We start from the raw sequence: 55,302 nt of genomic DNA on the forward strand, positions 1-55,302 counted from the left end.
GGTCGAGTGACTCTGCGCGGAAAATGTAACGGGGCTAAACGTATCACCGAAGCTATGGCAGTCCTTACGGACTGGGTAGGGGAGCGTTCCAAGCAGCAGTGAAGCCGTACTGGAAAGAGCGGTGGAGCGCTTGGAAGTGAGAATGCCGGTGTAAGTAGCGAAAAGACAAGTGAGAATCTTGTCCACCGAAAGCCTAAGGGTTCCTGGGGAAGGCTCGTCCTCCCAGGGTTAGTCGGGACCTAAGCTGAGGCCGAAAGGCGTAGGCGATGGACAACAGGTTGATATTCCTGTACCACCTCTGTTCCGCTTGAGCAATGGCGTGACGCAGGAGGATAGGGTGAGCGGCCTACTGGATGGCCGTCCAAGCAGCAAGCCTGGTGTGTAGGCAAATCCGCACACCATAAGGGCAAGCTGTGATGGCGAGGGAAATTTTAGTACCGAAGTCCCTGATTTCACACTGCCAAGAAAAGCGTCTAGCGAGGAATAAGGTGCCCGTACCGCAAACCGACACAGGTAGGCGAGGAGAGAATCCTAAGGTGCGCGGGATAACTCTTGCTAAGGAACTCGGCAAAATGGCCCCGTAACTTCGGGAGAAGGGGCGCCCCGGTAGGGTTTATAGCCCGAGGGGGCCGCAGTGAAAAGGCCCAAGCGACTGTTTAGCAAAAACACAGGTCTCTGCGAAGCCGCAAGGCGAAGTATAGGGGCTGACGCCTGCCCGGTGCTGGAAGGTTAAGGGGATGGGTTAGCGCAAGCGAAGCTTTGAACCGAAGCCCCAGTAAACGGCGGCCGTAACTATAACGGTCCTAAGGTAGCGAAATTCCTTGTCGGGTAAGTTCCGACCCGCACGAAAGGCGTAACGACTTGGGCGCTGTCTCGGCAAGAGACCCGGTGAAATCATAATACCTGTGAAGATGCAGGTTACCCGCGACAAGACGGAAAGACCCCATGGAGCTTTACTGTAGCCTGGTATTGGAACTTTGTGCATCATGTACAGGATAGGTGGGAAGCTGAGAAGCAGGGGCGCCAGCCTCTGTGGAGCTGTCGGTGGGATACCACCCTTGATGTACGGAGTTTCTAACTCGTCGCCCTTATCGGGCGAGAGGACCATGCCAGGTGGGCAGTTTGACTGGGGCGGTCGCCTCCCAAAAGGTAACGGAGGCGCCCAAAGGTTCCCTCAGAATGGTCGGAAATCATTCGTAGAGTGTAAAGGCAGAAGGGAGCTTGACTGCGAGACCTACAAGTCGAGCAGGGACGAAAGTCGGGCTTAGTGATCCGGTGGTTCCGCATGGAAGGGCCATCGCTCAACGGATAAAAGCTACCCTGGGGATAACAGGCTTATCTCCCCCAAGAGTCCACATCGACGGGGAGGTTTGGCACCTCGATGTCGGCTCATCGCATCCTGGGGCTGAAGTAGGTCCCAAGGGTTGGGCTGTTCGCCCATTAAAGCGGTACGCGAGCTGGGTTCAGAACGTCGTGAGACAGTTCGGTCCCTATCTGTCGCGGGCGTAGGAAGTTTGAGGAGAGCTGTCCTTAGTACGAGAGGACCGGGATGGACGCACCGCTGGTGCACCAGTTGTCACGCCAGTGGCACAGCTGGGTAGCTATGTGCGGACGGGATAAGCGCTGAAAGCATCTAAGCGTGAAGCCCCCTCCAAGATGAGACTTCCCACAGCGCAAGCTGGTAAGACCCCTCATAGACGATGAGGTTGATAGGTTCGGTGTGGAAGCGTGGTAACACGTGGAGCTGACGAATACTAATCGGTCGAGGACTTATCCACACACTCTTAGCAAACATGCATATTCAGTTTTGAAGGAATGAAACGTACCTCTTTACCGCAGAATGGGTAAAGAGGTTTTTTGTTTTATGCAGTCTTCAGATGGGCAATCATTACAGATCATCTTTTCATGACGCTGTTTATGTCGATAAGTTAGGGCCATTGACCGACAAGATACCCCTTGCAGAGCAGAGAGGGGGTAGACTAACATGAGAAGGTACGTGAATCATCAGTTAGTAGTTGGCAAGGCATGGTTTATGAAGGAGAATAATCAATGAAGAAAATCTTGATCTTTTCAGCTTCCATCGGTAACGGTCACAATCAAGCGGCCAGGGCAATGCAGGAGAGTCTGGCTGAAAATGGCTACACGTCGATGATTATTGATACGTTGGAATACATCAGTCCAACGTTCCACAAGATCTTGCTGGAAAGCTACATGAACTTGTTGAGATTGTCTCCAAAAATGTGGGGGAGAATCTACCATAACACCGAAAAAAGCAGATTCTTTGATATGAATGTGCTCATGAATAAATTACTGGCAAACAAGCTCAAGAAATTAATAAACAGTGTCCAACCGGATGCGTTTATTGCGACGCATCCCTTTGCCAGTTGTATGCTTTCTGTCCTGAAAGGCAGAAATGACTGGAAGGAACCCATTTACACGATCATTACGGACTACACCATACATCCGTCGTGGATCAATCATCACATCAACTATTACTTTATCGGTCACGAGCAGCTGTACTATTTGGTCGACCTCTACCGACAAGACCATCAAAAATATATTCCAATGGGCATCCCGATCATGAGAAAATTCCGATTGCCGCTGGATAAGGAGCAAACTCGGAAAAAGCTTGGGCTGAAGGACGAGCAAAAAAGCATCATTCTCTCCGGAGGTGGTCTGGGGCTCGGATCCATGGAAAAGGTGCTCGACGGGCTGGAAGAGATCGATATGCCGATCAAAGCATTTGTTTTGACGGGAAGCAATGAAAAGCTGTATCGAAAGGTCACCAGTCGCACGTACCGCCATGAGGTGGTGCCCCTCAAATTTGTAAATAACTTTCACGAATATCTGGAGACAGCCGACCTGATCGTGACAAAATCGGGCGGATTGACATCAGCTGAAGTGATGAGCAAACGGGTTCCAATGATTATCTACAACCCGCTGCCGGGACAGGAGGAGCGAAACAGCCATTTCCTGCTGAACAACGGCTGTGCTGTTCACGCCAACTTGTCTGAGCAATTGATCTATTTTATAGAAGAGTTGCTGCATAGTCCCTCAAAGGTTGATTACATGCGGAGAATGTCGCATAAAATCTCCAAGCCCGATGCTGCCCAGCGAATTGCTGAGTTTATCCGCGACGATATGAAAATGATGGACGAACAAGATCAACTGCTACCATAATGTAGATGCTGGCAGGATACAGTTGAAAGAGGGGGAAATCATGAGCATACCTTATGCGATCCTGTTCGATATGGACGGTACCTTACTGCAAACAGAAAAACTCTCGACGCCTGCCTTTCAACGGACGTTTGACCAATTGCGTGCAAAAGGTCTATGGGAAGGGAAAACACCAGATGAGAGCGAAATCACCAACATTTTGGGGATGACAATCGATCAGGTGTGGAACAAGCTGATGCCGGGTGCGAGTGAAGAAGCCAAAGAGGCTGCCGACGGCATTTTGCTGGAAAATGAGATCCAACTGATTCACGAACGGGTAACCGACTTATATCCGGGGGTATGGGATACCTTGCAGGATTTGCATGAGCGTGGTGCTGCCCTGTTTATCGCCAGCAACGGTCAAGAGGCTTATATTGATGCCCTGTGCGAGGAGTACGACCTGAAGCCGTTTTTGATGGACCTCTATTCGGCGGGCCGGTTTCGCACGCGTACAAAAAATGATCTGGTCGCAAAATTACTGAAGGACTATCAGGTGGAAAAAGCGATCATGGTAGGGGACCGCCACTCTGACATTGAGGCGGGAACCACGAATGGCTTGTTCACGATTGGCTGCGACTTTGGCTTTGCGAATCCGGGTGAGCTGGATGGGGCCGACGTGATCATTACGAATTTCCCGCAATTGCTCGATCATTTGCCAGAAATCGACACCATAAAGCAAAAACAAACATAAACCATTTCCGTCAGGAAGTGGTTTTTTGCTTGGTTTCAAGCGACCCCATTTTGCCCACAATAGAAAGTGTATTCACCACTTGCAAGCGTGTAGTAAACCCATTATAATTAACGTCAAAGATAGTCAAAGTCAATACAAAACACAGTGAGAAGAGGAGGCGATGACTTGCGTAACATCTCGGACATCATTGAACAACACTTGAAAAGCATCTTAACCGAGAGTCCCAATGGCGCGATCGAGATTCAGCGTAGTGAGCTAGCCGACCTTTTTCAATGTGTGCCGTCTCAGATCAACTACGTCATCAATACCCGGTTTACGGTCCAAAAAGGGTATATTGTGGAAAGCAAGCGTGGCGGTGGCGGATACATCCGCATCCGCAAAGTGCAGATTGTCAGCAAGGCACGCCTGCAGGAACTTTTGACAGAGGAGCTGATTGGCGAGGCTATCTCACAAAGTGTGGGCAATGCTATCGTAGAGCGCCTTCTGGAGGAAGGTCTGGTTAATGTGAGGGAAGCAACCCTGATGAAAATTGCCACCTCCCGTTCTGTTTTAATCGTGGATACGGAATTGCGAGATCGTTTGCGGGCAAACATTTTAAAGCAGATGATCGCGGCCATTCTGTTGAAGTAACAAAAGCACGTGCTAGGAGGGAAGATGTGATGAACTGTGAGGAATGCGGAAAACGACCGGCGACACTTCATTTGACGAAAATCGTCAATGGCGAAAAAACCGAATACCATATTTGTGAGCACTGCGCTCAGGAAAAAGGGGACGTCTTTACCGGCTTTCACAATTTCAGCATCAATAATCTCCTTTCAGGATTACTGAAATTCGACCCGATGCAGAAAGGCGTCAAGGAATCGACAGCGAACAAGACGCTACGGTGTGAAACCTGCGGACTTACTTACGCCCAGTTCAGCAAGAGCGGACGATTCGGCTGCAGTGATTGCTACACCTTCCTGGGGGATCGACTGGACCCATTATTCCGCCGCATTCACGGCAACACCCAACATATTGGTAAAGTGCCTGAACGCACGGGTGGCCAATTGAAAATCCGCAAAGAGCTGGAGCAATTAAAGCAAGCGCTGCAAACGCACGTAGCCAGTGAAGAGTTTGAAAAAGCCGCAGAAATGCGCGACCGAATCCGCGCACTGGAACAAAAGATGGCCCAATCGTAACAGGGGAGGTTAGCTGGATGTCGCAACAGCAGTTTATGCAGAACCCGTGGAGCAATTGGATGAAAGGGGAAGGACCTGATTCCGATATTGTCATCAGCACACGGTTACGCATCGCACGTAACCTGCGCCAGCACCCTTTTCCGTTGCTTGCGACCGATTCCCAAGCGGAGGAAGTGGTAAGGAAAGTAACGGAAGTCAGCGAGTCGGATGCCATGCGCAAACGACACCATCTGCAAGTGATTCACATGGATCAAGTCAATCCGCTGGAAAAGCGAGTGCTGGTGGAAAAGCATCTGATCAGTCCGCACCTCGCCGAGGAGTCTCGAAAAGGGGCGGTTTTGCTAAACCCTGATGAATCAGTGAGTATTATGGTTAATGAAGAAGACCACATCCGGATTCAAGTCCTGCTACCCGGGTTTCGCTTGAACGATGCCTGGGAAATAGGTACAAAAATAGATGATACTTTCGAGAAAAATTTAAATTACGCTTTCGATGAGACGAGAGGCTACCTCACCAGCTGCCCGACCAACGTAGGGACTGGGATTCGCGCCTCCGTCATGCTCCATCTTCCTGCTCTGGTCATGACGCAGCAGATCAGTCGCATTCTGCAGGCGATTAATCAAGTCGGACTCGTGGTACGAGGAATTTATGGGGAAGGCAGCGAAGCATTAGGGAATCTCTTTCAGCTCTCCAACCAGGTGACCTTGGGCATGTCGGAGTCCGACATCCTTTCCAACCTGTACGGAGTGGCAAGACAAATCATCGAACAAGAGCGTGTGGCACGTACGTACTTACTCGAACACACCCGCGTGACTCTTGAGGATCGCATTTTCCGCTCGTACGGCATTTTGATGTACGCGCGCACGGTCGAATCCAAAGAAGCAGCACAGCGCCTGTCTGATGTGCGTCTGGGGATTGACCTCGGCGTGATCCCCGGCGTTTCACCGCTGGTGTTAAACGAGCTGCTCGTCACGACCCAGCCGGGCTTCCTGCAGCAGCATGCAGGCCAAAAGCTTACTCCGGATCAACGGGACGAGCGCAGAGCGCGGTTAATTCGAGAGCGGCTTGCAGACACCGAAAAGCCAAAAGGCAAATAAATAAAACATAGGCAACACGCAACAGTTGACCCATAGAGAATAAACACGGTTACCTTGGAGGTGTACGATATGATGTTTGGACGTTTTACAGAACGAGCACAAAAAGTATTGGCGCTTGCCCTGGAAGAAGCAGTTCGTCTGGGCCACAAAGACATTGGGACTGAGCACGTACTGTTGGGATTGATTCGGGAAGGCGAAGGAATTGCGGCGAAAGCTCTGCAATCACTGGGGCTTGGTCTCGACAAAATCCAAAGTGAAGTGGAGTCGTTGATCGGACGCGGAACGGAGCAGTCCGGCAGTAATTACACTCCAAACTATACACCTCGTGCCAAAAAGGTCATTGAGCTGTCCATGGATGAGGCCCGAAAGCTGGGCCACACGTACGTGGGCACCGAGCATATCCTGCTTGGTCTGATCCGTGAAGGGGAAGGCATTGCGGCAAGAATCATGAACAATCTCGGCGTAAGCCTGAACAAAGCGCGTCAGCAAGTGCTGCAGCTCTTGGGCAGCTCCGAAATGATGGCTTCCCATCAGCCGTCCGGCGGCAATCCGGCAGCGAATACGCCTACGCTGGACGGTCTGGCTCGCGATCTGACGGCTATTGCACGCGATGGCGGTCTCGATCCGGTTATCGGCCGCCAAAAGGAAATTGAGCGCGTCATCCAAGTGTTGAGCAGACGTACGAAAAACAACCCGGTGCTCATCGGGGAGCCGGGTGTAGGTAAGACCGCTATCGCTGAAGGCCTGGCACAGAAGATTGTGAACAACGAAATTCCAGAGACGCTGCGCGACAAGCGTGTCATGACGCTGGATATGGGTACCGTGGTCGCGGGCACCAAGTATCGCGGTGAATTCGAGGACCGCCTGAAAAAAATCATGGACGAAATTCGCCAAGCAGGGAACATTATCTTGTTCATTGACGAATTGCACACCTTGATTGGTGCAGGTGGAGCAGAAGGTGCCATCGACGCTTCCAACATTCTCAAGCCGGCTCTGGCTCGCGGAGAATTGCAATGCGTAGGGGCTACCACTCTGGACGAATACCGCAAGTACATCGAAAAAGACGCGGCCCTGGAGCGTCGTTTCCAACCGATCCAGGTAGATGAGCCGACAGCGGAGGACGCGATCAAGATCCTGCATGGTCTGCGTGATCGCTACGAAGCCCATCACCGTGTCAAAATTACAGATGAAGCCATTGAGCAGGCAGTGAAGCTGTCTGACCGATATATCACGGATCGTTTCCTGCCGGATAAAGCGATCGACCTGGTTGACGAGGCTGCCTCCAAGGTTCGCCTGCAGTCCTTTACCGTTCCGCCGAACCTCAAGGAACTGGAAGGTCGTCTGGAGGAAGTGCGCAAGGAAAAGGATGCCGCTGTGCAATCCCAGGAGTTCGAAGAGGCGGCAGCACTCCGTGATCAAGAACAAAAACTGCGCGAAGAACTGGATAAGACGAAAAAAGACTGGAAAGAGCGTCAAGGCCAGCTGAACATGGAAGTGACTCCTGAGGATATCGCTCAGGTAGTGGCGAGCTGGACCGGAATCCCAGTCCTCAAGCTGAAGGAAGAGGAAGCGGAGCGTCTGCTGAAAATGGAGGATATCCTGCATAGCCGCGTGATCGGGCAAGACGAAGCGGTGAAATCCGTCTCCCGTGCCGTTCGCCGTGCACGAGCGGGACTCAAGGATCCGAAGCGTCCTGTAGGCTCCTTCATTTTCCTCGGCCCTACGGGTGTCGGGAAAACCGAATTGGCGCGAGCTGTGGCTGAAACGCTTTTCGGCGATGAAGACGCCATGATTCGTGTCGATATGTCCGAGTACATGGAGAAGCATTCGACGGCACGTCTGGTCGGTGCCCCTCCTGGATATGTAGGCTATGATGAGGGCGGTCAATTGACTGAAAAAGTACGCCGCAAACCGTACTCCGTCATCTTGCTGGATGAGATCGAAAAAGCGCATCCGGACGTGTTCAACATCCTGCTCCAGGTTCTCGATGACGGTCGCCTGACCGATTCCAAGGGACGGACAGTCGATTTCCGCAACACGGTTGTCATCATGACTTCCAACGTGGGTGCCAGCATGATCAAGAAAAACACGACACTGGGCTTCACGACTGGTGATACCGAAAGAAAATACCAGGATATGAAGGACAAAGTGATGGATGAACTGAAAAAGAGCTTCCGTCCTGAGTTCCTGAACCGGATCGATGAAGTGATCGTGTTCCATTCTCTGGAGCAAGAGCACATCGAGCAGATCGTGTCTTTGATGACCGACGAGCTGCGTAAACGCTTGAAAGAACAAAATATTGATTTCCAATTGACCGACGAAGCGAAGAAAGTGCTGGCCAAGGAAGGATTCGACCCGGCTTACGGCGCTCGTCCGCTGCGCAGAGCCATTCAGCGTCACATCGAGGACAGATTGTCCGAAGAGCTGCTGAAAGGCAGCATCAGCAAAGGCGATACGGTAAACATCAATGCCGAAGAAGGCCAATTAGTGGTCAAACGCTTGGAAAAATCAAAACTGTAATACATGCAAAAAGCCATGGAAAGATACCTCCCCAAACAGGAGGTATTCTTTTTTTGGGTGCACATGTATGATAAAAATAGAGGATAAAATCCAAACGAGGGTGCAAATATGTCAAAGTATAAAACGAAATACGCGTGTCAAGAATGTGGCTATGAATCGCCAAAATGGATGGGGAAATGTCCAGGCTGCGGCAGCTGGAACACCATGGTCGAGGAAATGACTGTCAAAACAGCTCACCGCCACGAAGGGATCAGTGGTGGACAGAAACAGGCTGCCATGCCGTTAACAGAGGTCGCCAGTGAAGAAGAACCGCGCATGGATACGACGATCGGGGAGCTGAACCGCGTTCTTGGAGGCGGGCTTGTGCCAGGATCGCTCATTTTGGTCGGCGGTGATCCAGGTATCGGGAAATCGACATTGCTCCTGCAGACCTCGTTTGCGTTGGCTCATCATGGCGCAAGAGTCCTGTATGTTTCCGGGGAGGAGTCCGCAAAGCAGATCAAGCTGCGTGCAGATCGACTCGGTACCAAAACTCCTCCCATGTTTGTTTTAGCAGAAAATGATCTGGATTTGATCGAACAGCATATTAATCAGGTAGACCCCCATGTATTGATCATCGACTCGATTCAAACTGTCTTTCACCCTGCCGTTCAATCTGCAGCAGGTAGCGTCGCTCAAGTGCGTGAGGCGACGGCACAGCTGATGAGAATCGCAAAGGGAAAAGGGATCGGTACGTTTATTGTGGGCCATGTGACCAAGGAGGGCTCTATCGCGGGTCCGCGCATGCTGGAGCACATGGTGGATGCCGTCTTGTATTTCGAAGGGGAACGCCACAATACGTTCCGGATTTTGCGTGCAGTCAAAAATCGATTCGGCTCGACAAATGAAATCGGGATTTTCGAGATGAAGGACCGAGGTTTGGAAGAAGTAGCGAATCCCTCTGAAATTTTCTTGGCCGAGCGTCCCTTTGGCGTAGCAGGCTCGACGGTAGTGGCCAGCATGGAAGGTACTCGTCCCGTCCTGGTTGAGCTTCAGGCACTCGTGGCTCCCACGAGCTTCGTAACCCCGCGCAGAATGGCAACAGGAGTGGATCACCAGCGTGTCGCGATGATCATGGCTGTCTTGGAAAAGAGAATGGGCATGATGCTGCAAAATCAGGATGCCTACGTGAATGTAGCAGGTGGCGTCCGCTTGGATGAGCCTGCCGTAGACCTGGCGATCGCAGTCAGCATCGCGAGCAGCTTCCGCGATCATGCAACGAATCCACACGATGTGGTCATCGGTGAGATTGGCCTTACGGGGGAAGTGAGAGGCGTATCCCGTATCGAACAACGTGTTCGCGAGGCCCACAAGCTCGGCTTCAAACGCGTGATTATCCCAGAGAAAAACATCCGCGGGCTTGAAGCTCCAGATGATATCCAGGTGATCGGAGTATCGAACATCGGGGAGGCTTTGAACGAGGTGATAAGGGGGTAGGAGCGGATGCAGGATCAACAAAAAAAGAATCCGCTGTTCTTTGAAGTTCTTCGCTTAGTCGCTCCCGGAACGCAGCTGCGGGAAGGTCTGGAAAATGTTCTTCGGGCCAAAACAGGCGGTTTGATCGTCGTAGGCTATGGCCCTGAGATGAAGAACATCGTCGATGGGGGTTTTTCGATCAATTGTGAGTTCTCTCCAGCACATTTGTATGAATTGGCGAAGATGGATGGGGCGATTATAGTAAGTGAGGACGCCAAACGCATCTTGTACGCCAACACCCAGCTTTTTCCCCCTGCCTCCATTGCCACGAGTGAAACGGGGACGCGTCATCGGACGGCACAGCGGACGGCGATCCAGACCGGCTATCTCGTCATCGCAATCTCCCAGAGACGCAATGTCATCACGCTCTACCAAGGGAATTTCCGTTACGTCCTCAATGAAATCAGCGTGATTTTGGCAAAGGCGAATCAGGCCGTCTCTACACTCGAGAAGTACAAGGCCGTACTGGATCAGACATTGACGAATCTCGGTGCGCTCGAGTTCGAGGAGCTCGTCACTCTGCATGAGGTTACGTCAGTCCTGCAACGTGTAGAAATGGTGCTGCGAATCAAGGCGGAGGTTTCCAAGTACATATGCGAGCTTGGGGTGGAGGGCCGGTTGGTCAGCATGCAGATGGAGGAGCTCGTGTCGAATATCGAGGAAGAGGCGCACATGCTCATTCGCGATTATTGTCGAGACCCAGGGCTTTCTCCCGATCAGGTCCTGCGTGATATGAAGAAGCTGAGCAATGATGAAATGCTGGAAATCAGCTCGTTTTTACGAGTGCTGGGCTATTCCTCGACTGTGAGCATGCTGGAGGAATCGGTCTCCCCCCGCGGATACCGGATCTTGAACAAAATCCCGCGATTGCCAATGACGATCATCGCAAATCTTGTCGAGCACTTCCATTATTTGCCCAGAATCATGATGGCGACAATTGAGGAATTGGACGAAGTCGAAGGCATCGGAGAAGTTCGGGCGAGGGCCATCAAGGATGGTTTGAAACGGATTCAGGAGCAAGTGTTCATTGACAGGCACATTTAAAGTAGAATAGGATTAAGGCATTATTTGTATTAAACATTTGCCTAGGGGACCCGAATGAAAAGGGTCAACAGGATACTCGTCTCCTTCGCAAAAGAAATCAGGAGGTAGTCTATGTTCGTGAAATCGTTACCGAACATACTAACCGTAAGCAACTTGTTTCTGGGAATACTAGCAATTATTCTGGCATTTCGGGGCGATGAATTCGTCGATTATGCAGCCATCACGGTGATCGTTGGCATGCTGGCGGATGGTCTTGACGGCCGTGTAGCTCGGATGCTGAATGCGCAAAGTGAGTTTGGAAAGGAACTCGATTCCCTTTCAGACGTCATCACCTTTGGTGTAGCGCCTGCTTTCATCATGTACGTCGTAGTGTTGAATGACTTTAACTGGATTGGAATTTTGATTACGGCGATTTTCCCGATCTGTGGGGCGCTGCGGTTGGCGCGCTTTAATGTACAGGCTGGCGTACCGGGTTATTTCATCGGTCTGCCCATCACGGCTGCAGGTGGAGTGCTGGCGACTCTGGCGCTGTACCACCAGGTATTCAATACCGTCATGCTGGCAGTCAGTATGCTGCTCTTGGCTTTCCTGATGGTGTCGAAGGTCAAATACCCTAACTTCAAAAAAGTGGGGATTCCCAAATCGGCATACTGGATCACTCCGATCATCATCGCCATCGTAGTGGTTGTGGCGATCAGATATCCGCAACAATTTCCGAAAATCGTCTTTTTGCCGCTAGCCTTTTATGCCTTGTACGGAATAAAAAAAAACGTTGACTTTCTCGTCAAAAAGTTCCGTAAGAGAAAAAACAAAGAAGAGGAATCCGTTCCTTTCGAATGAGTCCAACTACGAGAAAAACCCGCTAAGCCACTAGCGGGTTTTCTTTTTTATTGAGCATGGCTCCTTCACGAAGCGTCGTCGATGGGAGTTTTTTTATGCAACTTTTTTGGGGGTTCGTTCGTATTACGAGGGGAGGCCTATGAAAGGTTGAAGACCCCTAATGTGTTCAGCCGATTCGATTCTTTTTGCAGCACGTCTTCGAGTTTGATATCCGTGATGTTGCACAGAGCAGTGAGGTAAAACAGGTTTTTCCCTAGCTCGGCTGTCACGACATCGCGGCAATGCTCGCACAAAGGGCCAGTGAAGTGAGTGTCCAACTGTAATTTGTTTTCTTCCAGGTTTTTGCTCGAATCGTACGTCTGCTTTTTGGCTACTACCTCGACACAGCCGCACTCCGTGATGGCTTTCGTCAAAGAACGGTTGATACGGGATGCAGTTTCCTGAACTTTGGACATGACGTCGAGCACGCTGCGATGCCTGATCAAGAGTTCTGAGACCTGCGTTTGGAATCCGTCTACATTGCTTTTGTCCATATGGTTCACCTCTGCTTTAGGCTGTAAGTATCGTCACAATTTTCTCACATTGCGCTACAGCCATTATAAGAAGGGAGTCTGCTCTCTGTCAATTTGAAACGGAAGGAAACGGATGTTCGAGGTTGACGACAAAATGACAAATGTGTTAAAATTTTTGGCTATTTGACATGGTAAATTAAATTTTGCTATAGTGGGGGGGAAGTGGTGAAGAAGGGATTTTGCCATTTGGAAAGAAATAGGTTTTTACTTATAGGCTTCTGTCTATATTAATAAAAGGAGGTGAAGGCATGGTACGCCGCATAGGAAAAATCTTTTTTGTTTTGGTTGGTGGGGGCTTGGGCTACCAGTACGGTGCTGACTTGTTCTCATTACTCAATAATCTGTTAAACTTCGGTGAAGTAGCAGGGACGCAATACATTGGTGCGGTACTTGGTGCCATCTTGTTCTTCTTTTTAGCCAATTGGCTCTTGGATTATATTTTGAGGGTGATTCGTTGGGGAGAAGAGACACTCGTCAAAATGCCAATTGTGGATGTTATGTTCGGAGCGATGGGGTTGATTAGTGGTCTTATTGTTGCCTTTTTATTATTCCTGCCCATCAGTAAAATTCCGATCCCTATCATAGGAGATCTGTTGCCGTTGGTCGTGTCTGGTTTGCTCGGTTATTTGGGATTCCAGGTTGGGTTCCGCAAACGGGATGAAATCATGTCCGTATTTTCCATCGGTCGCAAGGATAAGAAAAAAGACACGGGTACTACCGCTACGAACGTAGAGAACAAGATTCTCGATACGAGCGTGATCATCGACGGACGCATCGCAGATATTTGCCGCACCGGGTTTCTGGAAGGTGTGCTGGTCATTCCGGGATTTGTGCTTGAAGAACTTCAACACATTGCAGATTCCTCCGACGTGCTGAAAAGAAACAGAGGGCGCCGGGGACTTGATATTCTGAACAAGATCCAAAAAGAAATGAAAGTGAAAGTGCAGATCTGGGAAGGTGACTTTGAAGAAGTCTCCGAGGTCGACAGCAAGCTGATCAAGCTGGCGAAAGTCATGAACGGGAAAGTCGTGACGAATGACTTCAACCTGAACAAGGTTTGCGAATTGCAGGGTGTCTCCGTCTTGAACATCAATGATTTGGCAAACGCGGTAAAGCCAGTCGTCCTGCCAGGTGAAGAAATGAACGTTCAAGTCATCAAGGACGGTAAGGAGCACGGCCAAGGGGTCGCTTATTTGGACGACGGAACGATGATCGTCGTAGAAGGCGGACGCGAGTATATCGGCAACGATGTCGATGTCCTCGTCACCAGCGTGCTGCAAACCTCGGCAGGCCGTATGATCTTCGCAAAGCCAAAGCTGTTGGAAAAAGCATTGTAGAGAGACAGGAGAGGGAAAATACGTGCGTACGGGAGTCGTGATCGTTGCCGCTGGTTCTGGAAAACGAATGGGCGGAGAACGAAACAAGCTGTGGTTGCCTCTTGGTGGTGAGCCGATTTTGGCTCATACGGTTCGCCTGTTTGCGACCCATCGGGAGATTGATGAAATCGTACTGGTAGTCAGTACGGAAGACCATAGCAGTGTGCTGAAATGGCTCGACCGCGAGCGAATCCGCGTGACAGTTGCGTTGGGTGGTGCCGAACGACAGGACAGCGTAAGAAATGGACTGTCCGCACTATCCAGCGACTGCTCCTATGTGCTCGTTCACGATGCTGCCCGTCCTTTCGTTACTCGCAAACAGATCAGCGCGATGATCCAGCAGGTTCATAAGGATCAGGCGACGATCATGGCAGTGCCGGTGAAGGATACGATAAAAGTGGTGGGGACGACAGGAATCGTAGAGTCGACCCCAGCGCGTGAAAGCTTGTGGGCGGTCCAAACCCCACAAGCTTTTCGTATGTCTTTACTGCGAGAAGCGCATCAGACGGCAGTGGAAACGGGCAAGATGGGTACGGACGACGCTATGCTGGTTGAATGGCTAGGGCATCCTGTGACAGTCATGCAAGGAAGCTATGAGAATATAAAAATCACCACCCCGGATGACCTGTGGTTAGGTGAAGAGATCTTGCGTAAACGAAAGGGAGAGTAACTCATGCGTATTGGACAAGGGTTTGATGTGCATCAACTGGTAGAGGGGCGGCCTTGCATTATCGGCGGTGTCACGATCCCCTATGAGAAAGGATTGCTGGGGCATTCGGATGCAGACGTGCTTTTGCATGCCATTAGCGATGCGATACTGGGAGCGATTGGAGAGGGAGATATCGGCAGACATTTTCCGGACACCGACCCTGCCTTCAAAGATGCGGATAGCGTGAAGCTGCTCGAGCATGTCTGGGCGCTGGTAAAAGAACGTGGATACCGACTGGGAAATGTGGATGCGACCATTATAGCGCAGGCTCCCAAAATGGCGCCGTACATCCCGCAGATGCAGGAAGTCATCGCGCGTGTATTGGAGGTGGAGGATCTCTCCCAGGTCAACGTGAAGGCGACCACTACGGAAAAGCTGGGCTTTCCTGGACGCGGAGAAGGAATCGCTGCTCAGGCTGCTTGCTTGCTTGTCAAGTAGAGGGGCAAGGTGTAACATAAGGCATTAGAAACATTTTTTCGTTTACATTCATAAGGATGGTGCTACCCATGGCGAAAGAAATCCGCACGCGATATGCTCCTAGTCCTACGGGGCATTTACATATCGGCGGCGCACGTACAGCGCTTTTCAACTACTTGTTTGCGAAACATCACGGCGGGTCCTTCATCGTTCGGATTGAAGATACCGACCAAACGCGCAACAAGGAAAATGCTGACGAAGAGCAGATGAAAAACCTGAAATGGCTCGGTGTCAAATGGGAAGAGGGTACAGACGTTGGCGGTCCTTATGGGCCTTATCGCCAAATGGAACGTCTGGACATCTACCGCACCTATATCGATCAATTGCTCGCTGAAGGGAAAGCGTACTATTGCTACGCGACCAAAGAAGAGCTGGATGCAGAACGTGAAGAGCAGCTCGCTCGCGGAGAGACTCCTCGCATTCTGGAAAAGCATCGTCACGTAACGGATGAGCAGCGCGCACAGTTCGAAGCAGAGGGACGCGTCCCATCCATTCACTTCCTCGTTCATGACGATCGGGAGTATGTGGTTGATGATATGATTCGTGGTCAAGTAACTTTCAATTCCAACGAGATGGGCGACTTCGTCATTTGCCGTCCGGATGGAATTCCGACTTATAACTTTGCGGTTGTCATCGATGACTACCTGATGAAGATCAGTCATGTCATCCGTGGGGAAGAGCATCTGTCCAATACGCCGCGCCAGTTGATGATTTATGAAGCGTTTGGTTGGGAACCGCCTCAATTTGCTCACTTAGCGCTGATCCTGAACCAAGAAGGCAAAAAAATGTCCAAGCGCGACGAGAGCATTCTCCAGTTCATCGAGCAGTACCGTGATCTGGGCTTCTTGCCGGAAGCAATCGTGAATTTCCTCGTGCTCCTCGGCTGGTCTCCAGGCGGAGAAGAAGAGATTTTCCTCATCGACGATTTGATCAAGCTGTTCTCGATGGACCGCGTAAACAAATCGCCTGCCGTATTTGACGCCACCAAGATGAACTGGATGAACAATTTCTATTTGAAGCGCCAGTCGTTGGATATGATCACGGATATGTGCATCCCTCATCTCCAGAAGGCAGGCTTCATCGAAGAGACGCTGTCCGATGAAAGACGCGATTGGGTCCGCAGCATCGTTGGATTGTACCAGGAGCAAATGTCCTACTGTGCGCAAATCGTTCCACTTGCAGCTCTTTTCTTCCTCGACGAAGTGGTGTACGATGAAGAAGCGAGAATGGTGTTGAAAGAACCGCAATTGCCAGAAGTGCTTGCATCATTCGCGAAGCACCTCTTGGCTCAAGAGGAATATCATGTAGATATTATCAAGGCCGCGTTGAAAGAAGTGCAGAAAGAAACGGGTCACAAAGGCAAGGCGTTGTTCATGCCGGTACGTGTAGGAGCCACTGGGCAAGCACACGGACGTGATCTCGCGGAGACGCTGTACTTGCTTGGCCGTGATAAAGTGCTGGGTCGTATCAAGCATGTGATTGAACACGGGGAATAGGCCTTCGCCTATCCGTTTCACCAATAGGAGTTATGCGAAGATCAGGAGAAGTACAGCGGCAGACACGCCAACAGAGAGGACGGAAAGGTGAGAGCCGTCCGACGTGTCCCGTTTGGAAATGCACCTGTGAGCAATGAGCTGAACATGTCCGCAGGCGTGCGTACATCAGTAGGTGAATCGGCAGCCCGCCGTTATCGGGTCATCGAGCAAGATTGTTTCGTGAAGGCGTACGCTGCACGAAGCGATTGGAAGCAGAGTGGAACCACGGTAAAAGGCCGTCTCTGTCCCTTTCTATGCGAAGGGGCAGGGGCGGTTTTTATTTTTGAAAGAAAATCAGGCAGGAGGTGCCACCCAGTGTTTGCACAATTACGAGATGATATTCAGGTTGTATTTGAACGAGACCCGGCCGCGCGAAGCACTCTGGAGGTTGTGATGACCTATTCAGGTTTGCACGCGATATGGGGGCACCGCATTGCCCACAAGTTGTGGAAGGCCCAATGGTGTACACTGGCGCGGGCTGTTTCTCAATTATTCCGTTTTTTTACGGGAATTGAGATACACCCTGGCGCGACAATCGGCAGAGGGTTGTTTATCGATCACGGGATGGGCGTCGTGATCGGAGAGACGTGTGAGATTGGGGACAACGTGACCATCTACCAGGGGGTGACCTTGGGTGGAACAGGCAAGGAAAAGGGAAAGCGACATCCAACAGTGGGCAACGATGTCATTATTGCGACGGGTGCAAAGGTGTTGGGTTCCTTCAAGATTGGCGATAATTCAAAGATAGGGGCAGGCGCAGTTGTTTTGCAGGAGGTGCCCCCCAACTCTACGGTGGTCGGAATCAAGGCGCGGATCGTGATTCAGGATGGGAAGCGCGTCAAATGCGATCTGGACCATGTGAACCTGCCAGACCCTGTGGCAGATACGATCCGTCAAATGCAACGGGAAATTGATCATTTGCGCAAGGAATTGGAACTTTTGAGGGAGGATAAAAAGACTCATGAGCATTCAGTTGACTAATACATTGACTAGGCGAAAAGAGCCGTTCGTACCATTGGAGCCGGGCAAGGTGAAAATGTACGTGTGCGGTCCAACCGTATACAACTACATCCACATCGGGAACTCTCGCCCGGCTATTGTTTTCGACACGCTTCGCCGTTACCTGAAATACCGCGGATACCAGGTTACCTTCGTGCAAAACATCACCGACGTGGACGACAAACTGATTCGTGTGGCCAATGAAGAAGGAACCACCGTGAAGGAAGTGGCTGACCGATTCACGGATGCTTTCAACGAAGACCTGCGTTCCTTGAACGTGCTGCCTCCGGATATTCAGCCGCGCGTCATGCAGACGATTCCGGAAATCATTGAGTTCGTGGAAGGTCTGATCGAAAAAGGCTTTGCTTACGAGAGCGAAGGGGATGTGTATTTCCGCACGGGTCGCTTTGAGGAGTACGGTAAGCTGTCGCACCAACCGTTGGATGATCTGCAGGCAGGGGCGCGCGTGGAGATTAACGAGAAGAAGGAGCATCCGCTCGACTTTGCTCTGTGGAAGTCGGCCAAACCAGGCGAAGTGGCTTGGAGCAGCCCGTGGGGAGAAGGTCGTCCCGGCTGGCACATTGAATGCTCGGCGATGGCTCTCAAATTCCTCGGGGAAGAGATCGACATCCATGCTGGCGGTACGGATCTGGTGTTCCCTCACCATGAAAATGAGATTGCGCAGTCGGAATGCTTGACGGGTAAGGTCTTCGCCCGTTATTGGCTGCACAATGGAATGCTCAACATCAACAACGAAAAAATGTCCAAATCCCTGGGCAATTTCTTGCTGGCGAGAGATTTGGTCAAACAATTCGGCGGTCAGCTGATTCGCTTTTTCATGCTGCTGGGCCATTACCGCAACCCGATCAATTTCAGTGATGACCTGCTGGAGCAAGCGTCCAACGGCTTGGAGAGGATCAAGACGGCTTACACCAATCTAAGCTACCGTCTGGGAACGTCCCGCGCGGAAGAACCAAACGGCCAGGCGTCGGAGCAGGCGCGCATCATTGGTGAGCTGCGGGATAAATTCATCGCCGAAATGGACGATGATCTCAATACGGCGAATGCCATCACTGTTTTGTTTGATGTGGTAAAAGAAGCGAACCTGTACATGAGAAACGAGAATGTGGGTACTCAGGAGATTCAAGCCTACATGGACTTGCTCGCAGAGCTCACGGGCGTACTCGGACTTGTGCTCGAGCAGAAAGAAGAACTCTTGGACAGTGAAATCGACGCGTTGATCGAGGAGCGGACCGAAGCACGCAAGGCACGTAACTTTACGCGTTCAGACGAAATTCGCGACCTGCTAGCTGCAAAAGGAATCGTGCTGGAAGACACTCCACAGGGTGTTCGCTGGCGCCGAAAATAAGGGGCCGAAGATGTGAGATGCAAAAAGAAGAATTAACCCGGGATCCTAATCAGACCAATCCATTGGTGCTTGCTTTTCTCGGCGACGCTACGTATGCCCATTGTGTGAGGTATCATTTGATTGCCAAGGGGCTGGTCAAACCAAACCAGCTCCACAAGACGGCAAACCGTTACGTTTCGGCAAAGGCGCAGGCGAACATCTTGTTGACCCTGCTGCCTACATTGCCGGAAGATGAACTAAGTGTCGTAAAGCGAGGGAGAAATGCCAAGTCTGGATCGACCGCGAAAAATGCGGATATCATTGACTATCGGCATGCGACGGCTTTTGAAGCCCTGATTGGATACCTGTACCTGAATGGGAAAGAAGAGCGGATTGCTGAAATCATGCAGCAGGCTTTTGCGATTGTGGAAGGAGAATAACGATGAGTGAAGAGTGGATTCTCGGGAAAAACCCGGTGATTGAAGCGCTCCGTTCGGGGCGTACGATTAATAAAATCTGGATCGCGGAAGGAACCAATAAAAACTTGATGGCTCCTGTCTTTGCTTTGGCCAAGGAGCAGGGCGTAATCGTGACCACAGCCAATCGAAAAAAGCTGGATCAGCTTGTGTCCACGGATAACCATCAAGGCGTGGTGGCATCGGTTGCTGCTTACGACTATGTCGAAGTGGACGATATTTTGAAGCGGGCAGAGGAAAAGGGCCAGCCGCCTTTTATTTTGTTGCTGGACGAGCTGGAGGATCCGCACAATCTCGGCTCGATCATGAGGACAGCTGACGCGGTAGGCGCGCATGGCGTCATCATTCCGAAAAGACGCTCCGTGAGCTTGACGGCGACGGTTGCCAAAGCATCTGCAGGCGCGATCAACTATGTGCCGGTAGCGAGGGTTACCAATCTGGTCCGCACGATGGAAGAGCTGAAGGAGCGCGGAGTCTGGATTGCGGGCACGGATGCGAGCGCCAAGCAGGATTTCCGCCAAGGGGATTACACCATGCCGCTTGCGATTGTCATTGGCAGCGAGGGTAAAGGGATGAGCCGATTGGTCCGGGAGAACTGTGATTTCTTGTACAGCCTGCCTATGGCTGGAAATGTCACGTCCCTGAATGCTTCTGTGGCAGCCGCCCTGTTGATGTACGAAGTTTACCGTTCCAGGAGTCCACTTCCGACGCGGGTGAAGTAACATGGCCAAGAAGAAAGCCAAGCAGCTGTTGATCGTGGATGGCTACAATATCATCGGTGCCTGGCCGGATCTGCGCCTGTTGAAAGATCAGGATCGCATGGACGAGGCTCGTGATCTATTGGTCTCCAAAATGGCCGAATACCAGAGCTTCACAGGTATGAAAGTTATCATTGTCTTTGACGCGTACAATGTGCCGGGGACTGGTCGGCAAATCGAGGACTACCAGGTTGAGATCTACTTTACGAAGAAAAAGGAGACGGCTGACGAAAAAATCGAGCAGCTTGTCTCCGAATTTCACCAGAAAAATCGACAAATCTACGTAGCTACCTCGGACTATACCTCCCAGCGTGTCATTTTTGGGCAAGGAGCGTTGCGCAAATCCGCGCGGGAGTTGCTGCTTGATATGGAAGTCGCAGGGAAAGAAATCAAACAGCAAGTGGAGCAAACCAAGGAAGAACGCTTCTCCAAACGCATTCCGTTGAATGATGAAATAGCGAAAATATTCGAAAAATGGAGAAGGGAATAACTTGGATTCGGTTGACGCTTTTTTACGGCCCATGTATAATAACGCTATCTATGGAGAAACCGGTTGGCGGAGGGATCATTTGTGAGTGTTGACCTCAAGGAGCTAATGCATGCCCAATATGAACTGATGACCGACGAAGAAGTTGTCGACCTGGTTCGCGATAATGATTCCGAAGCGCTCGAGTACTTGATCAACAAGTACAAGAACTTTGTGCGCGCCAAAGCCAGATCCTATTTTCTTATTGGGGCTGATCGTGAAGACATCGTACAGGAAGGCATGATTGGCCTGTACAAGTCGATTCGCGACTTCCGAGGGGACAAGCTCACTTCTTTCAAGGCATTTGCCGAGCTGTGCATCACACGTCAAATCATTACGGCAATCAAGACGGCTACTAGACAAAAACATATACCTCTCAACTCATACGTGTCACTAGATAAGCCTATTTATGACGAGGATTCTGACCGGACGCTGCTCGATGTGATTTCGGGTACGAAGGTGACAGATCCCGAGGAACTGTTCATCAACCGTGAAGAGTTTGATGATATTGAAGGCAAAATGAGCGAGATTTTGAGCGACCTGGAGCGCCAGGTGCTGATGCTCTATCTAGACGGCAGATCCTATCAGCAGATTGCAGTTGAGCTCAAACGTCACGTGAAATCGATTGATAATGCGCTGCAGCGCGTCAAGCGAAAGCTGGAGCGTTACTTGGAAGGTAGAGAGATTCATCTGTAAAAACAGAGAATCTCTCTTTTATTTCATAACGAGAAATACTTGCATGTACATAAGTTTAGGCTAGGTAAAATCTGGGCTTTTGATGGAACAAAATGTTTTCCCTTTGTCAAGCCGTTTTGTTGACATGGGTTTTTGGGTGTGATAAATTTGTTTAGGTAGCCATAGACTCTTATCTCTCTTGTTCTATGGCTGCTTTGGTGAAATGGTCAGGAAAAAGTAGCGGTTTTCCCGTACTATTAATCATCGGGTTTACTTTCAACTAATAGCAGGTTTGAAATGAGATGGAGGTGGCAATAAATGCGAGTAAACATCACGTTGGCGTGCACCGAGTGTGGCGAGCGTAACTATATCTCCACCAAGAACAAGCGCACCACAACTGAACGTGTTGAACTGAAAAAGTATTGCTCCCGTGACAAGAAGCAAACCCTTCATCGCGAGACGAAGTAATGGTTGACGCGACGAAGTCTGGGGGTGGCAAAGTGGGTTTTATAGCACGAATCGGAGCCAGTTTTCGCCGAACCGGTGGATTTTTTGGCGACGTAATGTCCGAACTGAAGAAAGTTCGCTGGCCTAATCGTAAGGAACTGACGACCTATACATTGGTTGTTATGGTTACGGTTGTGCTTTTGGCGATATTCTTCTTCGTCGTTGATTTGGGTATCTCGCGCTTGATCGATTTGATTCTAGGAACGTAATTTTGCAAGTCTTAGGAGGGACGGACGGTAATCGTCCTGGTGGATATGGAAAAAGCATGGTATGTCGTTCATACGTACTCAGGTTACGAAAACAAGGTTAAAACCAATCTGGAGAAGCGCGTCGAGTCGATGGGCATGGAAGACAAGATCTTTCGCGTTCTTGTCCCCACTGAAGAAGAGGTGGAGACCAAGGATGGTAAAAAGCGCACCGTCACGAAAAAAGTGTTTCCTGGATACGTCCTTGTTGAAATGGTGATGACGGACGACTCTTGGTATGTCGTGCGCAACACTCCTGGGGTTACCGGCTTTGTCGGATCCACGGGCGCCGGTTCCAAACCGACAGCGCTGCGTCCTGAAGAGGCCGATACGATCCTCAAGCAAATGGGGATCGAAATTCCCAAGATCAGAGTCGATTTTGCTCTCCGCGATATGGTACGCGTCACAGATGGTCCGTTTTCCAATCGCACCGGGGAGATTATCGAGATTCACCCGGACAGGCAGAAGGTCCGCGTATTGGTGGACATCTTCGGTCGCGAAACACCGGTAGAGCTAGACTTTACACAAGTTCAAAAATTGGATTAGGATTCAACTTGAAAAGTATCGCGCTATGTGGTACATTTCATTTTGTTTTTACAATCCCACAACAATATTTGGGGTTTCTTGCACTCTCACTATAGATCTGAAAGTCTCATAGACTTTCACCAAACGGTGGGAGGGGGCATTCCCCCGTAATAACCACATGTGAAGTAAGGAGGTGTCTTACGTGGCTAAGAAGGTTATCCGCGTAATCAAATTGCAAATCCCAGCAGGTAAAGCGAATCCTGCACCTCCAGTAGGTCCGGCTCTCGGTCAAGCTGGTGTAAACATCATGGGATTCTGTAAAGAATTCAACGCTCGCACTGAAAGCGAAGCAGGTATGATCATTCCGGTGGAAATCACCGTATTCGAAGATCGTTCCTTCACTTTCATCACGAAGACTCCACCAGCTGCTGTTCTCTTGAAAAAAGCTGCTGGCATCGAGTCCGGTTCTGGTGTACCAAACAAAACAAAAGTTGCTACCCTGAAACGCGACAAAGTTCGTGAAATCGCTGAACTGAAGCGTCCTGACCTGAATGCAGCATCCGTTGAAGCGGCTATGCGCATGGTAGAAGGTACAGCTCGTTCCATGGGTATCGTAATCGAAGACTAATTGTCTTGGTGCAAGGGGGCACAGACGTTGTGCCCCCCTGTCTGTGGGAGGATTAACCGCTACGACCACATTGAAGGGAGATTTAAAACATGGCCAAAAAAGGTAAGAAATATCAAGAGGCTGTAAAGCTCGTTGATAAAAACAAAGTTTACGAAGTAGCAGAAGGTATTGAGCTGGTTAAAAAAGCAGCTACTGCTAAATTCGATGAGACTGTTGAAGCAGCATTCCGCCTGGGTGTAGACCCTAAGCGTGCTGACCAACAAATCCGTGGCGCAGTTGTACTGCCTCATGGTACTGGTAAAGTTCAACGTGTTCTGGTATTCGCAAAAGGCGAGAAAGCGAAAGATGCAGAAGCAGCTGGCGCAGACTACGTAGGCGATGCAGACATGATCGCAAAAATTCAAGGTGGCTGGTTCGACTTTGACGTCGTAGTAGCTACTCCAGATATGATGGGTGAAGTAGGTAAATTGGGTCGTGTACTCGGTCCAAAAGGCCTGATGCCAAACCCTAAAACCGGTACTGTTACTTTCGACGTAACAAAAGCGGTTAACGAAATCAAAGCTGGTAAAATTGAGTACCGCGTTGACAAAGCAGGTAACATCCACGCTCCGATCGGTAAGGCTTCTTTCGATGCAGAGAAATTGGTTGACAACCTGGCAGCGCTGACTGAAGCACTGAACCGTGCGAAACCAGCTGCAGCAAAAGGCGTTTACATGAAAAATGTAACACTGAGCTCCACTATGGGTCCTGGTGTACGCGTTGCTGTAAAATAATGACACTTGACTTCCTTTTGGGAAGTTGATACGATAGTGCCTGTTGATGAAAAGAATATGCCGTAGACAGAAGGTGCGAGGCTCTCGCGAGTCAAGCTTAATATCCCTCCGAGGCGTGTAATGTACGAAAGAGGAAACGACGCTTTCCTTTGACGATAGAGCATTATGCCCTCGTGAATGTCTGCGAGGGCATTCTTCATTTTCTAGATAGAGCACGGGAGGTGTAAACAATGGCAGAAATTCGTCCAACCGTTATTCGTGAAGAGAAAGTACAAGCGATCAACGAAATCGCTGGCAAACTGCGCGAAAGCCAAACCACAGTGGTGGCTGACTACCGCGGTCTGACTGTAGCCCAAGTTACTGAGCTGCGCAAACAATTGCGTGAAGCAGGTGTTGAGTTCCAGGTGTTGAAAAACTCCCTGACTCGCTTGGCTACTGAGAAAGAAAGCCTGACTGAACTGGATCAATATCTGACTGGCCCGAACGCTCTGGCGTTCTCCAAAGACGATATCATCGCTCCAGCGAAGATCATTGCTGACTTCGCGAAGAAAAACGACAAGCTGGAAATCAAAGGTGGCGTAATCGAAGGTAAAGTTGTTGGTGCTGAACAAATCAAAGCACTGGCTTCTCTTCCATCCCGCGAAGGTCTCCTTTCCATGCTTCTCTCCGTCCTGCAAGCTCCAATGCGCAACGTTGCACTGGCAGTCAAAGCAGTGGCAGAACAAAAAGAAGGTCAAGGCGCGTAATCGCCTGATCGGCTAGTAACAACTAAAAACTTTTCCTTGAATGGGAGGATTTCAAAATGTCTAAAGAGCAAATCTTGGAAGCCATCAAAGGCATGTCCGTTCTCGAACTGAACGACCTGGTAAAAGCAATTGAAGAAGAATTCGGTGTAACTGCTGCTGCTCCTGTAGCTGTAGTTGCTGGTGGCGCTGCTGAAGCTGCTGCTGAGCAAACTGAATTCACTGTAAACCTGGTAAGCGGCGGCGCTTCCAAAATCAACGTTATCAAAGTTGTTCGCGAGCTGACTGGTCTGGGTCTGAAAGAAGCAAAAGACCTGGTAGACAACGCTCCAAAAACACTCAAAGAGGGCGTTTCCAAAGACGAAGCAGAAGCTCTCAAAGCGAAACTCGAAGAAGCTGGCGCACAAGTAGAAGTAAAGTAAGTTAGCTTCCCAATGGAAATCCCCTTGCCTGCGGCAGGGGGTTTTTCTGTAAGAGCCAAGTTTTCTAGTGGGTCTTTACTAGAGATGCTTGAGCGCTATTGTTGCTTTTGTATGGATGAAGAAAGGTGGATCACATACGTGTCAGATCACTACTACACCAACAGGCCAGGTGCCGCGCATGACGAACAGCAATTTTCTTTTGTACTCCGTGATATTGAGCTGCGGTTTTTTACAGATGCGGGAGTATTTTCTCGAGATCGAATCGACTTTGGCAGTGTGCTGCTTATCGAAACGATGAAACTAGCTCCCCATGCGCGAGTGCTTGATGTAGGGTGTGGTTATGGTCCTATCGGCCTCACTGCTGCAAAGCTCGCTACTGAGGGGCGGGTAACCATGATTGATGTCAATGAGCGTGCTGTCAGCTTGGCCCGTCGAAACGCAGAAGCAAATGGCATCAAGAATGTCGATATCCGCGTGAGTGATGTTTACAGCGGTGTGCAGGGCGAAACGTTTGATGTCATCTTGACCAATCCGCCGATCCGCGCAGGAAAAGAGATTGTTCATCGCATCTTTACGGAAGGCTACGATCTTCTCGCTGAAGGCGGAGAGATGTGGGTGGTCATTCAAAAAAAGCAGGGCGCTCCGTCTGCACTAAAGAAACTGCAGGAAACTTATCGGGAAGTGGAAGAGGTGGACCGCTCCAAAGGGTACTTCATTTTCCGTGCAGTGAAATGAGCAAGAAAATGTTTTTAGAAAACTTTTCTTGACGCGTATATTTCATTGTGGTAGCATTATAAAATGTCAATATGGGATAAATGTCTATTTTTCAGTAATTCCCTGTCTGTCAAGCATTTTCTTCTTTTTTCCTTTGGAAGGAATGTTCGAGTAAAAACATGGGAATTCTTTTAAAATAGAGTTTCTCTGGGTTAAAAATGGTTTTACTGCTTTAACCCATTTTTATTTGTGAGGCATTCGCTGCGAATTGAAGTAGCTGAATGCCAAGTTTCTATGTGTGAAAACACAACCTGAGGGGTGAATAAGTTGGCAGGTAAAGTGATTCAAAGTGGCCGACACCGCCAGCGTCGTACGTATTCACGTATTAACGAAGTGCTGGGCCTTCCAAATCTCATCGAGATTCAGCAAAAGTCCTACCAATGGTTCCTTGATGAGGGGCTGCGTGAGATGTTCCAAGACATTTCGCCAATCCAGGACTTCACTGGCAATCTCGTGCTGGAGTTTATCGACTACAGCTTGGGAGAGCCAAAGTACGATGTTGACGAGTCGAAAGAACGTGACGTCACCTATGCGGCGCCTCTGCGTGTGAAGGTACGTTTGTTGAACAAAGAGACGGGAGAAGTGAAGGAACAAGAAGTCTTCATGGGGGACTTCCCGCTCATGACTGAAACGGGAACCTTCATTATTAACGGGGCTGAGCGTGTCATTGTCAGCCAGCTTGTTCGTTCCCCCAGTGTATATTACAACACCAAAGTGGACAAAAACGGCAAGCAGACGTTTACGGCAACCGTAATCCCGAACCGCGGGGCATGGCTGGAGTTGGAGACCGATGCGAAAGACGTGATTTATGTCCGCATCGACCGTACGCGAAAAATCCCGGTAACGGTCCTTTTGCGTGCACTGGGCTTTGGTTCTGACATCGAGATCCTCAACTTGCTGGGTGAAGACGAGTACATCAAGAACACGCTGGAAAAAGACAATACCGACTCTACCGAGAAAGCGCTGATCGAAATCTATGAGCGCCTTCGTCCGGGTGAGCCGCCAACAGTCGAAAACGCGAAGAGCCTTTTGATCTCTCGCTTCTTCGATCCAAAGCGCTATGACCTCGCTTCTGTTGGTCGTTACAAAATGAACAAGAAGCTTCATCTGAAAAACCGTCTGTACAATCAGCGTTTGGCTGAAACATTGGTAGATACCAGCACGGGTGAGATTTTTGCCGAAGCCGGCCAAATGATCGATCGCCGTATCTTGGATCGTATCCTGCCAGCACTGGAAGAAAGCATCAATTTCATTGATGTTCGTACACATGGCGGCGTTCTGGAAGACGAAGCTATTCATCTGCAATCGATTAATATTTTCTCTCCGATTGAAGATGGGAAAATCATCAAGGTAATCGGAAATGGAAATGTAGATAAATCGTTCAAGCATATCACTCCTTCTGATATCGTAGCGGCGATCAACTACTTCATGAATCTGTTGCATGGTGTCGGTTCTACAGACGATATTGACCACTTGGGCAACCGTCGTCTGCGTTCCGTGGGTGAGCTCTTGCAGAACCAGTTCCGTATCGGGTTGTCCCGTATGGAGCGCGTAGTACGCGAGCGCATGTCCATCCAGGACCAGAACCAGATCACCCCGCAAGCGCTGATCAACATCCGTCCAGTGATCGCATCGCTGAAGGAGTTCTTCGGTAGCTCGCAGCTGTCTCAGTTCATGGATCAGACGAACCCGCTGGCAGAGCTGACGCACAAACGTCGTCTCTCCGCACTCGGACCTGGTGGTTTGACTCGTGAGCGCGCAGGCTTTGAAGTGCGCGACGTTCACCATTCCCACTACGGCCGTATGTGTCCAATTGAAACGCCAGAGGGTCCAAACATTGGTTTGATCAACTCCCTGTCGTCTTTTGCACGCATCAACGACTACGGCTTTATCGAGACGCCTCGTCGTAAGGTAGACCCGGAGACCGGTTTCGTTTTGACCGAGATCAGCTACCTGACAGCGGACGAAGAAGACGTGTTCAACGTGGCACAGGCAAACCAACCGCTTGACGAAGATGGGCGTTTCGTCAACGACATGGTTATTTGCCGTCGTAAAGGTGAGATCCTGAGCGTTCCACGTGACAAGGTTGACTTCATGGACGTATCGCCGAAGCAGGTTGTATCTGTAGCGACCGCTTTGATTCCGTTCCTGGAAAACGATGACGCCAACCGCGCATTGATGGGTTCCAACATGCAGCGGCAGGCCGTTCCGCTTTTGATTCCACAGGCACCGTTCGTAGGTACCGGTATGGAACACAAAGCAGCGCAGGATTCCGGGGTAGCGATCGTAGCCAAGCATCCGGGTCAAGTAGAGCGTGTGACTGCCCGTGAGATCTGGATTCGTCGTTACAAGGAAATCGACGGCAAGAAGGTTGCTGGCGATATCGATAAGTACAAAATGCACAAGTTTATCCGTTCCAACCAAGGTACGTGCATCAACCAACGCCCGATCGTAAGCCGCGGCGACTGGATTGAAAAGGGCGATATCATTGGTGACGGCCCATCCACCGAAAAAGGTGAATTGGCTCTCGGTCGTAACGTGATCGTCGCGTTTATGACGTGGGAAGGATACAACTACGAAGACGCGATTCTTCTTTCTGAGAAACTGGTAAAAGACGACGTTTATACGTCTATCCATATCGAAGAATACGAATCCGAAGCTCGTGACACCAAGCTCGGTCCGGAAGAAATCACCCGCGATATCCCGAACGTAGGGGAAGACGCGCTGAAGAACCTGGACGAACGCGGAATTATCCGTGTGGGTGCGGAAATTCAGGACGGCGACATTCTGGTTGGGAAGGTTACACCTAAAGGGGTAACAGAACTGACTGCAGAAGAACGACTCCTGCACGCGATTTTCGGAGAAAAGGCACGCGAAGTTCGCGATACGTCCCTGCGCGTACCGCACGGTGGTTCCGGTATCATCGTAGACGTAAAAGTATTTACCCGCGAGAACGGTGATGAGCTGCCTCCTGGCGTAAATCAACTGGTACGTGTCTACATCGCCCAAAAACGGAAAATCTCCGTGGGTGACAAAATGGCGGGACGCCACGGTAACAAAGGGGTTATTGCCCGCATCATGCCTGAAGAAGACATGCCATTTTTGCCAGACGGTTCTCCAGTAGAGATCGTACTCAACCCATTGGGCGTACCTTCTCGGATGAACATCGGTCAGGTACTCGAGACTCACCTCGGTATGGCTGCCAAGCTCCTCGGTATCCACGTGGCGACGCCGGTATTTGACGGCGCGCGTCAGGCGGAAGTATTCGAGACATTGGAAGAAGCCGGTCTGGACCGCGACGGTAAAACCATCCTGTACGATGGACGTACGGGTGAACCGTTCGATCGCCGTGTAACAGTCGGTTGCGTATACATGCTGAAACTCGCTCACTTGGTGGATGACAAAATCCACGCCCGTTCTACGGGTCCATACTCTCTCGTTACCCAACAGCCATTGGGTGGTAAAGCCCAATTTGGTGGACAACGTTTCGGGGAGATGGAGGTTTGGGCACTGGAAGCATACGGTGCTGCCTACACCTTGCAGGAAATCCTTACCGTCAAGTCCGATGACGTCGTGGGCCGCGTGAAAACGTACGAAGCGATTGTCAAAGGAGAAAACGTTCCAGAGCCAGGCGTTCCTGAGTCCTTCAAAGTATTGATCAAGGAACTGCAAAGCTTGGGTATGGACGTGAAGATCCTGTCTGGAGACGAGCAAGAGATTGAAATGCGCGAAATGGAAGACGAGGATGAGGGCAGTGGCGAAAAACTGAACCTCGTGCTCGAAGGCGGAAGCTTGAACGACGACGAGTAAGATTCCGGTACAAAGGGAGGTAACGCCCTGTGATAGACGTGAACAACTTCGAATATATGAAGATCGGCTTGGCTTCCCCCGATAAGATCCGTTCGTGGTCTTTCGGGGAAGTCAAAAAGCCGGAAACGATCAACTACCGTACACTCAAACCGGAAAAAGACGGCTTGTTTTGTGAACGCATCTTTGGACCGACCAAAGACTGGGAGTGCCATTGCGGTAAATACAAACGTGTTCGCTATAAAGGTGTAGTGTGCGATCGTTGCGGCGTGGAAGTGACTCGCGCCAAAGTACGTCGTGAGCGTATGGGGCACATTGAGCTGGCTGCCCCAGTTTCTCACATCTGGTACTTCAAAGGGATTCCGAGCCGTATGGGTCTGGTTCTCGACATGTCTCCTCGTTCCCTCGAAGAAGTGATTTACTTTGCTTCTTATGTGGTTACGGATCCAGGAGACACTCCTCTCGATAAAAAGCAGCTGCTCTCCGAAAAAGAGTACCGCAACTATCGTGAGAAGTACGGCCACTCTTTCCAGGCGATGATGGGTGCAGAAGCGATCAAGCGTCTGCTCGCAGAAATCGATCTGGATAAAGATGTGGAAACGCTGAAAGAAGATCTGAAAACGGCTCAAGGACAACGTCGCAACCGTGCGATCAAACGTCTGGAAGTACTCGAGGCTTTCCGCAACTCCGGCAACAACCCGGATTGGATGGTTCTGGATGTATTGCCAGTGATTCCGCCGGAGCTTCGTCCGATGGTTCAATTGGATGGTGGTCGTTTCGCTACCTCCGACCTGAACGATCTGTACCGCCGTGTGATCAACCGTAACAATCGTCTGAAGCGCCTGCTCGAGCTGGGTGCTCCTGACATCATCGTGCAAAACGAAAAGCGGATGCTGCAGGAAGCGGTAGACGCGCTTATCGATAACGGTCGTCGTGGACGTCCGGTAACAGGACCAGGTAACCGTCCTCTGAAATCCCTCAGCCACATGCTGAAAGGGAAACAAGGTCGCTTCCGTCAAAACCTGCTCGGTAAACGTGTAGACTACTCCGGTCGTTCCGTTATCGTAGTAGGTCCAAACCTGAAGATGTATCAGTGCGGTCTGCCAAAAGAAATGGCACTGGAGCTCTTCAAGCCGTTCGTGATGAAAGAGCTGGTGGCAAAAGGCCTCGCTCACAACATCAAGAGCGCTAAGCGCAAGGTAGAACGCGTTCAGCCTGAAGTTTGGGACGTTCTCGAAGATGTCATTCGCGAGCATCCAGTTCTGTTGAACCGCGCCCCCACCTTGCACCGTCTGGGTATCCAGGCGTTCGAACCAGTATTGGTCGAAGGTCGCGCGATCCGTCTGCATCCACTTGTATGTACCGCATACAACGCGGACTTTGACGGTGACCAAATGGCTGTTCACGTTCCGTTGTCCGCAGAGGCGCAAGCAGAAGCACGCATCCTCATGCTGGCAGCTCAAAATATCTTGAACCCGAAAGACGGTAAGCCAGTAGTTACGCCATCCCAGGACATGGTGCTTGGTTCCTACTACCTCACACTGGAGCGCGAAGGCGACCGTGGCGAGGGTACCGTTTACCGTGATCCGCACGATGCAATTGCTGCGTACCAGCAAGGCTTCGTGAGCCTGCAGACTCGCATTGCCATTCCGGCGAAGAGCTTGAAGAAAACAAGCTTCACTGAGCGCCAACAGAACGCGCTTCTCGTCACTACTGTCGGGAAAGTCATCTTTAACGAGATCTTCCCTCCAGAGCTGCCGTTCATTAACGCTCCGACGAAGTCCAACCTGCAAAACATGGTTCCGGATGAGTACTTTATTTTCGAAAAAGGTACCAATGTGACGGAGTTTGTCAAAGCTCTTCCAGATCCGGGTGCTGTGAAAAAAGGCTTCCTGGGTACGATCATCTCCGAGTGCTTCCGTCGCTTCGGCACGATGAAAACGTCCATGATCCTCGACAAAATCAAAGAGCTCGGCTTTACGTATTCCACGAAAGCCGGTATCACGATTGCCGTTGCGGACATTGCCGTACCAGGGAAGAAGAAAGACATCCTCGACGAAGCCGATCAAAAGGTTGCGACTGTCATGACGCAATTCCGTCGCGGTCTGATCACCGAAGACGAGCGCTATGACCGCGTTATCTCCATCTGGTCCAAAGCCAAAGATGAAGTAACCGAAGTGTTGATGAAGTCGATGGATAAGTTCAATGCGATCTTCATGATGGCGAACTCCGGTGCCCGTGGTAACGTATCCCAGATCACTCAGCTGGCTGGTATGCGCGGTCTGATGGCAAACCCATCCGGTCGAATCATCGAGTTGCCGATTAAATCGAACTTCCGTGAAGGTCTGACCGTTTTGGAGTACTTTATCTCCACGCACGGTGCGCGGAAAGGTCTCGCCGATACGGCACTGCGTACTGCGGACTCGGGTTACCTGACTCGTCGTCTCGTAGACGTTGCCCAAGACGTGATCGTCCGCGAAAAAGATTGCGGAACCGATAAAGGGATTCGTGTTACAGCAATCAAGGATGGTAAGGAAGAAATCGAGAAGCTGTCTGACCGTCTGGTTGGACGTACATGCTTCGAGACACTCCGCCACCCTGAAACCAAAGAAGTCATCGTTGGCCGCAACGAGGAAATTTCCGAAGAAGTGGCTGAGTATATCGAGAAAGTCGGTATTACCGAAGTTTACATCCGTAACGTATTGGCTTGCCGCACCAGCCATGGTGTCTGCAAACTTTGCTACGGACGCAACCTGGCGACAGGAGCCGAAGTGGAAGTTGGGGAAGCAGTCGGTATTATCGCTGCTCAATCCATTGGTGAGCCGGGTACCCAGCTGACCATGCGTACCTTCCATACCGGTGGGGTTGCGGGAGACGACATCACCCAAGGTTTGCCGCGTATTCAAGAGCTTTTCGAAGCGCGCAATCCAAAAGGTCAGGCTGTCATCTCCGAGATCGACGGGGAAGTATCCGACATTCGCGAAGGCAAAGACCGTCGTGAAATCGAAGTGCGCGGGGAAGCAGAAAGCAAGGTGTATGCTGCTCCATACGGCGCTCGCATCAAGGTATCTGTCGGTGCCAAGCTGAATGCCGGGGATGAGCTCACCGAGGGTTCTGTTGACCCGAAAGAAATGCTGAAAGTTCGCGGCATGCGCGGCGTTTCCAACTACATCCTGCAAGAGGTGCAAAAAGTGTACCGTATGCAAGGGGTAGAAATTAACGACAAGCACGTCGAGGTTATGATTCGCCAGATGCTCCGCAAACTGCGTGTCATCGACAGCGGCGATACCGATCTCTTGCCAGGCTCTTACGTAGAAGTACCAGAGTTCGAGCAAGCGAACGCAAAAGTGTTGATCGAAGGAAGAAACCCAGCAGTAGGTCGTCCGGTTCTTTTGGGGATTACCAAAGCATCCCTGGAAACCGACTCCTTCCTGTCGGCAGCATCCTTCCAAGAAACGACACGTGTTCTTACCGATGCAGCGATCAAAGGAAAAGTGGACCGCCTGCTAGGTCTGAAAGAGAACGTAATTATCGGGAAACTGGTACCAGCTGGTACAGGTATGTCCCGTTACCGCAATATCAAAGTAGCAAGTCAAGTGGATTACGAAGCAGAACTGGAAGCGCTGAATGCGCAGCAAGAAGCAGTTTCGGTAGAGTAATCTAGGGAAAGCGCCCATGCATGAGCGTGGGCGCTTTTCCAAATCTTTTTCTGCAAAAAAAATAGTAGTCGGGCCGTTGACATTCGAAAGCCCACCTGATATTATATTCAAGTGTGCCTGACATCTGTACTTTGGAGGATATGAGAATCATGTCTTATGAAAAAGTAGAGCGGGCCAAGGAGTTAACGATCGGTATCAAGCAAACGATTAAAGCTGTAGAACACCAACAGGTAGAAGCAGTTTACATCGCAATTGATGCTGACAAGCGTTTGACCCAAAAAGTCGAGCTCCTTTGCAAAGAGAAGGGTGTTCCAGTCATTCATGTAGATTCCATGCGTCGTTTAGGCAAAGCGTGCGGAATTGAAGTGGGAGCGGCTACGGCTGCGATTAAAAAAAGTGGTTAACGATGTTTTTGTCCGTGTTTACACGTTGCGTAGGTTTGGACAAGGACTTTCTATTTGACCAAAAATGACTCACCTGGATCTGTGGTCTTGAGATTGGGTATTAAGAAGGGAGGTAACATCATGCCTACAATTAACCAATTGGTACGTAAAGGTCGCGAGGATAAGGTTGTGAAGTCGAAGTCCCCAGCTCTTCAAAAAGGGTACAACAGCTTCAAGAAAAGCCAAACCAACCAAAGCTCTCCTCAAAAACGTGGTGTTTGCACCCGTGTAGGTACCATGACTCCGAAAAAACCAAACTCCGCGTTGCGTAAATACGCTCGTGTGCGTTTGACTAACGGTATCGAGGTAACAGCTTACATCGGTGGTATTGGCCACAACCTGCAAGAGCATAGCGTCGTGCTTGTGCGCGGCGGTCGTGTAAAAGACTTGCCAGGGGTACGCTACCATATCGTCCGTGGTGCTCTTGACACTGCTGGTGTGAACAACCGTAAACAAGGTCGTTCCAAGTACGGTACTAAACGTCCAAAACCAGGTCAAGCAGCTGCAGCAGCGAAAAAGAAATAAGAAAACGCCCGTGAGTTGGCGTGAATTGATAACGAAAAGAAGGAGGGAATACGATGCCTCGTAAAGGTCCTGTAACCCGTCGTGACGTGCTGCCTGACCCTATTCACAACAGCAAACTGGTTACTCGTTTGATTAACCGTCTGATGTTGGATGGTAAGCGCGGTGTAGCACAGAACATTCTCTACAACGCATTTGACATCATCCAGGAGCGCACAGGTCGCAACCCGATGGAAGTTTTCGAAGAAGCACTGAAAAACGTAATGCCTGTACTGGAAGTAAAAGCTCGCCGTGTAGGTGGTGCTAACTACCAAGTACCAATCGAAGTAAAACCGGAGCGCCGCACCACTCTTGGTCTGCGTTGGATGGTTAACTACTCCCGTAACCGCGGTGAGAAAACCATGGAACAACGCCTGGCTAACGAGATCATGGATGCTGCTAACAACACCGGTGCAGCAGTGAAAAAGCGTGAAGACACGCACAAGATGGCTGAAGCGAACAAAGCGTTTGCTCACTATCGTTGGTAGGAAATTGAATCGGGTGTCCGCATTGGATGCCCGTTTATTCAAAAACACGAGTATGGAAGGAGCATACCTGAATGGCTCGCGAGTTCTCTTTGCCGAATACGCGTAATATCGGTATCATGGCTCACATCGATGCTGGTAAGACGACAACGACTGAGCGTATTCTGTTCTACACCGGTCGCGTTCACAAGATTGGTGAGGTGCACGAAGGTGCAGCTACCATGGACTGGATGGAACAAGAGCAAGAGCGCGGTATCACCATCACTTCGGCTGCTACTACTGCTCAATGGAATGGTCATCGAATCAACATCATCGATACACCAGGCCACGTAGACTTCACTGTAGAAGTTGAGCGCTCCCTGCGCGTTCTTGACGGTGCTGTAACCGTTTTTGACGCAAAAGGTGGCGTTGAGCCGCAAACCGAAACCGTATGGCGCCAAGCTGACCGTTATGGCGTACCGCGTATGTGCTACATCAACAAAATGGATATTCTGGGTGCTAACTTCGAAATGACCTTGGGCCAGATCAAAACTCGCCTGGGTGCAAATCCAGTAGCTATCCAATATCCAATTGGTGCAGAAGACCAATTCAAAGGCATGGTTGACCTGATCGAAATGAAGGCAATCGTGTACACCGATGACCTGGGCAAAACTTCTGACTCCACTGAAATCCCTGCTGATCTGAAAGAAAGATGTGAAGAGCTCCGCCTCGCATTGGTTGAAGCAGCAGCAGAACAAGACGAAGAGCTCATGATGAAGTACTTGGAAGGCGAAGAGCTGACCAACGACGAAATCCGTGCTGCTTTGCGTAAAGGTACCATCGAGTGCAAACTGACTCCTGTAATGTGCGGTTCTTCTTACCGCAACAAAGGCGTTCAGCCTATGCTCGATAACGTAGTAACCTATCTGCCATCTCCGGTAGATATCCCAGCAATCAAAGGTACTTTGCCTGACTCTGAAGACGAAGTTGAACGTCCTGCTGACGACAACGGTCCGTTCTCTGCTCTTGCATTCAAGATCATGACTGACCCGTACGTAGGCCGTCTGACTTTCTTCCGCGTTTACTCTGGCGTACTGAACTCCGGTTCTTACGTGCTGAACTCTACTAAAGGTAAACGTGAACGTGTAGGTCGTATCCTGCAAATGCACGCAAACCACCGCGAAGAGATCCAAACGGTTTACTCCGGTGACATCGCTGCCGCTGTAGGTTTGAAAGATACCACAACTGGTGACACTCTGTGCGATGAAAAGTCTCCTGTAATCCTGGAGTCCATGGAATTCCCAGAGCCAGTTATCTCTGTTGCGATCGAACCAAAATCCAAAGCAGACCAAGACAAGATGGGTATCGGCCTGTCCAAGCTGGCTGAAGAGGATCCAACGTTCCGTACGCGCACAGACGAAGAAACCGGTCAAACTATCATCTCCGGTATGGGTGAGCTTCACCTGGAGATCATCGTTGACCGTCTGAAACGTGAATTTAAAGTCGAGTCGAACGTAGGTGCACCACAAGTTGCTTACCGCGAGACATTCCGCAAAGAAGCAAAAGTGGAAGGTAAATTCGTTCGTCAGTCCGGTGGTCGTGGTCAATACGGTCACGTTTGGGTGGAGTTCGCTCCTCTCGAACCAGGTCAAGGCTTCCAATTCGAGAACAAAATCGTCGGTGGTGTGGTACCGCGTGAATACATCCCTGCTGTTCAAGCAGGTATCGAAGAATCGATGAAAAATGGTGTTATCGCCGGCTTCCCGCTGGTTGATATCAAAGCTACTATCGTAGACGGTAGCTACCATGATGTCGACTCCTCCGAGATGGCATTTAAAGTAGCAGGTTCTCTCGCTTTGAAAGAAGCTGCGAAAAAATGTGGCGCTGTATTGCTCGAGCCAATCATGAAAGTAGAAGTTACTATGCCGGAAGAGTACATGGGCGACGTAATGGGCGACCTGAACTCCCGCCGCGGTCGTATCGAAGGTATGGAAGCTCGTGCTAACGCACAAGTAATCCGTGCAATGGTACCACTGTCCGAGATGTTCGGTTACTCCACAGTTCTTCGTTCCCGTACCCAAGGCCGTGGCGTTTACTCCATGGTGATCGACCACTACGAAGAAGTACCTAAATTCATCGCTGAAGAGATCGTTAAGAAATCCAAAGGCGAATAATTGCAGGTACCGCTTTATCTTGAAACAGGAAAGGTTTACAATATTGAAGGGACAACCAATCGTAGGGTAAACCTTTCTTCAACACATATACCCTTATATATAAGGAGGCTTTTCTCTCATGGCAAAAGCGAAATTTGAACGGAATAAACCACACGTTAACATCGGTACTATCGGTCACGTTGACCATGGTAAAACTACCCTGACTGCTGCTATTACAACTGTATTGGCACAACAAGGTAAAGCACAAGCTATGAACTACGCTGCAATTGACGCTGCTCCAGAAGAAAAAGAGCGCGGTATCACAATCAACACTGCTCACGTTGAGTATGAAACTGACAACCGTCACTACGCTCACGTTGACTGCCCTGGTCACGCGGACTATGTGAAAAACATGATTACTGGTGCTGCTCAAATGGACGGCGCAATCCTGGTTGTATCCGCAGCTGATGGCCCTATGCCACAAACTCGCGAACACATCCTGTTGTCCAAACAAGTAGGTGTACCATACATCGTAGTATTCATGAACAAATGCGACATGGTAGACGATGAAGAGTTGTTGGAACTGGTTGAAATGGAAATCCGTGACCTGCTGTCCCAATACGACTTCCCAGGTGACGACACTCCAGTAATCAAAGGTTCTGCTAAAGAAGCTTTGGATAACCCAACTGGTGACTGGGCTAAGAAAATCGCTGAGTTGATGGACGCTGTTGACAGCTACATCCCAACTCCTGAGCGTGCAACTGACAAGCCTTTCCTGATGCCTGTAGAGGACGTGTTCACGATCACTGGTCGTGGTACAGTTGCTACTGGTCGCGTAGAGCGCGGTGTAGTTAAAGTTGGTGACCAAGTAGAAATCATCGGCTTGGCTGAAGAAACTAAAAACACAACTGTAACTGGCGTTGAGATGTTCCGCAAATTGCTGGATTCCGCTCAAGCTGGTGACAACATCGGTGCTTTGCTGCGCGGTGTTGACCGTAAAGACATCGAGCGTGGACAATGCTTGGCGAAACCAGGTTCCGTTAAGCCTTACACCAAGTTCAAAGCAGAAGTTTACGTTCTGTCCAAAGAAGAAGGCGGACGTCACACTCCTTTCTTTGCTAACTACCGTCCACAATTCTACTTCCGTACAACTGACGTAACAGGTATCATCCAACTGCCAGAAGGCGTTGAAATGATCATGCCTGGCGACAACACTGAGTTCACTGTTGAACTGATCGCTCCAGTAGCGATGGAACAAGGTACTCGCTTCGCGATCCGCGAAGGTGGCCGTACAGTAGGCGCTGGCGTTGTAGCTTCCATCGAATCCTAATCGATTCATATAAAACCCGACAACCTCGTGTTGTCGGGTTTTTTTATTTCATAACGATTATCGGATATATTCATAACCCCCATCAAAATGATTCAAACAGTATGGTGGAACGAATGTGCTACAATACGATCATGATTTGGATGGGGGAAGACAGAGATGAGAAGCAAAGAGCGCTTGTTGTTTTTCATGTTAGCGGGCGTAGTGATGCTTTGGGGGTTAAATGTCGTCATGGTCAAATATTTGACGACGTTTCCGCCGATGTATGTCGCAGCGATCCGCATGACGATTGCGGGAGTCATTTTGGCACCGATTATTTATCAGTATCGAAAACAGCTTCGGATCGGCATGACGAATTGGTTTTTACTAGCAGGAGTGGGGGCGAGCTCGATCGCCATGCATCAAATCACGCTGGCAACAGGCGTACAGTATACATCAGCAGGGAACGCCTCGCTGATACTTGGGTTGAATCCCTTGGCTACCGCGCTTTTGGCGATGCTGCTGCTTGGTGAGGGAATGTCTTGGCGTAAAGGTCTGGGAATCGCGGTGGGATTTGCGGGTGTGCTGATTGTAGTGATATCCCAGCATGGCGGTATTCACATGAACGGCTGGGGAGACGCCATCATGTTCTTCTCCATGCTGATGTATGTGACGGGTGGTTTGCTGATTCGAAAGCTCGCGCTGCGTGGAATACCCGTCTTGCTCATTACCGTCATGTCACAATGGTTCGGTATTTTATTCCTTTGGATCGCGGCGCTTTCCGTTCAACCGGCCTCCTACTATATCGGTTTAGAGGTAACTCCATTTCAGTGGCTGGTCATTCTGGCATCAGCCATCCTTTCGACGGCAATTGGTTCGGTGGGCTGGAATTACGGAATTCGACAATTGGGCGCGAGCAGAACGGCTGTGTTTTTGAACGGAATGCCGATGGCCAGCCTGCTGTTTGCTGCACTGTTCTTGGGGGAGCGACTGCAGCTCGTCCACTTGCTGGCACTGCTCATGATTGTCGGTGGTGTCTATCTCGGCTCGCGAAATACGACGAAGCCAGCAGCTTCTCCGACAGTCATACCTTCGGATGTTACGACAAAAGCGTAGGGGGAGCCCCTACGCTTTTTATTGTTGTTCCCACTGATTGACCATGTGATGAGCGGTCAGTCTCAGTCTATCAAAAATGTGGTCGCGGATTTCTCCTTCGAGACCTGCCTGATCCATGGCTTTTTGCATGCAGGAGAGCCAAGCTTGGGCTTGTATCGTTCCGATGGGGAAGCGCATATGACGTGCTCTCAGCATGGGGTGGCCGTGGATATCGGAATAGAGGGTAGGTCCTCCGAGAAACTGCGTCAAAAATTGATATTGGCGCTCTTTTACCTCGGTGAAATCGTCCGGAAAGAGAGGTGCCAGATCCGGGTGCTGCTTCACGTGATCGTAGAAAATATCGACAAGGCGAGCCAATGTATCTGCTCCGCCAATCATTTCATAAGGGGTGCGGTTGTCACCAGACATCAGTCATTTCCTCCTTTGTGTGACTAGTCCATCCATAGTATAACGTGTTCCTTCTATTATAGATAGTTTCAAACAGCAAAGCCGCAGTTGGCAACCAATCCCGCTTGCTATTCTACCGTGTTCTCTGTAATATGTTCAGAGTGAGTTGGTTGCGCATGACTCGCTTGTACAAAAAAAGTACGGGAGCCTAAGAAAAAACTTGCGTTGCCCAATGCTTTTTAGTACAATAGTGAATGTTGGTCATGGACTTGCGATGATGTGGGAGGTTGCTGACACACCCGGCCCCTTTGCCATGACCGGGGTGCAGGATATTTCCACGGAGAAATGTCTGTTTAGAAAATGGGCGAAAAAGGAGGGACTAAAATGGCAAAGCAAAAGATTCGTATTCGTTTGAAGGCGTATGATCACAAAATCCTGGATCAGTCTGCAGAGAAAATCGTAGACACTGCGAAGCGTTCCGGTGCAAATGTATCCGGTCCAATTCCACTCCCTACGGAGAAAGCTGTTTACACAATCCTGCGTGCGGTTCATAAGTACAAAGATTCTCGCGAGCAATTCGAGATGCGTACTCACAAGCGTTTGATCGACATTCTGAATCCTACACCACAAACAGTAGATGCTTTGATGCGTCTGGATCTGCCGTCTGGTGTGGATATCGAGATCAAACTGTAAGGTCCCAAAACGCGATACACGCGCAGGCGTTGTCTTGCTAAGCGTGTTATACCAAGCAACAAACCCCTGAAATGGCACCCCTGCGCATCGGTGGGGACTTGATACAACATTAAAACGTTTTTCTGAAATAAGCACAGGAGGTGGCACTAATGACCAAAGGAATCTTAGGGAAAAAACTTGGCATGACTCAAGTTTTTGGTCCAAACGGAACAGCGATCGCTGTAACGGTTATCGAAGCTGGTTCTAACGTGGTTCTCCAGAAGAAAGACTTGGAGAATGACGGCTACGAAGCGATCCAAATCGGCTTTGAAGACAAAAAAGAACAGCGCGCTAACAAGCCGGAAAAAGGACATGCAGCGAAAGCTAACACTGCTCCTAAGCGCTTCGTTCGCGAAATTCGCGGAGTAAACCTCGCTGACTTCGAGGTTGGTCAAGAGTTGAAAGCAGACATTTTTGCTGAGGGAGAAATCGTTGACGTAGCTGGCGTATCCAAGGGTAAAGGTTTCCAAGGTGCGATCAAACGTCACAACCAATCCCGCGGTCCTATGGCTCACGGTTCGCGTTACCATCGCGGTCCAGGTTCCATGGGTGCTGTAGCTCCAAACCGCGTATTTAAAGGTCAAACACTGCCAGGACAAATGGGTGGCGACAACGTAACCATTCAAAACCTGGAAGTAGTAAAAGTAGATGCTGAGCGTAACCTGATTCTCGTTAAAGGCTCCGTGCCTGGTCCGAAAAACAGCTGCGTATTGGTATCCACGGCAGTCAAGAAGAACTAGTTAGGAAAGGAGGAACTGACATGCCGAAAGTAGCTCTTTATAACCAATCCGGTTCTCAAGTTGGCGAAATCGAATTGGCAGACAGCGTGTTTGGTATCGAGCCTAACAGCGCAGTTCTGTTCGATGCGATCGTGATGCAGCAAGCATCCCAACGTCAAGGAACTCACGATGTAAAGAACCGCTCTGAAGTACGTGGTGGTGGCCGCAAGCCATGGCGCCAAAAAGGTACAGGTCGCGCACGCCAAGGTTCCATTCGCTCTCCGCAATGGAAAGGTGGCGGTGTTGTATTCGGTCCAACTCCGCGCAAATACGGTTACAAACTGAACCGTAAAGTTCGTCGTTTGGCTCTGAAATCCGCTCTGTCCACAAAAGTTCAAAACAACGAACTGTTGGTATTGGAAGCTCTGAACTTCGCTGCTCCTAAAACCAAAGAAATGTCCGTTGTACTGAACAACCTGAAAGTAGATCGCAAAGTTCTGATCGTTACCTCCGAGTATGATCAAAACGTTGCTCTCTCTTCCCGCAACATTCCAGGTGCAAAAATCGTAGATGCTGCAGGCATTAACGTTCTGGATCTGGTAGCGCATGACAAAGTAATCGTGACGAAAGAAGCGATTGCGAAAGTAGAGGAGGTGCTCGCATAATGAAGAGCATTCATGATGTTCTCAAACGCCCTGTCATTACCGAGCGCACCACTGATATGATGGCTGAGAAAAAGTACGTTTTCGAAGTACCTCTCAAAGCCAACAAAACAGAAATCAAGCAAGCTGTTGAAAAAGTATTTGGCGTAAAAGTAGAAGCAGTTAACACTGTTCGTGTTCCTGCGAAACCAAAACGCTACGGAAAATACTCCGGTTACACCTCTGAGTGGAAGAAAGCGATCGTGAAGCTGACTGATGACAGCAAAGAATTGGCCTTCTACGAGGGAGTATAACCTCGACGACTACCGAAAAGGAGGGTATTAACATGGGTCTCAAGAAGTTTAAACCGACTTCTCCTGGTCGTCGCCAAATGACGGTTTCTACTTTCGAGGAGATTACTACTTCAACTCCCGAAAAATCCTTGCTGGCGCCTCTTTCTAAAAAAGCTGGTCGCAACAACCAAGGAAGAATTACCGTTCGTCATCAAGGTGGCGGTCACAAACGTAAATACCGTATTATCGACTTCAAGCGCAACAAAGATGGCATCGTAGGTCGCGTAGCTACTATCGAATACGATCCAAACCGTTCCGCTAACATCGCACTGATCAACTATGCTGACGGTGAAAAACGTTACATCCTCGCTCCTCACAACCTGAAAGTGGGCGATGAGATCGTATCTGGTGCAGATGCCGACATCAAAATCGGTAACGCATTGCCACTGGAAAAAATCCCAGTTGGTACTACGATCCACAACATTGAGCTGAAACCTGGTAAAGGTGGACAACTGGTTCGTGCAGCTGGTACTTCCGCTCAATTGCTCGGTCGTGATGGAGAGTTCGTAATCGTACGCCTTTCTTCCGGTGAAACACGCCGCATTCATAACGTATGCCGTGCTACCATCGGTCAAGTAGGTAACCTCGATCACGAATTGGTTAACATCGGTAAAGCTGGTCGTTCCCGTTGGTTGGGTATTCGTCCAACTGTACGCGGTAGCGTAATGAACCCTAACGATCACCCACACGGTGGTGGTGAAGGTCGCGCTCCAATCGGACGTAAAGCACCTGTTACTCCTTGGGGTAAACCAACTCTGGGTCTCAAGACTCGCAAGAAGAAGAACAAATCCGATCAATACATTATCCGCCGTCGCAAGAAGTAAGCTAGGCTGATACTATAACCGAACGCCTTTGGCGAAGGGAGGTTCACTAATGGGACGTAGCTTAAAAAAGGGTCCTTTCGTGGATGACCACTTGATGAAAAAAGTTGACGAGCAAAATGAAAAGAACGAGAAGCGCGTGATCAAAACTTGGTCCCGTCGTTCCACCATCTTCCCTCAGTTCGTAGGACATACTTTTGCAGTGTATGATGGCCGTAAACACGTACCTGTGTATGTTTCGGAAGACATGGTTGGTCATAAATTGGGTGAATTCGCACCAACTCGTACCTTCAAGGGTCACGTCGACAACGACAAGAAATCCAAGAAGCGCTAATTTTCTCTTGACAGAGAGGAGGTACAAAGATGGAAGCAAAAGCAGTTGCTCGCAATATTCGCATCGCGTCTCGTAAAGTCCGCCTGGTGGTTGACTTGATCAGAGGCAAGCAAGTAGGTGAAGCTTTGGCGATCCTGAAACACACGCCGAAAGCAGCTTCTCCAGTTGTTGAAAAGCTCCTGAAGTCGGCTATTGCAAACGCTGAGCACAACTATGAGCTGGATCCAAACAACCTCGTAGTGGGCAAAATCTTCGTAGACCAAGGTCCTACGTTGAAGCGTTTCCGTCCGCGCGCTATGGGCCGCGCTAGCCGCATCCATAAACGCACGAGCCACATCACCGTGGTACTAAACGAGAAATAAGGAGGGATTACGTGTGGGTCAAAAGGTAAGCCCGGTCGGTCTTCGGATCGGAGTCATTCGTGACTGGGAGTCCAAGTGGTACGCTGACAAGGACTTCGCAACACTGTTGCACGAGGACTTGAAAATCCGCAAGTATGTAAAAGGGCGTCTCAAAGATGCTGCAGTATCCACAATCGAAATCGAACGCGCAGCTAATCGCGTGAACGTTACGATTCACACCGCTAAGCCTGGTATGGTAATTGGTAAAGGTGGAGCAGAGGTTGAAGTTCTGCGCAAAACCCTTACTGAACTGACTGGCAAACGCGTTCATATCAACATCAACGAAGTAAAACGTCCGGATCTGGATGCTACTCTGGTAGCTGAAAACATTGCACGCCAACTGGAAAACCGCATTTCCTTCCGCCGTGCGCAAAAGCAATCGATCACTCGTACGCTGCGCGCTGGTGCAAAAGGTATCAAAACTTTGGTTAGCGGTCGCCTTGGCGGTGCTGATATCGCACGTTCCGAAGGTTACAGCGAAGGTACTGTTCCTCTTCACACTCTGCGTGCTGACATCGACTACGGTACTGCTGAAGCACATACCACTTATGGTCGTATCGGTGTAAAAGTGTGGATCTATCGTGGAGAAGTCCTTCCAGCGAGAAAGAACGTCGCTACTGAGGAAGGAGGCAAGTAATCATGTTGACGCCAAAACGCGTGAAACACCGTAAACAACACCGCGGAAAAATGGCTGGTAACGCTAAAGGCGGTACTACTGTTGCGTTCGGTGAATACGGATTGCAAGCATTGGAACCATCTTGGGTAACGAACCGTCAGATCGAGGCTGCTCGTATCGCGATGACCCGTTACATCAAACGTGGTGGTAAAGTATGGATTAAGATTTTCCCAGATAAACCAATTACACAAAAACCGCTCGAAGTACGGATGGGTTCCGGTAAAGGTTCTCCTGAGAAATGGGTAGCGGTAGTGAAACCAGGCAAGATCATGTTTGAACTTGCTGGCGTTCCTGAAGAAGTCGCTCGCGAAGCTATGCGTCTGGCTATGCACAAACTGCCTATCAAGTGCAAGTTCGTGAAGCGTGAAGAAGTGGGTGGTGACGCACATGAAGGCTAATGAGTACCGTAACTTGACCACTGCCGAGATCGAACAAAACGTCGCTTCTTTGAAAGAAGAGTTGTTCAACCTTCGTTTCCAGCTGGCTACGGGTCAACTCGAAACCACATCTCGCATTAAACAAGTGCGTAAGGATATCGCACGTGCGAAAACCATCCTGCGCCAGAGAGAATTGGGAATCGGCTAATTAAAGGAAGGAGGTTTGAACGATGACCGCAGAACGCAATATGCGTCGAACAGTTACTGGTCGCGTTGTTTCCGACAAGATGGATAAAACCATTACTGTTCTTGTTGAAACTTACAAGACTCACACACTGTACGGCAAACGCGTGAAGTACTCCAAAAAGTTCAAGGCTCACGACGAGAACAACACGGCAAAAGTGGGCGACATCGTAGAAATCATGGAAACACGTCCATTGTCCAAAGACAAACGTTTCCGTTTGGTACGTATCGTCGAAGAGGCAGTAATCGTATAAGTCAGATTTTCGGATATCAAATCCGAAAGGAGGAACAGTAAATGATCCAAACTCAGACGAGATTGGCTGTTGCTGACAACTCCGGTGCAAAGGAACTCATGTGCATCAAGGTTCTGGGTGGTTCCGGTCGCAAAACGGCGAACATCGGCGATGTTATCGTGTGCTCCGTTAAATCCGCTACACCCGGCGGCGTTGTCAAGAAAGGTCAAGTAGTTAAAGCGGTTGTAGTACGTACAGTAAGTGGCGTTCGTCGTCAGGATGGTTCTTACATCCGTTTCGATGAAAATGCAGCTGTAGTTATCAAAGATGATAAGTCCCCACGTGGAACCCGTATCTTTGGACCTGTAGCTCGTGAGCTCCGCGACAAGGATTTCATGAAGATCATCTCTCTGGCTCCAGAGGTTATCTAATTGAACGGCAAAACTCAGGCAGTTTGTTCGATAGGAGGTGCACCAAGCGATGCACGTTAAAAAAGGCGACACTGTTATCGTAAATGCGGGTAAAGATAAAGGCAAAAAAGGTCGCGTTCTCGCTGCTTATCCGAAGAAAGAACGCGTTCTGGTTGAAGGTATCAATCTCGTTAAGAAACACAGCCGTCCGTCTCAAGCTAACCCGCAAGGTGGCATTGTGACTCAAGAAGCAGCGATTCACGTTTCCAACGTATCTTTGATCGATCCGAAGTCCGGAAAAGCTACTCGAATCGGTTACAAAGTATTGGAGAACGGCAAGAAAGTTCGGTACGCGAAAAAGTCTGGCGAAGTACTCGACAAGTAGTCAGGTTGGAAAGGAGGATGTCCTTAGATGGCAACAAGACTGAAAGAAAAGTATACCAATGAAATCGTGCCTGGCTTGATGAGCAAGTTTAACTACTCTTCCATCATGCAAGTGCCGAAAGTTGAAAAGATCATCATCAACATGGGTGTAGGCGAAGCGGTTGCTAACGCTAAATCCTTGGATACTGCAGTTGAAGACCTGCAAGTAATCGCTGGTCAACGACCTGTAGTAACACGCGCTAAGAAATCCATCGCTGGTTTCAAACTGCGTGAAGGTATGCCGATCGGTGCGAAGGTTACTCTGCGCGGCGAGCGTATGTACCAATTCCTCGACAAGCTGATGAACGTATCTCTTCCACGTGTACGTGACTTCCGTGGAATCTCTTCCAAGGCATTTGACGGCCGTGGTAACTACACACTTGGTCTGAAGGAACAACTGATCTTCCCTGAGATCGAGTACGATAAAATCGATAAAGTACGCGGTATGGACATCGTTATTGTCACTTCCGCTAAAACGGATGAGGAAGCTCGTGAACTGCTGACTCAAATGGGTATGCCATTCCGTAAATAAACCCACTCGTAAGGAGGGAAGAATGTGGCAAAGAAATCAATGATCATCAAGCAACAGCGGGAGCCGAAGTTTGCAGTACGCGCGTACACTCGTTGCGAGCGTTGCGGACGTCCTCACTCCGTATTGCGCAAATTCAAACTCTGCCGTATTTGCTTCCGTGAACTTGCTTATAAAGGTCAAATTCCAGGCGTGAAAAAAGCAAGCTGGTAATTTGAAACGGGAAGGAGGTTTTCTCTCATGGTTATGACTGATCCAATCGCAGATATGTTGACACGTATTCGTAACGCCAACATGGTTCGCCACGAGAAAGTGGAAATCCCGGCGTCCACCATCAAGAAGGAAATCGCGCGCATTCTGAAAGAAGAAGGATTCATTCGCGATGCGGAGTTTGTTGAAGACAACAAACAAGGAATCATCCGCGTATTCCTGAAGTACGGTGCTGAAAACGAGCGTGTAATCACAGGTCTGAAACGTATCTCTAAACCAGGTCTTCGTGTTTACGCAAAGAACAATGAAGTTCCTAAGGTTTTGGGTGGCCTCGGTTGCGCAATCATCTCCACATCCACTGGTGTAATGACGGACAAGCAAGCTCGTCAAGCAGCAGTTGGTGGAGAAGTACTTGCATACGTTTGGTAATCCAACAGAATTAATGAAAAGCACAGGAGGTGCACCACATGTCTCGTGTCGGTAGAAAACCGATCGTGGTACCTGCAGGCGTTACCCTCACTCTGAACGGAACTGAGCTGACGGTAAAGGGCCCTAAGGGTCAACTCGTTCGTAACTTTCATGAAGATATCAAAATCAACATCGCTGAGAACGAAGTAGTAGTTGAGCGTCCTAGCGACAACAAACTGCATCGTTCCCTTCACGGTACGACTCGTGCGCTTGTTGCCAACATGGTAAAAGGCGTATCCGAAGGCTTCACTCGCACTCTGGAACTGGTCGGTGTAGGTTACCGTGCAGCTAAATCCGGATCCGGTGTAACACTTTCCCTTGGTTTCTCCCACCCAGTTGAGGTAACTCCTGAAGCGGGTATCGAAATCGAAGTGCCAAACCAAACCACTCTGGTGGTTAAAGGGATCAACAAAGAGCGCGTTGGTCAAATTGCCGCTGAAATCCGTGCACTGCGTAAACCTGAGCCATACAAAGGCAAAGGTATCAAGTACAGTGATGAAGTGGTTCGTCGTAAAGAAGGTAAAAAAGGTAAATAAGCTTCTAGCTTCATGAGAAAGGAGGCCGCTTAATGTTTACGAAAGCTGATAAAAACAAAGCTCGGAAAAAACGTCACCTGCGCATCCGCAAACGCGTGATTGGTTCTACCATTCGCCCGCGTCTGAACGTATTCCGTTCTTCTAAGCACATCTACGCTCAACTGATTGACGATGCGACTGGAGTAACTCTGGTATCTGCATCCTCTCTGGATAAAGAGCTGGGCCTGAAAAATGGCGCAAACGTGGAAGCTGCTACAGCTGTTGGCACACTGATCGCTAAGCGTGCACAAGAAAAAGGTGCGACTGAAGTGATTTTTGACCGCGGCGGTTACATCTATCATGGACGTATTAAAGCACTGGCAGAAGCAGCTCGCGAAGCTGGTCTGCAATTCTAACAACAAGGAGGGTAAGGAATGCGTATCGACCCTAGCAAATTAGAGCTCGAAGAAAAAGTTGTCGCCGTTAACCGCGTAGCTAAAACGGTTAAAGGTGGACGTCGCATGAGCTTTAGCGCCCTGGTTGTTGTGGGTGACCGTAACGGCCATGTAGGTGCTGGTATGGGTAAAGCCCAAGAAGTTCCAGACGCTATTCGTAAAGCGATCGACGACGCTAAGAAAAAACTGATCCGTGTACCAATGAGAGGAACTACTGTTCCGCACGAAGTACTGTGCCAATTTGGTGCTGGTAAAGTTCTCATCAAGCCTGCTTCCGCCGGTACTGGTGTAATCGCAGGTGGACCTATCCGTGCCGTTCTCGAACTGGCTGGTGTAGGTGACGTTTTGAGCAAGTCTCTTGGTTCCAACAATCCTATCAACATGGTCAACGCTACGCTGGAAGGCCTCGGCCGCCTGAAAACAGCGGAAGATGTCGCGAAATTGCGCGGTAAGACTGTTGACGAGTTGTTGGGTTAATAAGGGAGGGAATGAACATGGCAAAATTGCAAATCACCCTCACACGTAGCCTGATCGGACGTCCAGTAGGACAACAGGAAACAGTAAAAGCACTGGGTCTTCGCAAAATCAACTCCACTGTAGTGAAGGAAGATAACGCTGCAATCCGTGGAATGGTTTTCAAAGTGAAGCACTTGGTTGACGTGAAAGAAGTATAATTGAACATCTCAAGAGTTAGGAGGTGCAACGTATGAAATTGCATGAACTGCAACCTGCAGAAGGATCCCGTCACACTCGTAAGCGCATCGGTCGCGGTATCGGTAGCGGTACTGGCAAAACTGCTGGTAAAGGTCACAAAGGTCAAAACGCTCGTTCCGGTGGCGGCGTACGCCCAGGTTTCGAGGGTGGTCAAAACCCATTGTACCGTCGTCTGCCTAAGCGTGGTTTCACTAACATCAGCCGTAAAGAATACGCGATTGTTAGCCTGGACGCGCTGAACCGTTTTGAAGAGGGTACTGTTGTAACACCTGAGCTTCTGAAAGAAACTGGTGTTATCAGTGCGCTGCGCGACGGTGTTAAGGTTCTTGCTAACGGCGAACTCACAGTGAAGCTGACTGTTAAAGCTCACAAGTTCTCCGGAGCTGCTGCTGAGAAGATCGCACAAGTCGGTGGAACAACCGAGGTGATCTAATGTTAGCGTCCTTAACTAACATTTTTAAGATTAGCGACCTGCGTCGTAAAATCCTGTTTACGCTCATGATGTTGGTAGTTTTCCGGATCGGAAGCTTTGTACCAGTTCCTAACGTAAACGTCGAGTTGTTTCAGCAGAACACAAACCATTTGCTTGGATTGTTGAACACCTTCTCGGGTGGCGCTCTGAAAAACTTCTCGATTTTTGCCATGGGTATCATGCCGTATATCACGGCGTCGATTATCATGCAGCTGTTGTCGATGGACGTGATTCCAAAGCTTACGCAATGGTCACGTGAAGGAGAGGTTGGTCGACGCAAGATCGCTACGGTTACCCGCTACAGCACAATTGTCCTCGGGGCGATTCAATCGATCGGGATGACGATTGGTTTCAACAACATGGCGCCTGGTTTGCTCAAGGATACGTCCATCGGCAGCTACGCACTCATTGCGTTGACACTGACAGCAGGTACCGCGTTCTTGATGTGGATGGGTGAACAGATTACCGAGAAAGGTATCGGTAACGGGATTTCGATCCTGATCGTATCCGGTATCGTCGCCAACATTCCAGGTGGGATTGAGACGATCTACTCGACTCAGTTTGCAGATCCATCGCAGAACGTTTTCTTCAGCATCGTCAAAGTTGTGCTTATCTTGCTGGTGATCCTCGCTATTATTGTCGGGGTTATCTTTATGCAGCAAGGTGTGCGTAAGATTCCAGTGCAATATGCCAAGCGCGTGGTTGGACGGAAAATGTACGGTGGTCAATCCACCCACATTCCACTGAAAATCAACTCTGCTGGTGTAATTCCTGTTATCTTCTCCATCTCGCTCGTAATTTTCCCGTCGACGATCGCTCAGTTCTGGGTTGATCAATCCGGAACAGGTATCGCCAACTGGATTTATCAAAACTTCCAAGTTAGTGCACCGCTTGGAATGGCGCTGTACGCCATCTTGATTATCGGGTTTACCTACTTCTATACCTTTGTACAGATGAATCCTGTGCAAATGGCAGAGAACATGAGGAAAAATGGCGGTTACATTCCTGGTATTCGACCTGGTAAAAACACTGAGGTGTACATTACTCGAACATTGAACCGCTTAACATTGGCGGGCGCTCTCTTCCTGATGCTGATTTCCATCTTGCCGTTCTTCTTCAGCAAGCTGGCAAATCTGCCGCAGTCGATTTACATCGGTGGTACTTCGCTGTTGATCGTTATCGGGGTAGCCCTGGATACGATGAAGCAGATCGAAAGCCAGATGATCAAGCGCCACTACCAAGGGTTCATCAAGTAATACCTAGGTTTTTACAGAAAAGCCTCTGTAAGCTTTTCTTTATGGGACGGAGGGAATGGACGTGAATATAATTCTGATGGGGCTGCCTGGAGCCGGTAAAGGTACACAGGCAGAACGAATCGTTGAAGAGTTTGACATCCCGCACATTTCGACTGGTGATATGTTTCGAGCAGCGGTCAAGAACGAGACGCCGCTCGGACTAGAGGCTAAATCCTACATGGATAAAGGTCTGCTCGTTCCCGATGAGGTTGTCATCGGGATTGTGCGGGAACGTCTGTCGATGAGCGACTGCGAAAAAGGATTCCTGTTAGATGGTTTCCCGCGCACCGTTCCGCAGGCGGAAGCGTTGACAGCTACCGTAAAGGAGCTGGGACGCGATATTGATCATGTGATCAATATCAATGTTCGTCGGGAACTCTTGATTGAACGTCTGACCGGTCGCTGGATCTGCCCAGTTTGCGGAGCTAGCTATCATACGATGTTCAACCCTCCAAAAGAGGCTGGCGTGTGTGACAAAGATGGTGGTAAGCTGTATCAGCGTGAAGACGACAAGCCGGAAGTGGTAGCACAACGTCTTGATGTCAACATTGCTCAAACACAGCCACTGATCGATTATTACTCCGCTCAAAAGCTCCTGCGAGATATCAATGGGGAACAAGATATCCAGGTAGTGTTTGCGGAAATTAAGTCTTTGCTAAGAGGGTAATTGCGAATGATTATCCTGAAGTCGAAATCAGAACTTGAGGTTATGCGCGAAGCTGGTCGTATCGTCGCACTCACCCATCAAGAACTGGCCAAGGCGATCAAGCCTGGTGTCACGACGAAGCAACTAGACGAAATGGCCGAGACGTTTATCCGTAGCATGGGCGCAGTTCCATCATTCAAAGGCTACGGTGGCTTTCCAGGAAGTATCTGTGCTTCAGTCAATGAAGAACTCGTACACGGGATCCCAGGAAAACGGATGCTGCAAGAGGGAGACATCATTAGTTTAGACATCGGTGCCCAGTTTGAGGGCTTCCATGGAGACTCCGCTTGGACTTATCCGGTAGGCACGATTTCTGCAGAAAATGAGAAGCTCTTGCTGGTGACAGAAGAGTCTTTGTACAAGGGGCTTGAAAAGGCTGTGCCGGGTGCAAGACTGTCTGATATCTCGCATGCGATTCAGGTTCATGCAGAAGCTGCCGGCTTCACTCTCGTTCGCGAGTATGTGGGGCATGGGATTGGGCAAAACTTGCACGAAGATCCGCAGGTTCCAAATTACGGACCTCCTGATCGGGGTCCACGATTGAAACCAGGCATGGTGTTGGCAATTGAGCCAATGGTAAATGCCGGCGAACGTTATGTCCGCACATTGGAGGACAATTGGACGGTAGTAACAGTGGATCGGAAAACATGTGCTCATTTTGAACACACCATCGCGATTACGGAAGATGGCTATGAGATTTTTACACGGGCGTAAACGAGATTCCTTTAAGATTGGGATTGTCGTCCAACGTGTCGACGATAAGTTCGTTGTGTGATCATTTCGCAAAACTCATGGTCTGACTGAAGAGCAGAAGAAAGGAGAGTTTACCATGGCAAAAGATGATGTAATTGAGGTGGAAGGTACGGTAATCGAACCTTTGCCGAATGCTATGTTTCGGGTAGAATTAGAGAATGGACATAAGATCCTTGCTCACGTCTCCGGAAAAATCCGCATGCACTTTATCCGTATCCTGCCTGGGGATAAAGTAACTGTTGAACTGTCGCCGTACGACTTAACCCGCGGACGTATTACGTACCGCTATAAATAGTTAGTAAAACCCCTAGAAAAGGGAGGCAAGAACCATGAAAGTGAGACCTTCGGTTAAACCGATCTGCGAGAAATGCAAGGTTATCCGTCGTAAAGGTAACGTAATGGTTATTTGTGAAAATCCTAAGCATAAGCAAAAACAAGGGTAAACAAGGAGGTGCTTTTTACACATGGCACGTATTGCAGGCGTTGACTTGCCGCGCGAAAAACGCGTTGAAGTCGCTCTTACCTACATCTTTGGTATTGGCCGCCCCACGTCTCAAAAAATTCTGTCCGCCACTGGCGTAGATGTGAACACTCGTGTTCGTGATCTGACAGAAGACGAAGTTGCTAAACTTCGTGAGTACATTGACAAAACCGTGAAGGTGGAAGGCGATCTCCGTCGTGAGATTTCCTTGAACATCAAGCGCCTGATGGAAATCGGCTGCTTCCGCGGTATTCGTCATCGTCGTGGACTTCCAGTTCGCGGTCAACGTACTAAAACAAATGCTCGTACGCGTAAAGGTCCACGCCGTACAGTAGCTAACAAGAAGAAGTAAAGGAGGGTAATCTGACATGGCGAAAAGAAAACAGGCTACAGCTGCTCGTACCCGTCGTCGTGACCGTAAGAATGTTGAAGTCGGCGTAGCACACATCCGTTCTACATTCAACAACACGATTGTGACGATCACTGACCCACACGGAAACGCGATCTCTTGGTCCAGTGCTGGTGCCCTCGGTTTCAAGGGTTCCCGCAAAAGCACTCCATTTGCTGCGCAAATGGCTGCTGAAGCGGCTGCTCGTGTTGCGATGGAACACGGCATGCGTTCTCTTGAAGTATCAGTAAAAGGCCCAGGTGCTGGTCGTGAAGCTGCGATCCGTTCCCTGCAAGCTACTGGTCTTGAAGTGAACATGATTAAAGACGTGACGCCAATTCCGCACAACGGTTGCCGTCCACCAAAACGTCGCCGCGTGTAACTGGTTTATATCGTTCAGAACATGTCCATACTAGAATGGTAAATTCTGATTTATAGCTTGTCATGCACGCAAACGGTAAACCGCCGGGGAAATTCCTGAGTGGGCACGTATGCGGCCCACCCAAGGATTTCGACGTTTTGAAGGAGGGTTTGTTTAATGATAGAAATAGAAAAACCAAAAATCGAGGTTGTGGAAGTAAGCGACGACAACTCGTATGGAAAGTTTGTTGTAGAACCTCTTGAGCGTGGATACGGAACTACCCTTGGCAACTCGCTGAGACGAATCCTTCTTTCGTCCTTGCCAGGCGCGGCAGTTCGTACCGTGCAAATCGATGGGGTTCTTCACGAGTTCTCTACGGTTGAAGGCGTCGTTGAAGATGTAACCGAGATCATCCTGAACATCAAAGGCTTGGCGCTGAAGATCCATTCCGATGAAGAAAAAGTAATCGAGATCGATGCAGAAGGCGAAGGCGTTGTCAAAGCGGGAGATATCCGTGCTGACAGTGATGTGGAGGTCTTAAACCCTGATCTTCATATTGCAACGTTGGCGAATGGCGGTCGTCTGCATATCCGCATGACAGCTGGACGTGGTCGTGGTTATGTTCAATCAGATGGAAACAAGTCGGAGGATCTCCCAATTGGTGTGATTCCGATTGATTCGATCTACACGCCGATCAAGCGCGTTAACTATCAAGTGGAAAATACCCGTGTAGGGCAAATGACCAACTATGACAAGTTGACCCTTGAGGTATGGGCAAACGGCAGCATCAGTCCGGAAGAGGCCGTTAGCCTCGGCGCCAAAATCATGACGGAGCACCTGAACCTGTTTGTCGGTCTGACCGACGAGGCGAAAGATGCAGAAATCATGGTAGAAAAGGAAGAAGACAAGAAAGAGAAAGTGCTCGAGATGACTATCGAAGAGCTCGATCTTTCTGTTCGTTCCTACAACTGCTTGAAGCGTGCCGGTATCAACACCGTGCAAGAGCTGACGCAGAAGACCGAAGAGGACATGATGAAAGTGCGCAACCTGGGACGCAAATCTCTGGAAGAAGTTCAAGAAAAGTTGGCTGAGTTGGGCCTGTCCCTCCGCAGCGACGACTAGAGACATAAGGTTACCCTTTAGCACGCTCTGTTCTCTCGAGTAAGAGGGAGGTAAGAACATGGCACAACGTAAATTGGGTCGTCGTAGCGATGCACGTAAAGCGCTGTTCCGCGACTTGGTAACTGACCTGATCATCAACGAGCGCATCGAAACTACAGAGATGAAGGCGAAAGAACTTCGCCCAATCGCTGAAAAAATGATCACGCTCGCGAAACGTGGCGATCTGCACGCTCGTCGTCAAGTAGCTGCTTTCGTTCGTAAAGAAGTAGCGAACGCAGAAGGCCGCGATGCAGTTCAAAAACTGTTCGATGAAATCGCTCCTCGCTTTAAAGAGCGTAACGGCGGATACACTCGTATCCTGAAAGCCGGCCCTCGTCGTGGCGATGCTGCACCGATGGCTTACAT

General features: G+C 49.7%; 67 protein-coding genes, 1 rRNA gene and 1 other annotated feature (2 of these 69 only partly in view). Of the genes, 66 read left to right on the forward strand and 2 right to left on the reverse strand.

All coding sequences use genetic code 11. The features are described 5' to 3' along the window. The 10 genes from JNE38_RS01230 to pssA form a co-directional block, all read left to right on the forward strand. Positions 1-1,778: ribosomal RNA gene (locus JNE38_RS01230) — 23S ribosomal RNA — on the forward strand (it extends 1,150 nt beyond the left edge of the window). Positions 1,779-2,049: 271 nt separating this feature from the next. Continuing rightward, positions 2,050-3,180, forward strand: a complete 1,131-nt coding sequence (locus JNE38_RS01235; protein WP_203354915.1) for an MGDG synthase family glycosyltransferase — start codon at positions 2,050-2,052, stop codon at positions 3,178-3,180. 40 nt (positions 3,181-3,220) lie between these two features. Continuing rightward, a complete protein-coding gene (locus tag JNE38_RS01240; RefSeq protein ID WP_203354916.1) occupies positions 3,221-3,907 on the forward strand; it encodes an HAD-IA family hydrolase in 687 nt (228 codons plus the stop codon). A gap of 165 nt (positions 3,908-4,072) precedes the next feature. Further along, entirely contained in the window at positions 4,073-4,537 is a 465-nt protein-coding gene (locus tag JNE38_RS01245; protein ID WP_203354917.1) for a CtsR family transcriptional regulator, read from the forward strand. A 29-nt stretch (positions 4,538-4,566) separates the two neighbouring features. Then, positions 4,567-5,085 (forward strand): protein-arginine kinase activator protein McsA, encoded by a 519-nt coding sequence (locus JNE38_RS01250; protein WP_203354918.1) that lies wholly within the window; start codon positions 4,567-4,569, stop codon positions 5,083-5,085. Between the two features lie 17 nt (positions 5,086-5,102). Continuing rightward, complete coding sequence (locus tag JNE38_RS01255; RefSeq protein ID WP_203354919.1) at positions 5,103-6,182, forward strand: protein-arginine kinase McsB; 1,080 nt, start codon at positions 5,103-5,105, stop codon at positions 6,180-6,182. 69 nt (positions 6,183-6,251) lie between these two features. Continuing rightward, positions 6,252-8,702: an ATP-dependent Clp protease ATP-binding subunit gene (locus tag JNE38_RS01260; RefSeq protein WP_203354920.1), complete on the forward strand. Its 2,451-nt coding sequence runs from the start codon at positions 6,252-6,254 to the stop codon at positions 8,700-8,702. Between the two features lie 108 nt (positions 8,703-8,810). Beyond that, positions 8,811-10,178, forward strand: a complete 1,368-nt coding sequence (radA, locus tag JNE38_RS01265) for a DNA repair protein RadA (protein WP_203354921.1) — start codon at positions 8,811-8,813, stop codon at positions 10,176-10,178. A 6-nt stretch (positions 10,179-10,184) separates the two neighbouring features. Continuing rightward, on the forward strand, positions 10,185-11,261 hold the full coding sequence (gene disA / locus JNE38_RS01270; protein ID WP_203354922.1) for a DNA integrity scanning diadenylate cyclase DisA: 1,077 nt from the start codon (positions 10,185-10,187) through the stop codon (positions 11,259-11,261). 111 nt (positions 11,262-11,372) lie between these two features. Then, positions 11,373-12,101 (forward strand): CDP-diacylglycerol--serine O-phosphatidyltransferase, encoded by a 729-nt coding sequence (pssA, locus tag JNE38_RS01275; RefSeq protein WP_203354923.1) that lies wholly within the window; start codon positions 11,373-11,375, stop codon positions 12,099-12,101. 137 nt (positions 12,102-12,238) lie between these two features. Here the strand turns inward: pssA and JNE38_RS01280 are convergent, their stop codons facing one another. Then, on the reverse strand, positions 12,239-12,634 hold the full coding sequence (locus JNE38_RS01280) for a nucleoside triphosphate pyrophosphohydrolase family protein (protein ID WP_203354924.1): 396 nt from the start codon (positions 12,632-12,634) through the stop codon (positions 12,239-12,241). A gap of 287 nt (positions 12,635-12,921) precedes the next feature. Here JNE38_RS01280 and JNE38_RS01285 point away from each other — a divergent pair, with 287 nt between their 5' ends. From JNE38_RS01285 to JNE38_RS01410, 26 genes are all read left to right on the forward strand, one after another. Further along, a complete protein-coding gene (locus tag JNE38_RS01285) occupies positions 12,922-14,010 on the forward strand; it encodes a PIN/TRAM domain-containing protein (protein ID WP_203354925.1) in 1,089 nt (362 codons plus the stop codon). A gap of 22 nt (positions 14,011-14,032) precedes the next feature. After that, positions 14,033-14,719: a 2-C-methyl-D-erythritol 4-phosphate cytidylyltransferase gene (gene ispD, locus JNE38_RS01290; protein ID WP_203354926.1), complete on the forward strand. Its 687-nt coding sequence runs from the start codon at positions 14,033-14,035 to the stop codon at positions 14,717-14,719. A 3-nt stretch (positions 14,720-14,722) separates the two neighbouring features. Then, the gene (ispF, locus tag JNE38_RS01295) at positions 14,723-15,196 is read left to right on the forward strand and encodes a 2-C-methyl-D-erythritol 2,4-cyclodiphosphate synthase (protein ID WP_203354927.1); all 474 of its coding nucleotides are present in this window, start codon (positions 14,723-14,725) and stop codon (positions 15,194-15,196) included. Positions 15,197-15,264: 68 nt separating this feature from the next. Continuing rightward, on the forward strand, positions 15,265-16,731 hold the full coding sequence (gene gltX, locus JNE38_RS01300) for a glutamate--tRNA ligase (RefSeq protein ID WP_203354928.1): 1,467 nt from the start codon (positions 15,265-15,267) through the stop codon (positions 16,729-16,731). A gap of 354 nt (positions 16,732-17,085) precedes the next feature. Next, positions 17,086-17,751 (forward strand): serine O-acetyltransferase, encoded by a 666-nt coding sequence (gene cysE / locus JNE38_RS01305; RefSeq protein WP_203357378.1) that lies wholly within the window; start codon positions 17,086-17,088, stop codon positions 17,749-17,751. After that, on the forward strand, positions 17,732-19,138 hold the full coding sequence (gene cysS / locus JNE38_RS01310) for a cysteine--tRNA ligase (protein ID WP_203354929.1): 1,407 nt from the start codon (positions 17,732-17,734) through the stop codon (positions 19,136-19,138). Before cysE ends, cysS begins: the two co-directional genes overlap by 20 nt. Before the next feature lie 17 nt (positions 19,139-19,155). Further along, positions 19,156-19,557 (forward strand): Mini-ribonuclease 3, encoded by a 402-nt coding sequence (locus JNE38_RS01315; RefSeq protein ID WP_203354930.1) that lies wholly within the window; start codon positions 19,156-19,158, stop codon positions 19,555-19,557. A 2-nt stretch (positions 19,558-19,559) separates the two neighbouring features. After that, positions 19,560-20,315 carry a 23S rRNA (guanosine(2251)-2'-O)-methyltransferase RlmB gene (rlmB, locus tag JNE38_RS01320; RefSeq protein WP_203354931.1) on the forward strand — a complete coding sequence of 252 codons (756 nt, stop codon included), beginning with the start codon at positions 19,560-19,562 and terminating at the stop codon, positions 20,313-20,315. Between the two features lies 1 nt (position 20,316). Then, entirely contained in the window at positions 20,317-20,841 is a 525-nt protein-coding gene (locus JNE38_RS01325) for an NYN domain-containing protein (protein WP_203354932.1), read from the forward strand. Positions 20,842-20,922: 81 nt separating this feature from the next. Next, complete coding sequence (gene sigH, locus JNE38_RS01330) at positions 20,923-21,573, forward strand: RNA polymerase sporulation sigma factor SigH (RefSeq protein WP_203354933.1); 651 nt, start codon at positions 20,923-20,925, stop codon at positions 21,571-21,573. Between the two features lie 297 nt (positions 21,574-21,870). After that, positions 21,871-22,020 carry a 50S ribosomal protein L33 gene (gene rpmG / locus JNE38_RS01335; protein WP_003392018.1) on the forward strand — a complete coding sequence of 50 codons (150 nt, stop codon included), beginning with the start codon at positions 21,871-21,873 and terminating at the stop codon, positions 22,018-22,020. Then, on the forward strand, positions 22,020-22,268 hold the full coding sequence (secE, locus tag JNE38_RS01340; protein WP_203354934.1) for a preprotein translocase subunit SecE: 249 nt from the start codon (positions 22,020-22,022) through the stop codon (positions 22,266-22,268). Before rpmG ends, secE begins: the two co-directional genes overlap by 1 nt. A gap of 45 nt (positions 22,269-22,313) precedes the next feature. Next, complete coding sequence (nusG, locus tag JNE38_RS01345; RefSeq protein ID WP_005828888.1) at positions 22,314-22,850, forward strand: transcription termination/antitermination protein NusG; 537 nt, start codon at positions 22,314-22,316, stop codon at positions 22,848-22,850. A gap of 181 nt (positions 22,851-23,031) precedes the next feature. Then, positions 23,032-23,457, forward strand: a complete 426-nt coding sequence (rplK, locus tag JNE38_RS01350; RefSeq protein ID WP_023558754.1) for a 50S ribosomal protein L11 — start codon at positions 23,032-23,034, stop codon at positions 23,455-23,457. An 89-nt stretch (positions 23,458-23,546) separates the two neighbouring features. Then, positions 23,547-24,230 (forward strand): 50S ribosomal protein L1, encoded by a 684-nt coding sequence (gene rplA / locus JNE38_RS01355; RefSeq protein ID WP_203354935.1) that lies wholly within the window; start codon positions 23,547-23,549, stop codon positions 24,228-24,230. Between the two features lie 42 nt (positions 24,231-24,272). Further along, positions 24,273-24,438 (forward strand) — a sequence feature (ribosomal protein L10 leader region). Positions 24,439-24,460: 22 nt separating this feature from the next. Continuing rightward, positions 24,461-24,976 carry a 50S ribosomal protein L10 gene (rplJ, locus tag JNE38_RS01360; RefSeq protein WP_203354936.1) on the forward strand — a complete coding sequence of 172 codons (516 nt, stop codon included), beginning with the start codon at positions 24,461-24,463 and terminating at the stop codon, positions 24,974-24,976. Between the two features lie 56 nt (positions 24,977-25,032). Then, complete coding sequence (gene rplL, locus JNE38_RS01365) at positions 25,033-25,395, forward strand: 50S ribosomal protein L7/L12 (protein ID WP_063231119.1); 363 nt, start codon at positions 25,033-25,035, stop codon at positions 25,393-25,395. A gap of 138 nt (positions 25,396-25,533) precedes the next feature. After that, complete coding sequence (locus JNE38_RS01370) at positions 25,534-26,130, forward strand: class I SAM-dependent methyltransferase (protein ID WP_203354937.1); 597 nt, start codon at positions 25,534-25,536, stop codon at positions 26,128-26,130. 306 nt (positions 26,131-26,436) lie between these two features. Then, positions 26,437-29,979 (forward strand): DNA-directed RNA polymerase subunit beta, encoded by a 3,543-nt coding sequence (gene rpoB, locus JNE38_RS01375; protein ID WP_203354938.1) that lies wholly within the window; start codon positions 26,437-26,439, stop codon positions 29,977-29,979. A 29-nt stretch (positions 29,980-30,008) separates the two neighbouring features. Beyond that, positions 30,009-33,635: a DNA-directed RNA polymerase subunit beta' gene (rpoC, locus tag JNE38_RS01380; protein ID WP_203354939.1), complete on the forward strand. Its 3,627-nt coding sequence runs from the start codon at positions 30,009-30,011 to the stop codon at positions 33,633-33,635. Positions 33,636-33,784: 149 nt separating this feature from the next. Next, positions 33,785-34,039, forward strand: coding sequence for a 50S ribosomal protein L7ae-like protein (locus tag JNE38_RS01385; RefSeq protein WP_092276967.1), 255 nt, complete (start codon positions 33,785-33,787; stop codon positions 34,037-34,039). A 120-nt stretch (positions 34,040-34,159) separates the two neighbouring features. After that, positions 34,160-34,603, forward strand: coding sequence for a 30S ribosomal protein S12 (gene rpsL, locus JNE38_RS01390; protein WP_005828873.1), 444 nt, complete (start codon positions 34,160-34,162; stop codon positions 34,601-34,603). A 53-nt stretch (positions 34,604-34,656) separates the two neighbouring features. Next, positions 34,657-35,127: a 30S ribosomal protein S7 gene (rpsG, locus tag JNE38_RS01395; RefSeq protein WP_007716226.1), complete on the forward strand. Its 471-nt coding sequence runs from the start codon at positions 34,657-34,659 to the stop codon at positions 35,125-35,127. Positions 35,128-35,198: 71 nt separating this feature from the next. Beyond that, the gene (fusA, locus tag JNE38_RS01400; protein WP_203354940.1) at positions 35,199-37,277 is read left to right on the forward strand and encodes an elongation factor G; all 2,079 of its coding nucleotides are present in this window, start codon (positions 35,199-35,201) and stop codon (positions 37,275-37,277) included. Between the two features lie 118 nt (positions 37,278-37,395). Next, entirely contained in the window at positions 37,396-38,586 is a 1,191-nt protein-coding gene (tuf, locus tag JNE38_RS01405) for an elongation factor Tu (RefSeq protein ID WP_203354941.1), read from the forward strand. A 156-nt stretch (positions 38,587-38,742) separates the two neighbouring features. Then, positions 38,743-39,678: a DMT family transporter gene (locus JNE38_RS01410; RefSeq protein ID WP_203354942.1), complete on the forward strand. Its 936-nt coding sequence runs from the start codon at positions 38,743-38,745 to the stop codon at positions 39,676-39,678. An 18-nt stretch (positions 39,679-39,696) separates the two neighbouring features. Here the strand turns inward: JNE38_RS01410 and JNE38_RS01415 are convergent, their stop codons facing one another. Continuing rightward, positions 39,697-40,086: a globin domain-containing protein gene (locus JNE38_RS01415; protein ID WP_203354943.1), complete on the reverse strand. Its 390-nt coding sequence runs from the start codon at positions 40,084-40,086 to the stop codon at positions 39,697-39,699. A gap of 363 nt (positions 40,087-40,449) precedes the next feature. Between JNE38_RS01415 and rpsJ the strand changes: the two genes are divergently transcribed. The 30 genes from rpsJ to rplQ all read left to right on the forward strand — a co-directional run. Beyond that, positions 40,450-40,758, forward strand: coding sequence for a 30S ribosomal protein S10 (rpsJ, locus tag JNE38_RS01420; protein WP_005828858.1), 309 nt, complete (start codon positions 40,450-40,452; stop codon positions 40,756-40,758). A 149-nt stretch (positions 40,759-40,907) separates the two neighbouring features. Continuing rightward, a complete protein-coding gene (rplC, locus tag JNE38_RS01425) occupies positions 40,908-41,537 on the forward strand; it encodes a 50S ribosomal protein L3 (RefSeq protein ID WP_092276984.1) in 630 nt (209 codons plus the stop codon). A gap of 20 nt (positions 41,538-41,557) precedes the next feature. Beyond that, on the forward strand, positions 41,558-42,181 hold the full coding sequence (gene rplD, locus JNE38_RS01430; RefSeq protein ID WP_203354944.1) for a 50S ribosomal protein L4: 624 nt from the start codon (positions 41,558-41,560) through the stop codon (positions 42,179-42,181). Then, positions 42,181-42,471, forward strand: a complete 291-nt coding sequence (gene rplW / locus JNE38_RS01435) for a 50S ribosomal protein L23 (protein WP_203354945.1) — start codon at positions 42,181-42,183, stop codon at positions 42,469-42,471. The genes rplD and rplW overlap by 1 nt, the downstream gene beginning before the upstream one ends. Before the next feature lie 32 nt (positions 42,472-42,503). Then, a complete protein-coding gene (rplB, locus tag JNE38_RS01440) occupies positions 42,504-43,334 on the forward strand; it encodes a 50S ribosomal protein L2 (RefSeq protein WP_092276990.1) in 831 nt (276 codons plus the stop codon). A 49-nt stretch (positions 43,335-43,383) separates the two neighbouring features. After that, positions 43,384-43,665 (forward strand): 30S ribosomal protein S19, encoded by a 282-nt coding sequence (gene rpsS / locus JNE38_RS01445; protein ID WP_092276993.1) that lies wholly within the window; start codon positions 43,384-43,386, stop codon positions 43,663-43,665. A gap of 29 nt (positions 43,666-43,694) precedes the next feature. Then, positions 43,695-44,027 carry a 50S ribosomal protein L22 gene (rplV, locus tag JNE38_RS01450; protein ID WP_092276996.1) on the forward strand — a complete coding sequence of 111 codons (333 nt, stop codon included), beginning with the start codon at positions 43,695-43,697 and terminating at the stop codon, positions 44,025-44,027. A gap of 13 nt (positions 44,028-44,040) precedes the next feature. Then, positions 44,041-44,703 (forward strand): 30S ribosomal protein S3, encoded by a 663-nt coding sequence (gene rpsC, locus JNE38_RS01455; protein ID WP_203354946.1) that lies wholly within the window; start codon positions 44,041-44,043, stop codon positions 44,701-44,703. Between the two features lie 2 nt (positions 44,704-44,705). Continuing rightward, complete coding sequence (gene rplP / locus JNE38_RS01460) at positions 44,706-45,140, forward strand: 50S ribosomal protein L16 (protein ID WP_007787078.1); 435 nt, start codon at positions 44,706-44,708, stop codon at positions 45,138-45,140. After that, positions 45,130-45,327 (forward strand): 50S ribosomal protein L29, encoded by a 198-nt coding sequence (gene rpmC, locus JNE38_RS01465; RefSeq protein WP_092276999.1) that lies wholly within the window; start codon positions 45,130-45,132, stop codon positions 45,325-45,327. Before rplP ends, rpmC begins: the two co-directional genes overlap by 11 nt. Positions 45,328-45,349: 22 nt before the next feature. Continuing rightward, entirely contained in the window at positions 45,350-45,616 is a 267-nt protein-coding gene (gene rpsQ, locus JNE38_RS01470) for a 30S ribosomal protein S17 (protein WP_203354947.1), read from the forward strand. A 41-nt stretch (positions 45,617-45,657) separates the two neighbouring features. Next, on the forward strand, positions 45,658-46,026 hold the full coding sequence (gene rplN, locus JNE38_RS01475; protein ID WP_203354948.1) for a 50S ribosomal protein L14: 369 nt from the start codon (positions 45,658-45,660) through the stop codon (positions 46,024-46,026). Positions 46,027-46,075: 49 nt separating this feature from the next. Next, positions 46,076-46,390, forward strand: coding sequence for a 50S ribosomal protein L24 (rplX, locus tag JNE38_RS01480; RefSeq protein ID WP_092277008.1), 315 nt, complete (start codon positions 46,076-46,078; stop codon positions 46,388-46,390). Between the two features lie 27 nt (positions 46,391-46,417). After that, positions 46,418-46,960: a 50S ribosomal protein L5 gene (gene rplE / locus JNE38_RS01485; protein WP_203354949.1), complete on the forward strand. Its 543-nt coding sequence runs from the start codon at positions 46,418-46,420 to the stop codon at positions 46,958-46,960. Positions 46,961-46,984: 24 nt separating this feature from the next. Continuing rightward, positions 46,985-47,170: a type Z 30S ribosomal protein S14 gene (locus JNE38_RS01490; protein WP_007716256.1), complete on the forward strand. Its 186-nt coding sequence runs from the start codon at positions 46,985-46,987 to the stop codon at positions 47,168-47,170. 27 nt (positions 47,171-47,197) lie between these two features. Beyond that, a complete protein-coding gene (gene rpsH, locus JNE38_RS01495; RefSeq protein ID WP_203354950.1) occupies positions 47,198-47,596 on the forward strand; it encodes a 30S ribosomal protein S8 in 399 nt (132 codons plus the stop codon). Positions 47,597-47,634: 38 nt separating this feature from the next. Beyond that, positions 47,635-48,171, forward strand: coding sequence for a 50S ribosomal protein L6 (gene rplF, locus JNE38_RS01500; protein WP_203354951.1), 537 nt, complete (start codon positions 47,635-47,637; stop codon positions 48,169-48,171). Between the two features lie 32 nt (positions 48,172-48,203). Beyond that, positions 48,204-48,566 (forward strand): 50S ribosomal protein L18, encoded by a 363-nt coding sequence (gene rplR, locus JNE38_RS01505; RefSeq protein WP_047074697.1) that lies wholly within the window; start codon positions 48,204-48,206, stop codon positions 48,564-48,566. An 18-nt stretch (positions 48,567-48,584) separates the two neighbouring features. Then, positions 48,585-49,082: a 30S ribosomal protein S5 gene (gene rpsE / locus JNE38_RS01510; protein WP_055746222.1), complete on the forward strand. Its 498-nt coding sequence runs from the start codon at positions 48,585-48,587 to the stop codon at positions 49,080-49,082. A 17-nt stretch (positions 49,083-49,099) separates the two neighbouring features. Then, positions 49,100-49,279: a 50S ribosomal protein L30 gene (gene rpmD / locus JNE38_RS01515; RefSeq protein ID WP_092277020.1), complete on the forward strand. Its 180-nt coding sequence runs from the start codon at positions 49,100-49,102 to the stop codon at positions 49,277-49,279. A 32-nt stretch (positions 49,280-49,311) separates the two neighbouring features. Beyond that, positions 49,312-49,752 carry a 50S ribosomal protein L15 gene (gene rplO / locus JNE38_RS01520; RefSeq protein ID WP_055746223.1) on the forward strand — a complete coding sequence of 147 codons (441 nt, stop codon included), beginning with the start codon at positions 49,312-49,314 and terminating at the stop codon, positions 49,750-49,752. After that, positions 49,752-51,047 carry a preprotein translocase subunit SecY gene (secY, locus tag JNE38_RS01525; RefSeq protein WP_203354952.1) on the forward strand — a complete coding sequence of 432 codons (1,296 nt, stop codon included), beginning with the start codon at positions 49,752-49,754 and terminating at the stop codon, positions 51,045-51,047. The genes rplO and secY overlap by 1 nt, the downstream gene beginning before the upstream one ends. A 61-nt stretch (positions 51,048-51,108) precedes the next feature. After that, a complete protein-coding gene (locus JNE38_RS01530; protein WP_203354953.1) occupies positions 51,109-51,753 on the forward strand; it encodes an adenylate kinase in 645 nt (214 codons plus the stop codon). Positions 51,754-51,759: 6 nt separating this feature from the next. After that, on the forward strand, positions 51,760-52,506 hold the full coding sequence (map, locus tag JNE38_RS01535; protein ID WP_203354954.1) for a type I methionyl aminopeptidase: 747 nt from the start codon (positions 51,760-51,762) through the stop codon (positions 52,504-52,506). Positions 52,507-52,621: 115 nt separating this feature from the next. After that, entirely contained in the window at positions 52,622-52,840 is a 219-nt protein-coding gene (infA, locus tag JNE38_RS01540) for a translation initiation factor IF-1 (protein WP_023558720.1), read from the forward strand. Between the two features lie 34 nt (positions 52,841-52,874). Continuing rightward, positions 52,875-52,988: a 50S ribosomal protein L36 gene (gene rpmJ / locus JNE38_RS01545; RefSeq protein WP_003333770.1), complete on the forward strand. Its 114-nt coding sequence runs from the start codon at positions 52,875-52,877 to the stop codon at positions 52,986-52,988. Positions 52,989-53,009: 21 nt separating this feature from the next. After that, on the forward strand, positions 53,010-53,378 hold the full coding sequence (gene rpsM / locus JNE38_RS01550; RefSeq protein ID WP_092277034.1) for a 30S ribosomal protein S13: 369 nt from the start codon (positions 53,010-53,012) through the stop codon (positions 53,376-53,378). A gap of 16 nt (positions 53,379-53,394) precedes the next feature. Further along, complete coding sequence (gene rpsK, locus JNE38_RS01555; protein WP_203354955.1) at positions 53,395-53,796, forward strand: 30S ribosomal protein S11; 402 nt, start codon at positions 53,395-53,397, stop codon at positions 53,794-53,796. A gap of 156 nt (positions 53,797-53,952) precedes the next feature. After that, positions 53,953-54,897 carry a DNA-directed RNA polymerase subunit alpha gene (locus JNE38_RS01560; RefSeq protein ID WP_049742248.1) on the forward strand — a complete coding sequence of 315 codons (945 nt, stop codon included), beginning with the start codon at positions 53,953-53,955 and terminating at the stop codon, positions 54,895-54,897. 58 nt (positions 54,898-54,955) lie between these two features. Further along, positions 54,956-55,302: the 5' portion of a 50S ribosomal protein L17 gene (gene rplQ, locus JNE38_RS01565; protein WP_203354956.1), read on the forward strand. Its footprint extends 13 nt past the window's final position; 347 of the gene's 360 nt are visible here — the first part of the coding sequence; it begins with the start codon at positions 54,956-54,958; the stop codon falls past the right edge of the window.

Source organism: Brevibacillus choshinensis, assembly GCF_016811915.1.
GTDB classification, from domain to species: domain Bacteria; phylum Bacillota; class Bacilli; order Brevibacillales; family Brevibacillaceae; genus Brevibacillus; species Brevibacillus choshinensis_A.

Excerpts from the sequence above, each read along its gene's own strand:
- JNE38_RS01235 (WP_203354915.1), top strand. The coding sequence starts at position 2,050 with ATGAAGAAAATCTTGATCTTTTCAGCTTCCATCGGTAACGGTCACAAT.
- JNE38_RS01240 (WP_203354916.1), top strand. The coding sequence starts at position 3,221 with ATGAGCATACCTTATGCGATCCTGTTCGATATGGACGGTACCTTACTG.
- JNE38_RS01250 (WP_203354918.1), top strand. The coding sequence starts at position 4,567 with ATGAACTGTGAGGAATGCGGAAAACGACCGGCGACACTTCATTTGACG.
- JNE38_RS01255 (WP_203354919.1), top strand. The coding sequence starts at position 5,103 with ATGTCGCAACAGCAGTTTATGCAGAACCCGTGGAGCAATTGGATGAAA.
- JNE38_RS01260 (WP_203354920.1), top strand. The coding sequence starts at position 6,252 with ATGATGTTTGGACGTTTTACAGAACGAGCACAAAAAGTATTGGCGCTT.
- radA (WP_203354921.1), top strand. The coding sequence starts at position 8,811 with ATGTCAAAGTATAAAACGAAATACGCGTGTCAAGAATGTGGCTATGAA.
- disA (WP_203354922.1), top strand. The coding sequence starts at position 10,185 with ATGCAGGATCAACAAAAAAAGAATCCGCTGTTCTTTGAAGTTCTTCGC.
- pssA (WP_203354923.1), top strand. The coding sequence starts at position 11,373 with ATGTTCGTGAAATCGTTACCGAACATACTAACCGTAAGCAACTTGTTT.
- JNE38_RS01280 (WP_203354924.1), bottom strand. The coding sequence starts at position 12,634 with ATGGACAAAAGCAATGTAGACGGATTCCAAACGCAGGTCTCAGAACTC.
- JNE38_RS01285 (WP_203354925.1), top strand. The coding sequence starts at position 12,922 with ATGGTACGCCGCATAGGAAAAATCTTTTTTGTTTTGGTTGGTGGGGGC.
- ispF (WP_203354927.1), top strand. The coding sequence starts at position 14,723 with ATGCGTATTGGACAAGGGTTTGATGTGCATCAACTGGTAGAGGGGCGG.
- gltX (WP_203354928.1), top strand. The coding sequence starts at position 15,265 with ATGGCGAAAGAAATCCGCACGCGATATGCTCCTAGTCCTACGGGGCAT.
- cysS (WP_203354929.1), top strand. The coding sequence starts at position 17,732 with ATGAGCATTCAGTTGACTAATACATTGACTAGGCGAAAAGAGCCGTTC.
- JNE38_RS01315 (WP_203354930.1), top strand. The coding sequence starts at position 19,156 with ATGCAAAAAGAAGAATTAACCCGGGATCCTAATCAGACCAATCCATTG.
- rlmB (WP_203354931.1), top strand. The coding sequence starts at position 19,560 with ATGAGTGAAGAGTGGATTCTCGGGAAAAACCCGGTGATTGAAGCGCTC.
- JNE38_RS01325 (WP_203354932.1), top strand. The coding sequence starts at position 20,317 with ATGGCCAAGAAGAAAGCCAAGCAGCTGTTGATCGTGGATGGCTACAAT.
- rpmG (WP_003392018.1), top strand. The coding sequence starts at position 21,871 with ATGCGAGTAAACATCACGTTGGCGTGCACCGAGTGTGGCGAGCGTAAC.
- secE (WP_203354934.1), top strand. The coding sequence starts at position 22,020 with ATGGTTGACGCGACGAAGTCTGGGGGTGGCAAAGTGGGTTTTATAGCA.
- nusG (WP_005828888.1), top strand. The coding sequence starts at position 22,314 with ATGGAAAAAGCATGGTATGTCGTTCATACGTACTCAGGTTACGAAAAC.
- rplA (WP_203354935.1), top strand. The coding sequence starts at position 23,547 with ATGGCCAAAAAAGGTAAGAAATATCAAGAGGCTGTAAAGCTCGTTGAT.
- rplJ (WP_203354936.1), top strand. The coding sequence starts at position 24,461 with ATGGCAGAAATTCGTCCAACCGTTATTCGTGAAGAGAAAGTACAAGCG.
- rplL (WP_063231119.1), top strand. The coding sequence starts at position 25,033 with ATGTCTAAAGAGCAAATCTTGGAAGCCATCAAAGGCATGTCCGTTCTC.
- JNE38_RS01385 (WP_092276967.1), top strand. The coding sequence starts at position 33,785 with ATGTCTTATGAAAAAGTAGAGCGGGCCAAGGAGTTAACGATCGGTATC.
- rpsL (WP_005828873.1), top strand. The coding sequence starts at position 34,160 with ATGCCTACAATTAACCAATTGGTACGTAAAGGTCGCGAGGATAAGGTT.
- rpsG (WP_007716226.1), top strand. The coding sequence starts at position 34,657 with ATGCCTCGTAAAGGTCCTGTAACCCGTCGTGACGTGCTGCCTGACCCT.
- fusA (WP_203354940.1), top strand. The coding sequence starts at position 35,199 with ATGGCTCGCGAGTTCTCTTTGCCGAATACGCGTAATATCGGTATCATG.
- tuf (WP_203354941.1), top strand. The coding sequence starts at position 37,396 with ATGGCAAAAGCGAAATTTGAACGGAATAAACCACACGTTAACATCGGT.
- JNE38_RS01410 (WP_203354942.1), top strand. The coding sequence starts at position 38,743 with ATGAGAAGCAAAGAGCGCTTGTTGTTTTTCATGTTAGCGGGCGTAGTG.
- JNE38_RS01415 (WP_203354943.1), bottom strand. The coding sequence starts at position 40,086 with ATGTCTGGTGACAACCGCACCCCTTATGAAATGATTGGCGGAGCAGAT.
- rpsJ (WP_005828858.1), top strand. The coding sequence starts at position 40,450 with ATGGCAAAGCAAAAGATTCGTATTCGTTTGAAGGCGTATGATCACAAA.
- rplC (WP_092276984.1), top strand. The coding sequence starts at position 40,908 with ATGACCAAAGGAATCTTAGGGAAAAAACTTGGCATGACTCAAGTTTTT.
- rplD (WP_203354944.1), top strand. The coding sequence starts at position 41,558 with ATGCCGAAAGTAGCTCTTTATAACCAATCCGGTTCTCAAGTTGGCGAA.
- rplW (WP_203354945.1), top strand. The coding sequence starts at position 42,181 with ATGAAGAGCATTCATGATGTTCTCAAACGCCCTGTCATTACCGAGCGC.
- rplB (WP_092276990.1), top strand. The coding sequence starts at position 42,504 with ATGGGTCTCAAGAAGTTTAAACCGACTTCTCCTGGTCGTCGCCAAATG.
- rpsS (WP_092276993.1), top strand. The coding sequence starts at position 43,384 with ATGGGACGTAGCTTAAAAAAGGGTCCTTTCGTGGATGACCACTTGATG.
- rplV (WP_092276996.1), top strand. The coding sequence starts at position 43,695 with ATGGAAGCAAAAGCAGTTGCTCGCAATATTCGCATCGCGTCTCGTAAA.
- rplP (WP_007787078.1), top strand. The coding sequence starts at position 44,706 with ATGTTGACGCCAAAACGCGTGAAACACCGTAAACAACACCGCGGAAAA.
- rpmC (WP_092276999.1), top strand. The coding sequence starts at position 45,130 with ATGAAGGCTAATGAGTACCGTAACTTGACCACTGCCGAGATCGAACAA.
- rpsQ (WP_203354947.1), top strand. The coding sequence starts at position 45,350 with ATGACCGCAGAACGCAATATGCGTCGAACAGTTACTGGTCGCGTTGTT.
- rplN (WP_203354948.1), top strand. The coding sequence starts at position 45,658 with ATGATCCAAACTCAGACGAGATTGGCTGTTGCTGACAACTCCGGTGCA.
- rplX (WP_092277008.1), top strand. The coding sequence starts at position 46,076 with ATGCACGTTAAAAAAGGCGACACTGTTATCGTAAATGCGGGTAAAGAT.
- rplE (WP_203354949.1), top strand. The coding sequence starts at position 46,418 with ATGGCAACAAGACTGAAAGAAAAGTATACCAATGAAATCGTGCCTGGC.
- rpsH (WP_203354950.1), top strand. The coding sequence starts at position 47,198 with ATGGTTATGACTGATCCAATCGCAGATATGTTGACACGTATTCGTAAC.
- rplF (WP_203354951.1), top strand. The coding sequence starts at position 47,635 with ATGTCTCGTGTCGGTAGAAAACCGATCGTGGTACCTGCAGGCGTTACC.
- rplR (WP_047074697.1), top strand. The coding sequence starts at position 48,204 with ATGTTTACGAAAGCTGATAAAAACAAAGCTCGGAAAAAACGTCACCTG.
- rpsE (WP_055746222.1), top strand. The coding sequence starts at position 48,585 with ATGCGTATCGACCCTAGCAAATTAGAGCTCGAAGAAAAAGTTGTCGCC.
- rpmD (WP_092277020.1), top strand. The coding sequence starts at position 49,100 with ATGGCAAAATTGCAAATCACCCTCACACGTAGCCTGATCGGACGTCCA.
- rplO (WP_055746223.1), top strand. The coding sequence starts at position 49,312 with ATGAAATTGCATGAACTGCAACCTGCAGAAGGATCCCGTCACACTCGT.
- secY (WP_203354952.1), top strand. The coding sequence starts at position 49,752 with ATGTTAGCGTCCTTAACTAACATTTTTAAGATTAGCGACCTGCGTCGT.
- map (WP_203354954.1), top strand. The coding sequence starts at position 51,760 with ATGATTATCCTGAAGTCGAAATCAGAACTTGAGGTTATGCGCGAAGCT.
- infA (WP_023558720.1), top strand. The coding sequence starts at position 52,622 with ATGGCAAAAGATGATGTAATTGAGGTGGAAGGTACGGTAATCGAACCT.
- rpmJ (WP_003333770.1), top strand. The coding sequence starts at position 52,875 with ATGAAAGTGAGACCTTCGGTTAAACCGATCTGCGAGAAATGCAAGGTT.
- rpsM (WP_092277034.1), top strand. The coding sequence starts at position 53,010 with ATGGCACGTATTGCAGGCGTTGACTTGCCGCGCGAAAAACGCGTTGAA.
- rpsK (WP_203354955.1), top strand. The coding sequence starts at position 53,395 with ATGGCGAAAAGAAAACAGGCTACAGCTGCTCGTACCCGTCGTCGTGAC.
- JNE38_RS01560 (WP_049742248.1), top strand. The coding sequence starts at position 53,953 with ATGATAGAAATAGAAAAACCAAAAATCGAGGTTGTGGAAGTAAGCGAC.